This window comes from Vibrio halioticoli NBRC 102217 (assembly GCF_000496695.1).
GTDB lineage: Bacteria > Pseudomonadota > Gammaproteobacteria > Enterobacterales > Vibrionaceae > Vibrio > Vibrio halioticoli.
Genome location: NZ_BAUJ01000039.1, coordinates 1 through 50743, shown reverse-complemented (window position 1 = coordinate 50743; position 50743 = coordinate 1). Strand labels below are relative to the sequence as shown.

At 40.3% G+C, this 50743-nt stretch carries 39 protein-coding genes and 1 pseudogene; 17 read left to right on the top strand and 23 right to left on the bottom strand.

Going from position 1 to position 50743, the window contains the following annotated elements:
- Positions 1 to 35: 35 nt before the first annotated feature.
- Positions 36 to 434, bottom strand: a complete 399-nt coding sequence (locus tag VHA01S_RS12125) for an OsmC family protein (protein ID WP_023404665.1) — start codon at positions 432 to 434, stop codon at positions 36 to 38.
- Between the two features lie 351 nt (positions 435 to 785).
- On the opposite strand from VHA01S_RS12125, the gene VHA01S_RS12120 reads away from it, so the two are divergent.
- Together VHA01S_RS12120 and VHA01S_RS12115 are read left to right on the top strand one after the other, a co-directional pair.
- A complete protein-coding gene (locus VHA01S_RS12120; RefSeq protein WP_017029576.1) occupies positions 786 to 995 on the top strand; it encodes a cold-shock protein in 210 nt (69 codons plus the stop codon).
- Between the two features lie 94 nt (positions 996 to 1089).
- Complete coding sequence (locus VHA01S_RS12115; RefSeq protein WP_023404664.1) at positions 1090 to 1629, top strand: YaeQ family protein; 540 nt, start codon at positions 1090 to 1092, stop codon at positions 1627 to 1629.
- Between the two features lie 67 nt (positions 1630 to 1696).
- Here the strand turns inward: VHA01S_RS12115 and VHA01S_RS12110 are convergent, their stop codons facing one another.
- The 4 genes from VHA01S_RS12110 to VHA01S_RS12095 form a co-directional block, all read right to left on the bottom strand.
- Positions 1697 to 2368, bottom strand: a complete 672-nt coding sequence (locus VHA01S_RS12110) for a potassium channel family protein (RefSeq protein ID WP_023404663.1) — start codon at positions 2366 to 2368, stop codon at positions 1697 to 1699.
- A complete protein-coding gene (locus VHA01S_RS12105; RefSeq protein ID WP_023404662.1) occupies positions 2368 to 3465 on the bottom strand; it encodes an AI-2E family transporter in 1098 nt (365 codons plus the stop codon). The genes VHA01S_RS12110 and VHA01S_RS12105 overlap by 1 nt, the downstream gene beginning before the upstream one ends.
- Positions 3466 to 3647: 182 nt before the next feature.
- Entirely contained in the window at positions 3648 to 4154 is a 507-nt protein-coding gene (locus VHA01S_RS12100; protein WP_023404661.1) for a DUF3087 domain-containing protein, read from the bottom strand.
- Positions 4155 to 4379: 225 nt separating this feature from the next.
- Positions 4380 to 4841, bottom strand: a complete 462-nt coding sequence (locus VHA01S_RS12095; RefSeq protein ID WP_023404660.1) for a TetR family transcriptional regulator — start codon at positions 4839 to 4841, stop codon at positions 4380 to 4382.
- Positions 4842 to 5058: 217 nt separating this feature from the next.
- Between VHA01S_RS12095 and VHA01S_RS12090 the strand changes: the two genes are divergently transcribed.
- A complete protein-coding gene (locus VHA01S_RS12090) occupies positions 5059 to 5361 on the top strand; it encodes a DUF406 family protein (protein WP_023404659.1) in 303 nt (100 codons plus the stop codon).
- An 86-nt stretch (positions 5362 to 5447) separates the two neighbouring features.
- Here the strand turns inward: VHA01S_RS12090 and VHA01S_RS12085 are convergent, their stop codons facing one another.
- Positions 5448 to 6581, bottom strand: coding sequence for a 1-acyl-sn-glycerol-3-phosphate acyltransferase (locus VHA01S_RS12085; protein WP_023404658.1), 1134 nt, complete (start codon positions 6579 to 6581; stop codon positions 5448 to 5450).
- Between the two features lie 199 nt (positions 6582 to 6780).
- On the opposite strand from VHA01S_RS12085, the gene VHA01S_RS12080 reads away from it, so the two are divergent.
- Positions 6781 to 7380, top strand: coding sequence for a hypothetical protein (locus VHA01S_RS12080; protein ID WP_023404657.1), 600 nt, complete (start codon positions 6781 to 6783; stop codon positions 7378 to 7380).
- A 99-nt stretch (positions 7381 to 7479) separates the two neighbouring features.
- Here VHA01S_RS12080 and VHA01S_RS12075 read toward each other — a convergent pair whose 3' ends face one another.
- Both VHA01S_RS12075 and VHA01S_RS12070 read right to left on the bottom strand, forming a co-directional pair.
- Entirely contained in the window at positions 7480 to 7959 is a 480-nt protein-coding gene (locus tag VHA01S_RS12075) for a hypothetical protein (protein WP_023404656.1), read from the bottom strand.
- 46 nt (positions 7960 to 8005) lie between these two features.
- Positions 8006 to 8530, bottom strand: coding sequence for a nicotinate-nicotinamide nucleotide adenylyltransferase (locus VHA01S_RS12070; RefSeq protein WP_023404655.1), 525 nt, complete (start codon positions 8528 to 8530; stop codon positions 8006 to 8008).
- 94 nt (positions 8531 to 8624) lie between these two features.
- On the opposite strand from VHA01S_RS12070, the gene nadE reads away from it, so the two are divergent.
- Both nadE and VHA01S_RS12060 read left to right on the top strand, forming a co-directional pair.
- Positions 8625 to 9452, top strand: a complete 828-nt coding sequence (nadE, locus tag VHA01S_RS12065) for an NAD(+) synthase (protein ID WP_023404654.1) — start codon at positions 8625 to 8627, stop codon at positions 9450 to 9452.
- 276 nt (positions 9453 to 9728) lie between these two features.
- A complete protein-coding gene (locus tag VHA01S_RS12060) occupies positions 9729 to 10691 on the top strand; it encodes a transposase (RefSeq protein WP_039970817.1) in 963 nt (320 codons plus the stop codon).
- A 287-nt stretch (positions 10692 to 10978) separates the two neighbouring features.
- Here VHA01S_RS12060 and VHA01S_RS12055 read toward each other — a convergent pair whose 3' ends face one another.
- From VHA01S_RS12055 to VHA01S_RS12045, 3 genes are all read right to left on the bottom strand, one after another.
- Positions 10979 to 11734 (bottom strand): SDR family NAD(P)-dependent oxidoreductase, encoded by a 756-nt coding sequence (locus VHA01S_RS12055; protein WP_023404652.1) that lies wholly within the window; start codon positions 11732 to 11734, stop codon positions 10979 to 10981.
- A 310-nt stretch (positions 11735 to 12044) separates the two neighbouring features.
- Entirely contained in the window at positions 12045 to 12704 is a 660-nt protein-coding gene (locus VHA01S_RS12050; protein WP_023404651.1) for an NAD(P)H-dependent oxidoreductase, read from the bottom strand.
- Positions 12705 to 12880: 176 nt separating this feature from the next.
- Positions 12881 to 14668: a cation:proton antiporter gene (locus VHA01S_RS12045; protein WP_023404650.1), complete on the bottom strand. Its 1788-nt coding sequence runs from the start codon at positions 14666 to 14668 to the stop codon at positions 12881 to 12883.
- 306 nt (positions 14669 to 14974) lie between these two features.
- Between VHA01S_RS12045 and VHA01S_RS12040 the strand changes: the two genes are divergently transcribed.
- Entirely contained in the window at positions 14975 to 15781 is an 807-nt protein-coding gene (locus tag VHA01S_RS12040) for a hypothetical protein (RefSeq protein ID WP_023404649.1), read from the top strand.
- Between the two features lie 255 nt (positions 15782 to 16036).
- Positions 16037 to 17164, top strand: coding sequence for an acetyltransferase domain-containing protein (locus tag VHA01S_RS12035; RefSeq protein WP_039970823.1), 1128 nt, complete (start codon positions 16037 to 16039; stop codon positions 17162 to 17164).
- Positions 17165 to 17234: 70 nt separating this feature from the next.
- Here VHA01S_RS12035 and VHA01S_RS12030 read toward each other — a convergent pair whose 3' ends face one another.
- The 7 genes and pseudogenes from VHA01S_RS12030 to VHA01S_RS12000 form a co-directional block, all read right to left on the bottom strand.
- Complete coding sequence (locus VHA01S_RS12030; protein ID WP_023404647.1) at positions 17235 to 18803, bottom strand: polysaccharide lyase 6 family protein; 1569 nt, start codon at positions 18801 to 18803, stop codon at positions 17235 to 17237.
- A gap of 82 nt (positions 18804 to 18885) precedes the next feature.
- Positions 18886 to 20661, bottom strand: a pseudogene (locus VHA01S_RS12025) (sodium:solute symporter family protein).
- A gap of 766 nt (positions 20662 to 21427) precedes the next feature.
- On the bottom strand, positions 21428 to 23206 hold the full coding sequence (locus tag VHA01S_RS12020) for a sodium:solute symporter family transporter (protein ID WP_023404645.1): 1779 nt from the start codon (positions 23204 to 23206) through the stop codon (positions 21428 to 21430).
- A gap of 1201 nt (positions 23207 to 24407) precedes the next feature.
- Positions 24408 to 26228, bottom strand: coding sequence for a hypothetical protein (locus VHA01S_RS12015; RefSeq protein WP_023404644.1), 1821 nt, complete (start codon positions 26226 to 26228; stop codon positions 24408 to 24410).
- Between the two features lie 96 nt (positions 26229 to 26324).
- The gene (locus VHA01S_RS12010; RefSeq protein ID WP_023404643.1) at positions 26325 to 27086 is read right to left on the bottom strand and encodes an oligogalacturonate-specific porin KdgM family protein; all 762 of its coding nucleotides are present in this window, start codon (positions 27084 to 27086) and stop codon (positions 26325 to 26327) included.
- 1370 nt (positions 27087 to 28456) lie between these two features.
- Entirely contained in the window at positions 28457 to 29899 is a 1443-nt protein-coding gene (locus tag VHA01S_RS12005; RefSeq protein WP_023404642.1) for a hypothetical protein, read from the bottom strand.
- Positions 29900 to 29978: 79 nt separating this feature from the next.
- Positions 29979 to 30737 carry an oligogalacturonate-specific porin KdgM family protein gene (locus VHA01S_RS12000; protein ID WP_023404641.1) on the bottom strand — a complete coding sequence of 253 codons (759 nt, stop codon included), beginning with the start codon at positions 30735 to 30737 and terminating at the stop codon, positions 29979 to 29981.
- Positions 30738 to 31856: 1119 nt separating this feature from the next.
- Between VHA01S_RS12000 and VHA01S_RS11995 the strand changes: the two genes are divergently transcribed.
- The 3 genes from VHA01S_RS11995 (at position 31857) to VHA01S_RS11985 (ending at position 35035) form a co-directional block, all read left to right on the top strand.
- Complete coding sequence (locus VHA01S_RS11995) at positions 31857 to 32873, top strand: polysaccharide lyase family 7 protein (protein ID WP_023404640.1); 1017 nt, start codon at positions 31857 to 31859, stop codon at positions 32871 to 32873.
- A 292-nt stretch (positions 32874 to 33165) separates the two neighbouring features.
- The gene (locus VHA01S_RS11990) at positions 33166 to 33873 is read left to right on the top strand and encodes an oligogalacturonate-specific porin KdgM family protein (protein WP_039970814.1); all 708 of its coding nucleotides are present in this window, start codon (positions 33166 to 33168) and stop codon (positions 33871 to 33873) included.
- A gap of 457 nt (positions 33874 to 34330) precedes the next feature.
- Positions 34331 to 35035: an oligogalacturonate-specific porin KdgM family protein gene (locus tag VHA01S_RS11985; RefSeq protein ID WP_023404638.1), complete on the top strand. Its 705-nt coding sequence runs from the start codon at positions 34331 to 34333 to the stop codon at positions 35033 to 35035.
- A gap of 100 nt (positions 35036 to 35135) precedes the next feature.
- Here VHA01S_RS11985 and VHA01S_RS11980 read toward each other — a convergent pair whose 3' ends face one another.
- The 3 genes from VHA01S_RS11980 to VHA01S_RS11970 form a co-directional block, all read right to left on the bottom strand.
- A complete protein-coding gene (locus VHA01S_RS11980) occupies positions 35136 to 35843 on the bottom strand; it encodes a 3'-5' exonuclease (protein ID WP_023404637.1) in 708 nt (235 codons plus the stop codon).
- Between the two features lie 3 nt (positions 35844 to 35846).
- Entirely contained in the window at positions 35847 to 37712 is a 1866-nt protein-coding gene (locus tag VHA01S_RS11975) for a DUF294 nucleotidyltransferase-like domain-containing protein (protein WP_023404636.1), read from the bottom strand.
- Between the two features lie 182 nt (positions 37713 to 37894).
- Positions 37895 to 38614, bottom strand: coding sequence for a FadR/GntR family transcriptional regulator (locus tag VHA01S_RS11970; protein ID WP_023404635.1), 720 nt, complete (start codon positions 38612 to 38614; stop codon positions 37895 to 37897).
- Between the two features lie 603 nt (positions 38615 to 39217).
- On the opposite strand from VHA01S_RS11970, the gene VHA01S_RS11965 reads away from it, so the two are divergent.
- Positions 39218 to 39928 carry a FadR/GntR family transcriptional regulator gene (locus VHA01S_RS11965; protein ID WP_023404634.1) on the top strand — a complete coding sequence of 237 codons (711 nt, stop codon included), beginning with the start codon at positions 39218 to 39220 and terminating at the stop codon, positions 39926 to 39928.
- A 210-nt stretch (positions 39929 to 40138) separates the two neighbouring features.
- Positions 40139 to 41428: an MATE family efflux transporter gene (locus VHA01S_RS11960; protein ID WP_039970819.1), complete on the top strand. Its 1290-nt coding sequence runs from the start codon at positions 40139 to 40141 to the stop codon at positions 41426 to 41428.
- A 220-nt stretch (positions 41429 to 41648) separates the two neighbouring features.
- On the opposite strand, the gene VHA01S_RS11955 is transcribed toward VHA01S_RS11960, so the two are convergent.
- On the bottom strand, positions 41649 to 43787 hold the full coding sequence (locus VHA01S_RS11955; RefSeq protein WP_023404632.1) for a heparinase II/III domain-containing protein: 2139 nt from the start codon (positions 43785 to 43787) through the stop codon (positions 41649 to 41651).
- The gene (locus VHA01S_RS11950; RefSeq protein ID WP_023404631.1) at positions 43787 to 45958 is read right to left on the bottom strand and encodes a heparinase II/III domain-containing protein; all 2172 of its coding nucleotides are present in this window, start codon (positions 45956 to 45958) and stop codon (positions 43787 to 43789) included. The genes VHA01S_RS11955 and VHA01S_RS11950 overlap by 1 nt, the downstream gene beginning before the upstream one ends.
- 315 nt (positions 45959 to 46273) lie before the next feature.
- On the opposite strand from VHA01S_RS11950, the gene VHA01S_RS11945 reads away from it, so the two are divergent.
- The 4 genes from VHA01S_RS11945 to VHA01S_RS11930 all read left to right on the top strand — a co-directional run bounded on the left by VHA01S_RS11945 (position 46274) and on the right by VHA01S_RS11930 (position 50582).
- The gene (locus VHA01S_RS11945; RefSeq protein WP_023404630.1) at positions 46274 to 46609 is read left to right on the top strand and encodes a cupin domain-containing protein; all 336 of its coding nucleotides are present in this window, start codon (positions 46274 to 46276) and stop codon (positions 46607 to 46609) included.
- A gap of 32 nt (positions 46610 to 46641) precedes the next feature.
- On the top strand, positions 46642 to 47565 hold the full coding sequence (gene kdgK / locus VHA01S_RS11940) for a 2-dehydro-3-deoxygluconokinase (RefSeq protein WP_023404629.1): 924 nt from the start codon (positions 46642 to 46644) through the stop codon (positions 47563 to 47565).
- A gap of 46 nt (positions 47566 to 47611) precedes the next feature.
- Positions 47612 to 48235: a bifunctional 4-hydroxy-2-oxoglutarate aldolase/2-dehydro-3-deoxy-phosphogluconate aldolase gene (locus tag VHA01S_RS11935; protein WP_023404628.1), complete on the top strand. Its 624-nt coding sequence runs from the start codon at positions 47612 to 47614 to the stop codon at positions 48233 to 48235.
- Positions 48236 to 48830: 595 nt separating this feature from the next.
- On the top strand, positions 48831 to 50582 hold the full coding sequence (locus VHA01S_RS11930) for a sodium:solute symporter family transporter (protein WP_023404627.1): 1752 nt from the start codon (positions 48831 to 48833) through the stop codon (positions 50580 to 50582).
- Positions 50583 to 50743: the final 161 nt, after the last annotated feature.

The following is a 50743-nucleotide window of genomic DNA, read 5'->3' as shown; positions in this document are numbered from 1 at the left end:
AGTGTGATTGGTATTAATTATTATAATTAATAGCGTTATACGATATCCCAAGAGTGAGTCATTTGTACGCCCTTATCCAGCATCAGACACACTGAACAATACTTCTCTAGCGAGTCTTGCGCCACTTTCGCCACAATGGCAGGATCGAGCGCTTCACCAGAAACTTCAAAATGAATATTAATTTGGGTAAAGTATTTTGGCGCTACGTCACGGCGGGTACTAGACAGTTTCGCCACACAGCCAGTCACCTTCTGCCCTGCACTTTTTAATCCATCCACAACATCGACAGAGCTACAACCACCAGCGGCAATTAACACCATTTCCATCGGGCTTGGCGCCGTTTTACCGCCACTGCCATCCAACACTACAGAGTGACCCGACTGAGATTCACCAATAAATTTGAAATCTTCAACCCAAGATACGGTTGCTTGCATAATCAATTCCTCTACTCGTTTTGCCTCATTGTACAGAGGAGCAGAGTAACTCAACAAGCAAAAGATGACGACTACGTTGCAAAACCGGCAAGTTTAAGTTTCATGTATAAAAAGTTGAATACGCCTAACAATTTTACAAATTGGCCCCCAGTAACTACCTTTGATTTCATTGACTTATCTACTCTGCTCTATACACTGAATCAGGCAGGAAAAGTTTTGTTTTTGATGTTGTACAGTACTGTTGGAGACTTGTCACCGTCGTATTCATCAGCGGTCAATACAATCTATTTTCAAGCTCTTAGAATGGTCGCAACAGGCCAAATTTAGTTAAAATGTAAAGGAAAACTGACAATGTCAAACACAGTTACTGGTACCGTAAAATGGTTTAACGAAACTAAAGGTTTTGGTTTTATTCAACAAGAAAACGGTCCAGACGTATTCGCTCACTTCTCAGCTATCCAAGGCGACGGTTTCCGTACTCTTGCTGAAGGCCAAAAAGTAGAATTTGTTGTTACTACCGGTCAAAAAGGCCCACAAGCAGAGCAAATTCGCGCTGTATAATCTGCGCTAAGTAAGCCAGTACCTTGCTGGCTTACTTTTAGTTGCCGTTACCTATATAATCACCGCCTATCTCCTACTCTCTGGAATTCCCACTTTGGCGCTCAAACCCACTATTTTTAAGTTTCGTGTAAACATTGCGGACACCAATCGCAATCGATTTGAAGATATCAACCTCACTATCGCTAAGCATCCTTCGGAAAATGAAGTTCGCATGCTAGTTCGTATTTTGGCCTTTTGTCTCAACGCTACCCCTAACCTGACTTTCACTAAAGGTCTGTCCGATCAAGAAGAGCCAGATATTTGGGAGTTATCTGATATTGGTGACATTTTGACGTGGATTGAAGTGGGTGAACCATCAACCGATCGCGTAAAAAAAGCGGCACGTAAGTCAAAGCAAACGCACATTTATACCTTCAACGAAAATAAATCCAATGTTTGGTTTGCAAAAAATCAATCCGCATTGCGCGACATTAAAACCAGTGTCACGCAATTTGATTTTGCTCCTATCACAGAATTAGTGGCAGGATTACAACGTACTAATGATTTGAGTTTGATGATCTCTGGAGATTCTATGTTTGCCACACTAGGCGACATAAATTCGGAAATTAAAGTGACTGAACTGCAAGTGCAGTAAAAAATATTAAGTAGGGTCCTTGATAGCCAATGACCCTACTTAGCCTTTGCTTGTTATTTAATAAATATCATTCATCACTTGCGCTACTTTTCTGGGACAGTCCCCCACTGACTAAACTAGAAACCAGTATTGCCAAATAAAAGACTCCCGCAATAGCTTGAAAATACGCAACAAACCGTGTCAATGGCTCGCTAGGAGAAATCGCACCATAACCGACAGACGTCATAGTAATAAAGCTGAAATAAAACATTTTCGACAGGTTATCTAGCCATGGCCCATATTCGATGCCATTAAAGCCTCCCCCCAATAGCTCTAACAGCAACAATTGCACGAACGCAAACCACAGCCCCATCATTAAATAAATGCAGATAGAGCCGACGATTTGATTCCTATCGATACTTGGCGCTTTTAATACTAATAACGTGGCATGTTTTAAGTATTGGCCAATAAACATAATCAGTGCGGCAAGCGAGACAATAGAAAGATTGGCTGCGTCAAAAATCGAAGCTAATGAGGACAACATCACCAATACAATCAAAAAGCCAAGCCAGCCACGCGTCTTTATTTTTTGGCTTTCAATACCAAAAATAGAAGCTGACATACAAAACAACAGCCCCAGTAAGATCACGCTCTGGCCAGTGCCAAAAAACTGCTCCATGATGGCGCACCCGCCAAGTAAAACTATTAACGCAACCAACAAATATAGAAAATTATCGCGCTCTGTCATTTTGGCCATCATTATGTCTCTTTTTGTGGTTGCGCCTTATCGCCTTGCTCATTCTCAACCTCAGATTGAGCTAACCAAGCGACGAACAAGCGATGCGTCACAGCAAGAACCACCGCCCCAACAAACAAGCCTACAATGCCCGACATTGCCATACCACCAATGGCGCCTAACAATATGACCAGCATGGGGATATCAGTCCCTCGTCCCATCAGCATAGGTTTTAGTATCGCATCACTGGCACTGACCAACACGCACCATACGGTAAAGATTCCTGCCACTAGCGTCGTGTCAGTTGTCCAGGCAAAAAACAGCGCCGGAATTAAGGCTAAAATAGGTGGCAATTGAATGATGGCAACAATTAGCACCGCTAACATCCATAACCCTGCAAAAGGAATATCAGCAAAATAGAGCCCGACTCCGGCCATCAAAGATTGAGTAATGGCAACGCCAATCACGCCTTGTACTACGCTGCGCACGGTCGCCACCGATATTTGTGTGAACTGAGCACCATAATCGCCGGCAAGGCGCACTGATATTTGTTGAAATGATTTTTCGCACGCCTGTGCATTTGCCATGAATACGCCCGCAATCAACAAAGAAATCGTAAACTGTAAAACGCTACCGCCAACACTGCCAACGGTCGCAATCACCGTACCAAGCAGGTCTTTTACATGCTCTGAGTGTTGAATTAATGCATTGCTAAGATTGGCAGAAAAGCCCAGTAACGTGGCATACAAGTGCTCACCTATGATAGGCCAATCTTGAATACTCTCTGACGGCGGTTTTAATTGCAGTGTGCCACTTTGTACTTGCTCATACACATCCCCAGCACTGCTAAATAGACTGTCCCCAATTAAATACGACGGTAAAATGAGCAGTGCGACGCCAACAAGTGACAATAACCAACTCGATTTGCCTTGTGATAGCCCCACTTTGGTTTCGATCCCCTTCACCAGAGGAAAGAGTGCCGTAGCGATAATTGCGCCCCAAACCACCAACAAGATAAAGGGTTTGAGTATCTGAAAGCACAAATAGAGCAATATGCCGACGATGACGATTTTAATAAAAGCATCGATTGCGTGCTTAGAGAAATCCTGAGAAGTGTTCATAAAAAGTCCTTGTAATACAATCTTCTAACTGTAGTTTAGATGCTTTTCTAAATAAGTTATCAACAAGTATTGAACTTTTTATATTTCGGTTAAAAAAAGAGGGGAATTTAATGTAAAGTAAGAAGAAAGGCGTCGTGATTAGTCTACTGAACGGCTCACTGACGCCAATGAAGGTTGAATGGTTAAAATGCTTTTAATATTTTGGAATGATATTGGCGAATGTCGAGTTCAACACCATATTCACGCGCCCAAATATCAAGTTGAGTTTGAGACTTATGTAAGCTATCCATAGTGATGGTGTTATCGTCTAATTTCCATAATTGGCGAGAACCATCGTAGCTAAACTGCAACGCTAACATTGCCTGTGCGTTTCCTTGTTTGGCATGTTCAAGTAATTGGCGATTCTTACGATAAATAAGATTTAGAGCATGCTTTAACTCCCATACATACACTACTTCTTTCATCTTTGGGTGAGTTTTTAAATTAAGTAGAGTGATACCTAACAGAGCTGCGCTCACCACTACGCCGAGTGCATTCCAATGAAAATGGCTACCTGATTCAGACGGCAGTAAATGAATTAAAGTTTGAGAAATCGCTAAGCTTGATGCCGTTAAACCCGCGATACAAGCAACGATGACCACATTTAAGCGGGCGCGGTATTGTGCCTTGTTGATGTCTAATAACTGCATGAATTGTCCGTTTTTTAAGCAAGGTAGAGTGCGTGAATATAAGTGCTAGTTAGCCTTTTGCAACGCCGATTATACACAACTCAACGAGTTGGATAAGTAACTCATATTGAAAGTTTTACTCAGGTCGTTGCATACCGTGACATTTGGTGTGGTATTGCACGTAAATGCACTTTTCAGTGTTTCACTGAAGAAGGTTTCATCGACTAATTGTGCTCTTGTATTCGTTCAGTTCACTAAACGAATCACAGCAAGCCCTAACAACCACTCAAGTTCTTTTTTGCTTTCCTCACCATATTGTTCTTGTAGCAAAGCAAATAGACGATCGATTCCTTGCAACGAAAACGCTTTCGCCCCGTCAAAAACGGTAATGTGGTGAATCATCAAGCGCAAGATTGCTAGAAATTGTGAAGACTGTAATGACGCTTGCCAACTTTTACTAAAACCTGTTAAACCTGAATCAAAGTCAAGGTGAGTGAGTAGTAAATCGAAGACACGATTTTGCGACTTTAAAGCAAAGTCCGCTTTTTTAGGGAAATGATGACTAATACCTGTGCGTGATACACCCGTGGCTCGACTTAATGTTGTATAAGACATTTGGTCATAGCCGATCGTCAACATTTGCTCGAGCACCGAATCCATAATCATGTTCACGGTTATTTCTGTATCTTCTTTACTGCGCTTTGGCATTACACCGACCTATAATTGGAGAGTAAATCTTGTTTTAGATCATACTCATATAGTCGCGATATAGATTCAATGCATGCCCCTTTATTCTGACAATCAAATGACAAAATGACATTCCCAATACACGTTATTAAATAAATGTTTAGATCTTACAAATATTTTTGTAGCTGATCACATCATTGCTATGTAAACTGAAACAAATCGTTATAGGAGATTGACTATGTCTAAAGTAACAAAAGAACCAGAAGTTTGTGAAGCATGCGGTGTGGCAGGCGAGATGGGCTTTGTTATCAACGTGGGTGATGAGACTTCTGAAGTATCACTATTTTCTTCAAGCAAAGAAGCGGTAGAAGTTGAGTTTCAAAACTATTTAGCCCTTGCTAAAGAAGTGAATGCTGCGGTTGAATCGCAAGTTGAAATCGTAGAAAACGATGATCAGTTTGAGCTTCACGCTAAACTGAAATTTGAAGTAAGTGCTGAAAAACTTATCTTCGATCTTAAGAGTCGTACTCTTTCTCGTTAATATTCACTTATCTGAATTAAAAAGGTTGAACTTATCACTAAGTTCAACCTTTTCTTTATCTGGCTTCTTAATTTAGCGAAGAAGGTTTAAGCAACCAACTCAGATTTATCTTTTGATAGATTTCGCACAGGGTTTGCGTAACCATCAATTAAGAAGGCTTTTGCCCCTTCTTCCAATTGCGCTAATTTCTCTTCAAATTTGTTCTTAGTGGCTTGATCGATAACAGTGTCATCTTCTACGCCAGCGGCCAACAGGTTAATTGGGAACAGTTTATAGTTATCATGGATTTGACGATCAATCTCATCGGCCAGAGCTTCTGGAGTGTCTAAGTCGTTATCAATCACATCACCAAAACTCACGTTCACTCTTCCTTTATAGCCCGTGATGCCTTTTACGATACTTTCGATATCTTCAAACTCTGACTTTTGATACTCACCTTTGGTCGCTTTTTGATGAAGCTCATTGGCTTTAGCAATATCGCAAGGGTCAATTTCGTAAGAGATTGCCACAGGAACAATCTTCAATGATTTCACGTAATCAGAGAAAGACATTTTGCGTTTGCGCCCTTCTAGCTGAATCATCTTAATGATAGCCGGATCGGTAAAGTCATTGCCGTCTTTTGCGCGCCCTTCTTTTTGTGCAATCCAGATAGAATTGCCCGTTTCTAAAGAGTGCTTAATATAAGACGACAGTAAACCCAATGTTTTCAACATCTCACGCGGACCTTTTGCCGAGCGTTTAACAATAAAGCTCTTGTTGACTTTCATCAATTCGGTTGCACAAGGTTTACTTAACAAGTTATCGCCAATCGCAATACGAACGGTCTTATGCTGAGTGTTATGCAGGCCATAGTTGACTAGTGCAGGATCCATCGCAATATCACGGTGGTTTGAAATGAACAAGTAAGGCGTATCTCGATCCAGTTTATCAAGACCATCAAAATTCACATTGTCTGTGGTGGCATCAAGAGCTTTCTTTAGGTATTTTTCCACCTCGATCTGCACTGAGTCGATAGAGTCCAGTTTCCCCCAACGGTTTTTCAAATACAATTTCACAAGTGGTGACATGAGAGCCTGAAACCATTTTGCGTGATTGTTAAACTTGTGATTAAGAATGGCGGAGATAAATTCTTCGTCATTAATTAATCGACCAATCGCTGGAGCAATTTCTTCGTTGTTATAGGGTCTAATCTCTTGGTAAATATCGTTATCAGTAGACATATTCATCATCATTTGCAAAAAATCATGCCGATTTTACGCGCTTATTAAACAATTTACAGCAAGTTAGCACATGAAATTGTAAGGTCAGACCATATAAGGTCGCATTATTCCCCATTTATTTACATTGTTGCTATTGGCAGAGCACATCATATCGCGCTAACCTAATTAAAATAACGCTCAACATACACTGAACTTGCCCATGCATTACGCGATACAATTTGAAGATAAACAGTTTGACTACCTCTCATTAACCTCACGAAAGCCGACGCTTAAGCATCAACTTATCTATGTGGTTGAAGGTTTAGTCAGTGTGCGTTTAGGTAAGCTTGAATATGCCATTGATAAAGGTCATTTCTTTTGGTTACCTGCCAATTGTTTATCTGCTTTGAGTTACTTCCCTAATACTCGCTGTAAAGTGGTAGAAGCCTCACAACGCCTAACCAAACCTTTTCCTAATAAAGCCGGTTATGTTAAAGCCAGTGAACTCATCGTGGCGCTATTTGACCGATTAGCCAACGTGCCTGATCCGTCAGAGCATCAGCAAGTGTTGCTTGGTGCAATGCAATATGAACTGCTGGATATCATGCCTAATTTGCAAGCCACCTCTTTAAGTCACAAGTTGAATCAATGGGATAGCTCAAGCAAAGATCTCTCAATTGAATATCAAATGGTGATGCGAGTAAAAGAAGCTGAAAAGCTGCGTTTATCTGGAACAAAAGAAGCTGAAATTGCGCAGAGACTGTTTGCAGGCAGTGAGCAAAGTTATCAAGCGGCTCGATTGGCTGTTTTAGGGGAATAGTTAGACTTGATTGTTAGAGCGTTTAAATAGTTGATATTAGGGATTTTCGTACACGGAAAAACTCGTGAGGGTACGAGAATGGACCTGACGAGTGAATCTTTAAAACGGCACTTCTAATTGAACATGGACTACATCTTCAAAGTGTTCATGCCATTGATAGTCTAATCGTACACGGGGTTTATCTTTTTCACCAATGCCCACACTTAGTTGAACCCCGTATGTTTTTATTATCTCTTCATACGAAAGTTCAGCATCATTAGTGGCCATTTCTGCAGGACGATACACCCCAAGGCCAAAAAAGCTTTCTTCGACACGCTGGGTGACAAGAGGATCGTCGACATTTTTCAACATCCAGTCCGACCAGTAATCTAATGTAGTGGGTTCGTCTTTTAAATGAGTAGTCACTAGCAGATCGTCAACGATTTCATCGACGGTGTCGATAATCTCATCACAGAGCTCTAAAGTAGAATTAACCAAAACGATGGTTCTGGTTGGATCGCGATCAAAAACACAAGCCTCAGGAGCTCCTGCCATAAAAGTGCCACATACCAGTGCTACTGTCGCATTTAATCGTGTCACTTAATCCAAGTGTCCTTTTGGTTTTTAGAGTTCTGTCAGAATAATGTTAAATTGTGCGGTAGAAGTGTTGATTTTGCAATATTTTAACGACGCTTTTGGTCGTCAAATGGTTAATATCTTGATGCTGTGCAAGTTTTTCACGTATTTCAGTACTGCGTATAGCGGTGGTTTCTGGGCATGCTAATACGTTCCAGTGTTTCATTATCTGTTCAGCTTTAGCAAATTTTGCAAAATTAAATAAATTATCCGGCCCCATCACAAAGGTTAACTCTGCGTCTGTATGTTCGGCTTGCAGAGCGCTTAGTACTTGAAAAGTGGTAATACTGCCCTCTGATTGCCCATTTAGTCTTTGCTCAATACGTGACAGGGTTACATTGCGGCAGGGAATATCACTAATAAAACCTTCAATCATAGTGCAGCGTTCTGCATAGTCTAACATCTGCTTTCCCCAAGCATGCGCGATACTGGGCACTAATAATACTTGTTCAAAATGGGACAAACGCTCAATTACACTCAAATGACCATAACTTGGGGGGTTGAAGGCACTGCCAAATACCGCTATTTTTTTCATTATTATTGCCCTCTATGCTTTGGAAAATTGAGCCGAATGAGAATTTGCAATATGATATCAAAAGTTGCCTTTGAATATTTAGGACATTTAACTAATGGAACAGAAAATTCGCCAAGAAATGCGCGTACTCCCAAGCATCGACGTCGATTTTGAAATTGAACGACGTGTAAATTTTATCAAGCAGAAAATGCTGGAAGCTGGCTGTAAGTCAGTGGTACTTGGTATTAGTGGCGGTGTTGATTCAACAACTTGTGGTCGCTTAGCGCAAGTTGCGGTTGATCAGCTCAATCAAGAGTCTGATGACAACTACCAATTTATTGCTGTGCGTCTACCTTACGCAGAACAAAAAGACGAAGATGAAGCGCAACTTGCGCTCTCTTTTATCAAGCCAAGCCATTCGGTTGCCGTAAATATCGCAGCAGGTGTTGACGGAATGCACGCCGCCACTTCTGTCGCTCTAGAAGGTACAGGTCTAATGCCTGAATCTGCTGAAAAAATTGACTTCGTAAAAGGTAATTTAAAAGCACGTGCACGCATGCAGGCTCAATACCAAATTGCAGGATACGTTGGCGGCTTAGTGCTTGGTACGGATCATTCTGCTGAAAATATTACCGGTTTCTACACCAAGTTTGGTGACGGAGCTTGCGATCTTGCGCCTTTGTTTGGCCTAAGCAAACGCCAAGTTCGTCAATTAGCAAAAACACTAGGTGCACCAGAGCAATTAGTCACTAAAGTCCCTACCGCCGATCTTGAGGAACTTGACCCACAAAAAGCCGATGAAGACGCACTAAGCGTTACTTACGATGATATCGACAACTTCCTAGAAGGAAAACCTCTAGCTGAAGATGCAAAACAAACTATCATCGACATCTACAAACGCACCCAACACAAGCGCCAACCCATCCCAACAATTTACGATTAAGTTATTGTTTAAAATAGCCACTCAAGATTGAGTGGCTCTTCCCTTTTTTAGGGACACACACCGAATCCTTTTCAGGACACACACCAAATCGACTTATCATAATTCGACTTGAGAAATAAAGAATCGCTTTTTACATTCGAGGACAGTCCCGTATAAAAGTCCATACATTAGCCCTTTAAAGTACCAAATACAGTATGATTTTCTAACTAATACCGTGATTTCTCATCCATTAACAGCTAAATAAACTCTATCTGATTTTTTTAAGAGTTAATGAACATGACTACTGCACGCAAACAACTAGTATCGATTGACGCTACACCCTACTACCACTGTGTATCTCGATGTGTCCGACAAAGTTATTTATGCGGTCACGACTACAAAAACCGCACTTGTTACAACCATAGAAAGCAATGGGTCGAGCAAAAGCTTATTGCTTTGACATACTGTTATTGTATCGATGTTTGTGCCTACGCCATCATGAGCAACCATTACCATCTAGTCTTATATATCAATAAAAACAAAGCGTTAGATTTATCACAGCTTGAGATTGTAGAAAGGTGGAGCCTTGATCACAAACTTCCTTTATTGATAAAACGCTGGTTAAAGAAAGAACTAACTAACCCTGCTGAAGAAGAAAAATGCAATAAAATCATTGAACTCTGGCGAACTAGATTATGGGATTTAAGTTGGTTTATGAAAGACTTAAATTTTGAAATTGCATGTAGAGCTAACAGAGAAGATAACTGCAAAGGGCATTTTTGGGAGAGTCGTTTTAAAAGCCAAGCATTACTTGATGACCAAGCACTTTTAGCTGCAATGGCTTATGTCGATCTGAATCCAGTCAGATCAAGTACTGCTAAAACACCTGAAGAATCTGAATATACATCAATCAAGGCTAGGTTAGATGCGCTCGGAAGTGGCAGCATTACACCAAATTACCTATGTCCGTTTATTGGTAATTCAAGCGACGAAACTCAACGAGGTATTCCATTTAAGCTGATGGATTATATTGAATTAGTGGACTGGACTGCACAAGAATTCAGAGAAGGAAAAGCATCTATGGAGCATACTCTGCCCCCTATCTTACAAAGACTTAGCTTTAATCAACGAAACTGGGTTAACGTTTGCGCTCATCTAGAACATCGCCGAACAACAGCAATCAGTACAAGGCTATATGAAATTGAACATGCGAAGTTACTGCTAGGTAAATCGAAGATACACATGTATTGGCTAAATTAAGCATATTTTCACTATTTAAATGCAAAGATAAAGAGCTTACCGAATAAAACGTACCGTTCTTAAAATGGTCTACTATACCAATTCACACATACGCAAAGCTGCGAAGTAAAAGCTCAACAAGCTTCTAATAAGAATACATTGCATAAGATATTCAGATATAACTCTAAATTTTTATTTGGTGTGTGTCCCTTAAAATTATCTAAGGCATATAAAAAACAGTAGACCTTTTATCAAGACCTACTGTTTCTATTCAAGCATTTAAACTAAAGATGAGTTTAAAACGGTAATTAAATACCTAGAGCTTGACCACCACCGATTTGTAGCGTTTCAGCAGTGATGAACGAAGCATCTTTGCTTACTAGGAAAGAAATTGCAGATGCTACTTCTTCTGGTTGACCTAGACGACCTAGCATAATGCTGTTAGCCCAAGAAGCGAATACTTCTGGCTTAGTCGCTTTGATTTGTGCGTGGAATGGAGTATCGATAGTACCAGGAGATACAGCATTAACACGGATGTTTGCAGGAGCAAGTTCTTTAGCTAGTGCGCGTGTTAGAGTGTGTACTGCAGCTTTAGAAGTACCGTAGATACCAGCACCAGGGCCACCAGCGTTCCAAGCCGCGTTTGAAGTAAAGTTGATGATTGACGCATTGTCAGACTTCTTCAAGAATGGGATTGCAGCACGAGATACAAAGAATGCGCTATCAAGGTTAAGAGCCATTACTTTACGGAAGAAATCAGTTTCCATACCTTCGATTGGGCTACGACCACCTAGACCACCAGCGTTGTTCACTACAACGTCGATTTGACCGTATTTTTCGCCAATAGCGTTGATGTTAGCTGTTACAGCATGCTCATCAGTTACGTCAAAACCGTAGTACTCAGCTTCGATACCAGCTTCTTTAAGCTCAACTAGACGCTCTGCGCCTTTGTCATCTTCGATGCCGTTAAGAACGACTGTGTATCCATCTTGACCAAGACGTTTTGCAACTTGAAAGCCGATGCCTCCAGTTGCGCCTGAGATAAATGCTACTTTATTAGACATATTGATGTTCTCTTTGTTTAATTTTAGGCTTCACTAAAAGTGCTAGTAATTCAATAAATAAGCCTTAAACAGATAGGCAAACTCAACACACTTTTAGCAACTGGCATAATTGTAATACAATATGCTTTTTATTTAAATAGGTATATAAGATCTCTGTGCCATATCTCACAAATTTTGAATCAAGATTTAAGGACAGGCACCGAATTTACTTACCAAATTTAATCAAAAGCAATCAAAGCATTTACCCTATAACAAACACAAAAAGGCCAGGTTTACACCTAGCCTTTGTTGAATCTTTTTTGGTTTACGACTAAATAACAGTAATCACATCTTCAGCAGCTAAGCGTGCTTTAGGTTTACCGTAGTTATAATCCTCACCGTCAAGGTGATAACCAATTGCCAAAGCAAAATCACATTGATAATCACCCAATTCTTCGGCAAATATTTCACCAATAAGTTTTGGATCCACACCTTCCATCGGCGTAGAGGCAATCCCCATACGAGCTAAAGTATGTAATGTATTACCCACTGCAATGTAAGTCTGTGCCTTGGTCCAACTGCCGTTAAAGCCAGTTTCGTCAGTATTTAAATCCACAAAACCAAATGCACCATTTAGCATATTGTCATACATGTCGGCTGGAAGGTGGCCTGAGCTAACTTCAACATCAACGACCTTACGGTAGTCATCTTTGGTATATTTTGGGTTATGTGCAAATAGAATAATGTGTGACGCTTCTTTTGCATGTGGTTGATTAAACTGGTGCATATTGGCAAAAGTGTCATGAAAACGCTGCTTAGCTGCTTCACTTTCAATCACAACAAATTTCCAAGGTTGTGAGTTAATTGAAGATGCAGATAAACGAATAGCTTCTTTTAGCACTTCCATATCTTCAGCAGAAATACGTTTGCTTGCGTCGTATTTTTTAGCTGTATAACGGCTGTTTAGATCTTTAATGATTGGATGCGACATGTAGAAATTCCTCATAAGCGTTGTCGATGGCGTGCATATTACGAGGTTCAAGAGACATCGAAAAGATTCATTTAATCCAATCATTATTGGTTATATATTCCATAATGATTTTACTCATAGTAATGCTACTTCCTGATTGCTATCTGTAGTTAGGATTATGTATGAGCAAAAAACATCTACTCCGCTGCTTTTATAAGTGAAACTACCGTTTCCCCTGGTTGCGGTGAAAATGAAGTGTGGTCACTGACCATATGAATCCTTTTAAGGACAGTCACCACAAAAAGTGGTTGCAATAATGCATCTTGGTATTGATTTAAATAGTCTTTATACGTAAAAGCCCCACTTAACGTAGTATGTTTAACCTCCGCACCTTGGTTGATTAGGCTTGCGAGCTTTTTAAAGCTGTGTTTTCCATCAAACAGTATTTGTCCAAAAGATCCTTTGCTAACCGAATGTTTATCTGCATCATCACTTTTTAGATCTTTAAGGCAAAAAACTCTATTCTCTCCGAAATCAGATAAATACTGCATACATGCCATAATATTAAAATGTTTATCAGGACTTAGGGCAACCACATGCCCCACCCCAATCAAATCTAAATACTCATCCGCATGGCTGGACGTAGGATTACCATAATAAAACTCCAACCCTGACATCTTAGCTTGACTAATGTAATCCCAGTTTGAGTCCGTAACCACCACACGCAAATCATATTTTGCAAGTGCTAAAGCAATAGTACGAGCAACGTCATTAGCCCCAATAATCAGAAAACCTCTAGGTGAACGCTCCGCCACACCCAGAAAGTTTGCCAATGGTCTTGCCGTAGCACTTTGTAAAACGACAGTACCAATGATAACCATAAATACTAAAGGAACTAATAGCTTAGCTTCATCAATTCCAAATGCATAAAGCTTAATAGCAAACAAGGCTGAAATAGAAGCTGCGACAATACCTCGCGGCGCCACCCACGCTAGAAATAATTTCTCTTTGAAATGCAAGCTACTACGAGCTGTAGAAATAAAAATAGATAATGGTCTGGAGAGTAATTGAATGACCATAAATAACACCACAGCACTCCATCCTAAAGCATGGAAATCTTCAAGATCTATGCGCGCAGCAAGCAAAATAAACAAGCCCGTAATGAACATAACTGTGAGATGCTCTTTAAAGTGTAAAATACTCTGGATATTGACATCTCGAGCATTTGCTAACCATATTCCCATCACAGTCACTGTCAGTAGCCCCGATTCAGACTCAAGATAGTTTGAACCTGCAAATACCGCTAACACCACCGTTAGCACACCAAACGGTTGTAAGTATTCTGGCAACCAACGTCGTCTAAGAAGTTCAGCTATCGTAGCCCCCGCAGCAATTCCCACTCCAAAGCCAATAACTAAAATAATGCCAAATACTTCAACACTTTGAGACGAACTGCTAGAAATAATAAACTCGTAAACCATTACCACGAATAATGCACCTAAAGGATCAATTAAGATCCCTTCCCAACGCAGAATATTGGATAAACGAGAAGTGGGACGAACTGTTCGTAGTAACGGAACAATAACAGTGGGGCCAGTAACCACAGTTAAACTGCCAAATAACAATGCTAAAGGCCATTCAAATCCTAACAAATAGTGAGTCGCGATGCTGGTTAATGCCCATGAGATTAACGCACCAATGGACACAATTGCCCACACTGTATTACTCACGCCCTTTATTTCAGCAAAGCGTAAAGTTAAACTACCTTCAAACAAAATGACCGCGACCGCCAGTGATACCAATGCAAAAAAATGCTCACCAATCACTTGTTGAGGTTGAAACCAACCGGTAACCGGGCCTGCAATAATCCCAGCTAACAGCAAAAACAAAATGGCAGGAAGTTTTAATCGCCAAGCCAACCATTGACAACCCAAACCAACAATTCCCACTGTTGCAATACCTAGTGCAGCCCAATCTTCGTGCATAGTCGCTCTTCACTTTCAAAACACCTGTAAAAACCTTAGTCGATTCAAGATCTAATGCCACTTTATCCTTTCAACCACTTAAGCAAATGATTTAAGGACACACACCGAATTAAACTCACCGAATTAAACTAAGGTACGCTCCAATAATTTCTGCACCGAATCTGGGCTCTCTGCCCCATTTAAGCTCATAATTTAAGGACAGGCACTAATTGTAAATATAAAATATCCCATAAAAACAATGTGTTAAATGTTGGCATCATACTTGCTCTAATAATATTGAAGATATTTAGATATAAGGATCTGGTTGTGGATATATCAAGCCGAATGTTTTTAGCAAAACAATCTAAGTTAACTCAAACTTTCACTTCACCGTTTAAATCTTCCTTATTGCAAGGAAAACAAAGCATAGATTTTGTTTTGTATGCAATCGAGACCGTGAGACAGCACCGCTCTTATCTTTATGAGAAAGTAGTGGGTGACAAGATCGATGCTAAAAGAATCAGTAACGTAAAAGAACGACTGAATAAGATTAGCAACGATATTCTTGATTATTCCTATTTGGGCAGTCGTACTGAAAGACGGATTTTATCTCGCCGACTAGATGAACTTAGCCAAAATAGTGAGCAGTTGTCTTTTGCTAAACAACTTGTTGCTCACGGGCAAGTCATCCGTCTATTGATGTTTTGTTGTGATAGTGCAGTACTACGAAGTATCAATACTGAAGATGAGAACCTAAAAGAATACAACTCTCAATGGCAAAGCCTATTAGATACAGTCGATGCCCTTACCCAATACCGCATCTGTATTAGCTCAGTAATAGAGCATGGCTTACGAAATCCAAAATTGTTGTTAGGGCGAGCGAATAATTTGTTGAGAAAAATCCAGCGTTACCAAGATCTTACTTCAAATACAGAACATAATTTAGCTAAGGTCGCAGCTCAACTAGAAAACTCTATCAATACTGCGACAAATAAAACATCAGTTTCTACTTCACTGATGTATCAAGATACCAAAGATATCTCTCATGAGCTCATCACCCTCTATAAACAGATCGTTTATGGCCAACTAAATAAAAATTACTTAGCAAAAAAATCGTCATCATTACGCGCTTAATCATCGACCTCAGACAACAATGAATACATATCAAAAGGAGTAAACGATTTAAGGACAGGCACCGAATCACACCATCAAACTCCCTGACGTAATACAGGTGGAGCAATCAATAAAGTTACCTTTAGATAACACATAAATCGTGGAATATAGATAGAAGCGATTTTCTAGATATACTTTGCACCTAAAATAAAACTAGGTGCACATGTGACTGCTATACTTCAAAATATTCCCGCGTCTAACATCGCGAACAAAACAATGACACGACTTGCATCAATAGATGTAATGCGTGGAGTCGTCATTCTTATCATGTTGTTGGATCACGTTCGTGAACGTTTCTATTATCACCGCCCTGTGGCTGATCCAATGTCTTTAACTGAAACCGAACCCGAACTGTTTTTCACTCGATTGCTCGCACACCTTTGCGCCCCTTTATTTGTATTTCTGACTGGTTTATCGGCTTGGTTATACGCAAATCCTAGCAATGGCATAAAAAGAAACCCAAGCTCATTTCTTTTAAAACGTGGGTTATTTCTTATCTTTATCGAAGTGACACTCGTTAATCTGTCTTGGTTTGGAAAGTATGAAACACTTTATCTGCAAGTGATCTGGGCTATTGGCCTAAGTATGATTACTCTCGCATTACTGTGTAAACTGCCGCGCGTCTGGATCGCCGGTCTTGGACTACTCATTGTTTTTGCACACAACCTTCTTACACCAATCAACTTTGCGCCTGGCGAGTTTGGGTACATATTCTGGACTATCTTGCACGATGCTGGATTTTTGATCAGTGGAGGCGCATTAAAGATAAAGCTTTCTTATCCTGTCTTGCCTTGGATAGGAGTGATATTGCTCGGTTATGCAATAGGCCCAATTTTTGGCAAAACGTATGATGCTAAAACTCGACGCTCAATATTGATTAAACTAGGCGCCTCAAGCTTAGGCTTATTGATGATACTGCGTGGATTCAACATTTACGGGGAAACGTTAGACTGGCAGACTCAATCGACTTTCATACTAACAGTTATGGACTTCTTTAATTTCAGCAAATACCCACCGTCATTGCATTATATATTGATGACTTTAGGGCTCGGTGTGATTCTTTTGGCTTGCTTTGAAACAATAGAGAATGGTGTAACCCGTATATTGCAAACCTTTGGTTCAGTACCTATGTTTTTCTACATATTGCATCTGTACGTATTGCTGTTTGGCTACCGCATGATACTCAATACCTTTGGTGCAAATTACGATAATTTATTCGGTTTACCAAGCGTTGGTTATATTTGGCTGACGACTATTTTCTTAGCGGTCGCTCTCTACTTTCCAGTAAAAGCTTTTGCAGATTATAAACATAGCTCAAAAAAAGCATGGCTTAAGTATTTGTAGTAACAGTAAAAACCAAAAAAGGCGAGCAATGCTCGCCTTTGTTTTACCTAACCATCTACGTTGTTATATTTTATTTAATTACGTAGTTTGGACCTGCAACATCAGCCGTAATGATCTCAAGTTTAGAAGCGTCAGCGCCCGCATTTTCAGCGGTTTCAAAACCATTCACATTAGTGATCTTCGGTAACTTATCAGAGTAGTCAGAAATAAGCTCAGCTTCAGTCACTGCACCGACATACACTTCATCAGCGTAAGTTGCGCCTACTAGTGGGAAATCTTTAGTCGCTCTAACCGCAACAAACTCTGGGTTCTTAGAGTTATCAATCAAGTTGTGCTTAAAATGAACGTCCACGCCGCCAAAGATATTAGAGACTTCTTTGTTATTAAATAGGCTTACACGATGTGTTTGGTTGCCGTACACAATGCCCCACTCCGTATCAACCAAAGTATTGTTTTCTATTGTGATGTTTTTTGGCGTCCACTGTTTGTTCAGCTCTTTGCCCTTAACCGATTGGTCAAGTTTTTCGCCGTTTTGAACATCGATAATACCCGTATTAATCACGATACCACCACGTAGATCGGCATTACCTTCAATCAAACCATCACGTCCGCGAGTATTGGCAATATAGTTATTTCGGATCACATGATCTTCATCATAAATACGCATACCGCCAGTCAGCAGCTTTTTATTGCCCAAAATCACGTTGTCTTCAACAACGTTAGCTTTACCGTGGCGAAGAGAGATCAAAGAACTACTTTCAAAAATGGTATTGCCACCGATAACATTGCCACCTGACTTAATAGAGATAAGCTCACGCTCACCGTCCATACTGATCAATAGGTTATCCACAAACTGGCTGTTTGAAGGCCACTGTGACGATTTTGAATCACCGATACGAATGGCTTCCCAGCTATTGCCGTTGTAACGAATCGCTTCTTTAATATCAAACTCATTAAATTGGTTTGGTTTTTGGTCAAGGAAGATGTTGTGCTTAATAATATGATTGTCTGGCGTGTCATCTTTTTGCACACCGATTAAAGTGCCACGTTTCTGCTTGCCTTCAAAACGGTTGTTAATGACTTGACCATCTTTACCCCACAAAGAAACCCATAGATACTTCGGGTATTCAGAGCGACGAGCATCAGGCTCATAAGTGTAATCGTCATTAAAGTAGTAGAATGTAGAGTTTTTCAGTACGTTACGATCGCCCATCATGCGAACGCCACCAAAACGCTCGTTTGGACCACCTTCAGTAAATACCAAGCCGTCTAAGGTAATATCATTGCCCTTTAGCTCAAACTGAACAAGGCCTGTTACCCAAGCCGTACCTGCTTTTCTTGCTTTAATGGTGACATTGTTGGCTTCGATAGTTAGTTGACCCAGGTTACGATATTTACCTGCTTCAATCTCAATGGTATCGCCGTCTTTAGCATTGAGAAGTTTATTGCGAAGTTCATCGACTTCACCTTTATAAGCATCTTCTACAGATGCACGCTCTACCACGTTCAAGCGTGGGCTATCTAAAAGCATTGAACGATCAACCTGCGCCAACGTGTTAGATTCAGTTTTAGTATCACTAAATAGACTACAACCCGATAATGTCAGTGCTGCAGCCAGTGCGAGTGCTGTTTTTTTCATTTTAGTCCCTTCGGTAACTTAAGAATGACAAAGCAAAAAAATGCGGGCAAAAAGCCCGCATAGATTAAAAAGTCGTTATTGATTATTTCGCAGTTTGCTCACGCAGTTCTTCAACTGTGTCATCAACAGCTTTAACCAGTAACAAACCAACACCTAGAACAATCGCGCCACACAATACGAAGATAAAGCGGCCTCAAAGTGGGTTAGGTAGCAAGAACATTAGCATTACACCAACACCAGCTACTGCGATAAGAGTACCAAGCATACGACGTTGCTTGTTATCCAGTACTTTCTGCTCATTAGATTCAGCAACTAGTGGTGTGTCCAAGTTTTCGAAGAACTTATCAACATCAGCTTGACGCTCAACAGATAGTGGTTTGTAGAACAACGTCGTTAGACAGAAGAAACCAGCAGTAAATACCAAGTGACCAATTAGACCAATTGCAACTTTAAGATCAGACCACTCACGACCTGTTAGCGGCTCAAGGTTGAACCAGTTTGCGACCATTTCTGCATTGATTACGAAACCAACGTAGTAAGAAACAACTGCACCAACTACTAGAGTTCCCCAACCTGCCCAGTCTGGAGTCTTCTTAATGAAGAAACCACAGAATGCTGGAATAGTCATCGGGAAGCCAATTAGGGCACCTACGTACATCATCGTATCGAATAAGCTTAGACCTTTTAGCGAGTTAATGAATAGTGCTACAAGGATAATTGCGATACCAAAGAAAGTAGATGTCAGTTTAGAAACTACTACTAGTTCTTTTTCAGTCGCGTTTGGACGACAAATTGGTTCGTAGAAGTTCTTAACAAAGATACCAGAGTTACGGTTTAGACCTGAATCCATTGAAGACATAGTTGCAGCAAACATTGCAGCAATTAGTAGACCTACCATACCTGCTGGCATGAAGGTTTCAACGAAGTATAGGTAAGCAAAGTCACCGGCTTTAGAACCTGCTTCTGGGTAGATAGCCGCTAGATCGATACCTTGTCCTGCAATAAACCAAGAAGGCATGAACCAGATAGCCGGACCCATAGTCATTAGAACACACGCAAGCAATGCGGCTTTTTTCGCATTCTTAGAATCTTTTGCAGCTAGGTAACGGTATGAGTTAAGCATGTTGTTCGTAATAGAGAACTGCTTAACGAAAATGAAGAACGCCCAAATGCCGAAGATGCTTAAGTAGTTGAGATTGTTACCAGAAACGAATGATGCACCGTTATCTGTTGGGAAGTTAGCAATGATTTCGCCAACGCCACCGCCTTGAATGATAGCAACAACAGCACAAGTTACTGTCACAGCCATGATGATAACCATCTGCATAAAGTCAGATGCAATTACCGCCCAAGAGCCACCAGTCACAGACATAACCAGTACTACAAGACCAGTCAAAATAATGGTCGTAGTCATGTCAAAACCGAAGATACCAGATGCAATAATTGCTAGACCATTTAGCCAAATACCCGCAGAAATAACGCTGTTTGGCATGCCCGACCAAGTAAATACCTGCTCATTGAAGCTACCAAAACGCATGCGAATCGCTTGAATTACCGTTACAACACGTAGCTGACGGAATTTCGGAGCGAAATACAAGTAGTTCATTAAGTAACCAAATGCATTGGCAAGGAAGATGACTGCTACTGCAAAACCATCTGCGTACGCTTTACCTGCCGCACCTGTAAATGTCCAAGCACTAAACTGAGTCATAAACGCTGTTGCGCCTACCATCCACCAAAGCATGCTACCGCCGCCTCGGAAGTAATCACTTGTTGTGCTTGTAAATGTTCTGAACATCCAACCTATTGCAATTAAGAATAGGAAATAGACGCCAACAATAGTTGTATTGAGATCCATCGTTAAACCTTTTGGGATTGCTGTTTAATAAAATTTAGAAAAGTTTAACGAGAACCAAGATTCACTTGTACTACAATACGCTTTAATTGTGACAAGCACCTCGTGTTTTAATTATCTATAAATCATACAAGTGATCTAGATCTAACATTCAATATCAAGCCGAATCCTTTTAAAATTAGCCCTGAAACATATTGTTACATATAAAAACAGGTGGTTACCGCCATATTAATTTTCAATTAATCATACCTATAGTGATTGACAACAATATAAAAAATATATGCCCTCCTTTGTTTGTATTATTAATATGCTCAAATTAAATAACAAATACGCATTTTTTATTAAGGACAGGCACCAATACGATTAAGGACACACACTAATAACGTGGTGCTGATTTAGTCATTAACAACGACATTTCTAAGGACAGGCACCAATAAATATATTCAAAGTTTTAAGGACAGGCACTAATCCTGATGATAACTAGGGACCAAAAAGTGATAGTAATGTACGCATTGACATTAGTGCTCCCTACCCTGATTACATCGATATCGATGGACACCCGTTCTAGTTTGCGGCCTTTGAAAAGACAATTAATGAGGCTTATGGTTTTCATGTTGACACAACAACTTGGATATAAATCGAGGTGCGATAAAACGGTATAGGAAAGGACAAATGAAAAATAACTTTGGCGTTATAACAGTAAATTTAGACAAAAAAATGCGGACATTTCTGTCCGCATTCGTCTATTAGTTTAGCTTAAGTAAGTTGATTACTTAGCAACACTCTCTTCTAAAGAGTCTACTGAACTATCAACAGCTTTAACAAGAAGCATACCAACACCACTAACAATTGCACCACATAAGATGAAGACTAGACGTCCCCACATAGGGTTAGTTAACACTGCCATAAACATGATGAACACACCAGCAACTGCAATTAGTTTACCTAGCATTTCACGCTGTTTGTTATCAAGTTTTTGTTGAGCAACTGATTCTGCAACCAATGGTGTAGCAAGGTTTCCGAAGAATTTATCAACATCTACCTGACGCTCTTCAGAAAGAGGTTTGTAGAACAGAGTTGATAGGATGAAGAAGCCACCTGTGAAGGCAATATGACCTACTAGACCAATCGCAACTTTCACGTCAGACCATTCACGTTTAGTTAGCTCTTCTAGACCAAATGCGTGAGATACCATGTCAGCGTTGATAACAAAACCAACAATATAAGAAACGATACCACCAACAATCAGAGTACCCCAACCAGCCCAGTCTGGAGTTTTCTTAATGAAGAAACCTAGGAATGCTGGAATAGTCATTGGGAAGCCGATTAGAGCGCCAACGTACATCATTGTATCGAACAAGCTCAACCCTTTCAGAGAGTTAATGAACTGTGCGATAAGGATGATTAGAATACCAAACACTGTTGAAGTGATTTTTGATACTGTAACCAGCTCTTTCTCAGATGCTTGACCTTTACGAACTACTGTTTCATAGAAGTTCTTAACGAAGATACCAGAGTTACGGTTTAGACCTGAGTCCATTGAAGACATTGTCGCTGCAAACATCGCTGCAACTAGAAGGCCTACCATACCTGCTGGCATGTATTCTTGTACGAAGTATAGGTACGCGAAGTCACCTGCTTTAGAACCTGCATCTGGGTAAGCTGCAGCTAGGTCTACACCTTGACCTGCAATGTACCAAGAAGGCATGAACCAGATGAATACACCACCAAGCATTAGCACACACGCTAGAAGCGCTGCTTTCTTAGCGTTCTTAGAATCTTTTGCCGCTAGGTAACGGTATGAGTTAAGCATGTTGTTCGTAATAGAGAACTGCTTAACGAAGATGAAGAATGCCCAGATGCTGAAGATGCTTAGGTAGTTAAGGTTGTTACCCGCAATAAATGAACCAGAGTCACCTACAGGGAAGTTATTAATTACTTCTGTAACACCGCCACCTTGAACAACAGCAACAACAGCACAAGTAATTGTTACCGCCATGATGATAACCATCTGCATAAAGTCAGATGCGATTACCGCCCATGAACCACCAGTTACTGACATTGCTAGTACAACTAAACCTGTAATCCAGATTGTCATTGTCATATCAAAGCCGAAGATACCTGATGCAATAATTGCTAGTGCGTTTAACCAAACACCTGCAGATACAACACTGTTAGGCATTGAAGACCAAGTAAATACTTGTTCGTTCGTAGCACCAAAACGCATGCGAATTGCTTCAATTACCGTCACAACACGTAGCTGACGGAATTTAGGAGCAAAGTACGCAAAGTTCATGAAGTAACCGAATGCGTTTGCTAAAAAGATAACTGCTACTGCAAAACCATCATTATATGCTTTACCTGCTGCCCCTGTGAATGTCCATGCTGAAAACTGAGTCATAAACGCAGTCGCACCAACCATCCACCAAAGCATGTTACCGCCCCCACGAAAATAATCGCTTGTGGTACTTGTAAATGTTCTAAACATCCAACCTATTGCAATTAAGAATAGGAAGTAAATGCCAACAATCGTAGTATTGAGATCCATTGCATTACCTTTAACTGTAAATAATTATTTCAAATCCAGTACAGTTTAATCCTTTAATTAAATCTTTTGTATTACAATACTTCATAAATGTGACGTATGACGCAAGACTTTTTATGGGTTAAATCATACAAATATCTTGCATCCTATTAATGCCCTCCCAGGCTAGAAGATAATTAATATTTCTAATCCTCAACAATACGTCAAATACCGCTCTAAACAGCGGTTAAAGCCTCTTATAAGCTAATAATTTACACATTTTCCTAATGAGAACTTAAGCTCGATAAAATGTAAGCGTTGCAATAATCACTAACAATTGTAGGACTAAATAATACTGTAAAGTTACTTATAATTAATACGATTATAGATCTATCTCGTTTATTGGATTTTAATATAAGGACTAGAATTCATGGTGATGGACACACCTCTATATGGCGGTTTGATTAAGATTGGGCAGCACTATGGCGGAATTCAAACAAAAAAAAGCCCATAGGCAAGTGCAAAGCCTATGGGTCAAATCGGTGGTGTACCGAGCCTAAACACTAGAAGGGTATGTTTAGGCACTATTCATAATAATTATGGAGCTTTACTAGCAAGAGCCGGCGTAGATCTACGCCCACCCTCTTTAGTATTCGTTTTTAAAGTCTTCGTTTCAACAAACTTGACCGTGTAAAAACAGACAGTTAACAGGCTATATAGCCTGTCCTGCGCGATAAATTATATTGTATTACAAATAGAAAAAGCAAGTTATATTAACAATAAATATCCAAAAAATAGACAATTATACGACTTTTTCACTTAAATCGTTGTAAAGAAAGCTACACATATAATAAGACGTGTGTTAAGTCGCAAGAACAAACATCAGACAAGAACTGTTATTAGCACCATAAATGCGAATACATCTTAATTGCAATAATGATATATACCTCTGTATTGAAAATCCTCATTAACCTTATACTAAGGCCACCTTTTTCCAGTGCGCTATAGCGTATAGAATATCCACCCTCAGTATTTCGCTATATCAATCACCGTCATTAAGCATTCAGAGATAGTATAGGAACCCGCAGCAATTGAGGTGTTATCTTCATATAGTCACGAATATAACCAATCGAAACTAAAATTTATTTTACCTTTTTCGCTAAAATACAGTTAAAAAAAAGCCGACAATTCATGTCGGCCTTATTATCTATGTAGTCAGATAGATTTAGAACAAATCTGATGCTACGTTGTCAAAGTAAGTATAAGTACCAACACTGCTACTATCACCTACATACATAACAAATGTGGTTGGAGCTAGTCCACCATCAAACTCTGCTTTCAAGTCACCAGGAATCACTTCACCATTAATAGTTAGTGTGATGTCATCACCAGACCATGCAATTTTTACATCAACCCATGTATCTCTTTCATACTCGGCAACATCTTGCTGAGAACCAGTTTCATCTCTAAATTTCACGTCACTAGAGCCAAACACGACTTCTGTGAAGCGTTTTGATGAAGAAGCACCTTTATCTGTACCTAAGAATAGATAAGAGGATTTTACATAGCCATCAGCCGGAATATAAACAGATGCTGAAACAAAACCACTTTCAGCCGCACCATTTTTAAATTCTTTTGATACTAAAGGCTTCAGGCTTCCACTATCAGCTACATCTGATCCGCTGTTATCTTCAAGATATAAAGATTTACCATTTGAATCAGCTGGGTCAACTCTAACTTCAGCAAATGTAAATGTACCATCAACATTTGTTGCTGTGTAACCATTCAAACCGTCAATTTGAGCACCAATGTCGTATGATTCAAAATCATCTGCAATAACAACTTCTTCAGAACCACCGTCGTCTTCAGAGCCGCCATCATCTTCAGAACCACCATCGTCCTCTGAACCGCCATCATCTGCAGCGCCAGATTGGTTTTGAACTGTTGCTTCATTCGAGTTGCTGTTATAAGGGTCAGCTGACAAGTTGTGACCATCTGTATAGCTATCAAAGTTATCTTCAAATACTAGCTCTTCTGCACCATCTTCAATGTTGTAAACCTTGAAATTGTCAGCAAGCAGTTCGAAGTGAGTCGTATTGCTGTTGTCACCCATCTTGATTGCAATAACTTGTACTGCTGCATTTTCCATCGCGTAGGCAAATGGACCGTACGAAGTACCGTTAATGTTGAATGAGTACTGATCGTTTTCACCCCACTCAATCTCAACTTCAAGCGTCTCACCTAGCGTGTAAGTGCCAATTGCATCAGAAAGCTGTGGCTTACCATCAACAACAGTGTTTGAACGATAGAATACTTCACCACTGTTCAGAACTAACTCACCATATAGGTTAGAGTTACTTGTGCCACTAGCATATAAGCTGATGTAAGCGTTATTGCCATTGTCATCTTCAGCTTCAGTTGTGCCTTCATGCTTTTGGTAAGTCAAATCAATGGTGATTTTACCTTGAGCAATTGAATCAACCAATGCACCTGTTGAGCCATCAGATAATTTCAGACGAAGTTCACCTGTATCATCTGTCATTGTATCGATGATCTGAACGACATTATTAAAGCCAGCATCAGCGTTTGCTTTTTCTACTGCTGCTTTAATGTCCGCATTATCAATTTGGTTTGTACCTGATAGGTCACCAAAAGCGGCAGTGCTTACAACTAGCGCACCGTCAGTCAGAGTATAAGAGCCATCAACCTCAGTTGAGCTACCATCATGGTAATAAGTAAATGTAATATCACCATCAGATTCAGTGTACGGAGTTACAGTGATTTTGTACTCACCTGGAGTTGCATCATCATCGTAATAAGTTTGATTAGTGCCATCAAACACATAAATATTAGGTAGGTCTACAGATTGTGTTGAAGAAGATGCACCTGCTAATTCCCAATAAGCTCCAGACAAAGCTGAGCTAGGTGTCGAACCACCAGTATCACCACCACCAGAAGAACCATTCTCAGAACCAACATCGAAATCACAACCGAACAAAAGTCCGGTAGACAGTGCTACTGCAATCGCTGACTTAGAAACTTTCATATTATCTCTCTTTATATTTCACTGTTTGTTATGTAGGTGAGCGTCATCTATTTTTTATGAGCACTCACCTCATTTTGGATGTTATTTTATTTATTTTTAGAAGTCGTATTTCAGGCCTAGACGAGTTCTTGCCTGACGGTCACCAGAAGTTGAACCGTAGTCCACTGTCCAGAATTCTGCGTAAGGAGTAAAGTTACCCATTTTGTAACCAACGATTAGACCGAAATCCCATTCCCAATCTTCGTTGTTTGCTAGGCGCTCGTTGTCATGACTCTTAACGTAGTTACCTTCATAGCTCAAACGTAGGTTTTTCAAGCTTTCTACTGGGATCTTGTAAGAACCAGTAAGTGTGATTTTACTTTTCTGAGTTGTTTTACCAGAAACGTCAGCTGAACCGCCGCCTGCAAGAGAAATAGTTTGACCTTCATTCGTGTACTCACGGAACTCGTGACGGTAACGAATAGCAGTTGTTAGACCAAAGTCCGCTTTGTAACCCACGCGGAACTGAGGTTTATACGTTGTTCTGCCGTCACCAAATGTGATTGGCATGCCTGGTTGTAACCACCACTGTTTGTTCAAAGCGTAACGAACACCCCAATCAAATTCTGAATCGCCACGCTCTACGTGACTCCAAAATGCTTGATGACCATTCTCATCTGCTTCACTTTGGAACTTTTGCTCAACACTAAAGTATAGTTTCGTCTTATCCGCTACATTTACAGATTCGCCAATTTTGATTCGATGTGCGAAGTCTTCATCTTTGTGTTTGTATTCGCCACGATAGTTCAGTGATCCTGCACTTACCGCACCAGTGAATAGCGTAGCGACTACAGCTAAAGCAATTTGATTTTTATTCATGATGAGATTTACCTTTTTTTATCCATCGACATTTGAATTAATGTATGACAATTAGTTTAGTGTAAGCCTCTACAGCAAACTGTGATGTGGGTACAAAAAGTTAACTAGGCGCGATGCGCATATTAGAAGCGGGAGTCAGATCGCACATTTACAATCGAATTTAGATGCTTATCTTGCTTGTTTTATATTTTTTTGCTTAAATTTTCGGTTTTTATTTTTCTAAGGGCGGAATTTGCAGTTAGATAGTTGTCTTATTAAAGACGGGACTGGTACAACGTCTTACTAAATCGTACAAATATAAAGCAGTGACTGCAGCTGTGTTTTTCCGAAAGGAAGAATATTGATGTATAAATCGTTGTAAAACATCGCAGAGCTATTGACGCCTACTGCCTTAATAATGACTCAAGCTAATCAATTAATGCTCCCCTACTTCCTTTATAGATACATCATTTTCAATTACTCAATGTACTTTCATTAAGGTAACCACCGAGTGTCAGTGGTACAACTCTCAACATTCCATTGCAGCAGTAGCACAAAGTATATAGAGAGATAGAGAGATAGAGAGTCATCTTTTACGGACACACACCGATTAAAACAAATACCAGTTAACGTTTGTGACACAAACTCATCTAAGACCGATACGTCTTGCATGGACGTTCAGTGACCAAATTTATTTATAGGTAGCTTTCTTAAACTCACACTCCCTCTAATAAGAGTGGCTCCTGTAATGAGCTTTTAGCTATTCAAAGAAAAATAATTTGTGATTGGTTCACAATCTGATGCTTGTAGGAAAATCTGTATGCATACTACTTATTTTCTAAATGAACCTTTTAAGGACACACACCGATTTGGAGAACGGATATCGATTGACATGTAACCATTGGTGTTACTATTTACTGACAGGAAAACAATAACTTCTGTCGTTTTACAACACCAACTAGTTTTTACTTAGCCATTTTTTCAAACCATTTTTCGGCTATAGACGGTAGAAAATAGTTTTGTTACCGGAGCTGCTGCTTACTTAAGCATTTCACAGTTGGGACTCATAGCTAACCGTTAACCCGAAGCGTGGTGTTTAGAAAATGATTGGCAAATTAAAAGGGATGCAAGCAGTTACTTCTTGGGGGGAGAATTATCGAAATGTATGATTTGTGAGATCGATTTTTTAGGACACACACTGCATAGCGGCGCTGTTGCTGAAATAATCTCTATTTCAAATTGACAACCAAAACCTGATCATCTGATGATATTTTGTATACACAATAATTAGAATCTCTGTTCAATTATTGCCACAAACACCAATAGAATAGAGAAAAAAAGACCAACAAAAAATGTTGGTCTTTTTAGAGAGTCAATAAGGGCTCTATATACTAGAATAAATCACTATTTACGTTGTCGAAGTAGGTTACAGTACCGGTTGAACTGTTGTCACCACCGTACATAGCAAATGCAGTTGGTGCTCCAGTAACATTCTGAGCTACTTTGCCTTTGTATTCTGTTCCATCAACAGTCACTGTCACATCAGTACCTTTCCAAGAGATGGTAACGTTAACCCATGTATCTCTAGTGTAATCCTGTAGAACTGTTTGTGTTGAACCATCAGCTTCTCTAAATTTCACTGAATCACCACCAATAACTACTTCAGTAAATCGTTGTTTTGAAGAAGCTCCAGCGTCAGTACCTAAATAAAGATAAGATGATTTTCCAATATAACCAGTATCAGACACATAGAATGAAGCTGAAACTGAACCACTGTCTGCTGCACCATTGGCAAACTCTCTACCCACAACAGGTTTAGCCGCTGTACTGCTATCTTTAATCTGTAGAGCTTTACCATTTGCATTTGCAGGGTCAACAGTGATAAGCGCTGTTGCAGTAGCATCGCCTTTGATTGTATACACAGCTGCATCAACTGCGTCACCAACAGCATAATTTTCAAAATTTTCAGTTACAGTACCCGTGGCTGCACCACCAGTATTACCGCTACCAGCACTGCCAGCACTGCCACTGTCAGTAGTTCCACCTTCACCAATAACAACAGCTTCGTTACTATTAGTATTATATGGAGCACCGGAAAGAACATGCCCTAGAGAATAAGATTCAAAGGTATCTGTAAATATTTCTTCATCACCGGCATCAGTAACATTATAAACTTTAAAGTTATCAGCAGTTAGTTTAAACGGCGTTGTGTGGCTATTATCACCCATCTTAATAGCAATCACTTGTACTGGCACAGTAGCTTTCTCTTTCGAGTAAGGGAACGGTCCATATGAATCATCACCGACCTTAAATGAATACTCGCCATTATCCCAAGTGACCTCTACTGGTATCTGTTTACCTGGTTCGAAATGACCAACAGAATTAGAAAGATCTGGTTTACCCTGATTTGTACGGTATAAAACGTCACCGTTATTATTAAGAACAACCTCACCGATTAAGTTATCGTTTTTAGCATCATCCCCATACAAGGTAATATATGCATAGTTACCAGAACCATCATCAACTTGGTTTGGATCATCATTAACATAAGTTAAATCAACAGTTATTTTACCTTTAGCAATACTAGGAAGAACTGCTGCAGTTGATTTATCCGCTAGTTTTACACGTAATTCACCAGTGTCAGTTGTTGATGTATCGGTAATTTGCACTAATTTATTAGCAACAGGTTGACCTGGGTTTGGAACCGTCACCCCTGCGTTACCACTTTCATTACTATTAGCTGGAGCATTATTTTCGCTACCAACATCGAAATCACAACCAAATAACAATACACTTGATACCGCGACAGCGATAACTGATTTAGAAATTTTCATATTATCTCTCTTGTATTCTGTTAGCTACGTGTTGAAGGAGCGGAGCCCACTCCTTCAATTGATATAATTCATATTTAAGTTAGAACTTGTATTTCACACCAACACGAGTTCTTAGCTGACGAGTATCGGTTTTAGTACCGCTTTTACCCTTCACATTCCAAAGTTCGATGAATGGTTGGAAATTATTGACTTGGTAACCAATGATTACACCAGCATCCCAACCCCAGTTTTTGTTGTTTTCAATACGGACATTTTCATAGTTGTGGTTGTAGTTAGCTTCGTAGCTCAACTTCAAGTTTTTCAAGCTTTTTTGAGGTAACTTATATGAACCGGTTAAAGTAATTTTACCTTGTTGGAAAGTTTTACCAGCACGTAGCAAGCTTTCACCGTCGACAGTAGTAGAACTACCTTCTGCATCACTTGTATAAGTTTGGAATTCATGACGGTAACGAATCGCAGTGGTCAAACCAAAGTCAGCTTTGTAACCAACACGGAATTGAGGTTTATAGGTCGTTTTCTCATTAGAGAAAGTAATCGGCATACCTGGTTGAATGTACCAATTTTTAGTTAAATCGTAACGAACACCCCAATCAAACTCAGAGTCGCCACGCTCTACTTCTTTCCAGTAGTCTGATTTGTCATTACTATTAAATTTTTGTTCAACACTAAAGTACACCTTAGCTTGATCTGTAGCTTTTACTGAAGACCCGATCTTTACACGATGTTGGTATTCATCTGAATTGTGTTTATATTCTGCGCGATAATCAATTTGGCCTGCACATGCAGCGCCAGCAAAAATAGTAGCTACAACAGCTAGAGCAATTTTAGATTTAGTCATGAAGAATTTACCTTTATATCCGCTTGGGTATTGAACTTAATGTATGACAAATAGATTACGGTAACATTTGCTTACAAACTGTGACGAGTGTGGGATTTTTTACTTTGATTATTATGTGAAGGGAACTTGTTACACAAAGCATGCTTCATTTTATATTAAACTGATAAATATGAATTCACAGACAATAAAACCATCAAAGTACAATATAAAGTGTATTATGTTAAGCGGGCCCCATATATTGACATATAATAAATTTATGCAATAAATCGCACACGGTGTATCCATGTCATGTTTTTTAAATTAGCCACATAAAAAGATCATTTAACCCCTGCTTTTTCTGTAATAAATCATTACAGACATACGCATATCAATAAGCAATTACGCGCATAAGTAATACTAATATTAAGAAAAAATAAGAGCACTTAGCGATTTAAGTATTACTTAATTACAAGCTTAATTGCCTTATCTGAGGTTAATTTGTTAGACATTTACTCGCAGTGTTTATACCGCCAAGAGTGATTAGATGGGTAATCAAGAGACAGAAATTAACGATATAAGTACTCCTCTGTTTTAAAACTACCCCACCTATTGGGTCCGTCGTTATGTTTTATAGGTCAATAGATAAAGAGAGCATCTCTTAACATCGTTGTTTGCTATAGATTGATGCAAAGCACGAGATTTCAAATTGTTTAGAATTCTACAAGATCAAAAGAGTGTTCTATGCTGTTGACTGTTAACAATGAAGAACGAAAGTACTGATTCACAATCTCTCAAGTATTGGCCCTCTATATATCCATTTATGCAAATAGACTCAATATTGCGCCGTAACCTCATAGAAACGCTGAATAGTTGTATTATTAATTAATGCGAACATTTTAGTTTTTTTGCAAATGCCCTCACGGAATAGACATACAATAAAAGTGTTAAATAAATCACTCTTAGTATAACGAGCAACATTAAACCTTTAAAAACAAAAGGTTATATTCACACCGTTCAATATCAGATCCAAAATCACTTACTTAAACTTGAGTCGAGTCACAAAGCTGAACACCTTAACTTACATATGTATGACAATATGATTAGAATATTTAGAAGTATTTAGAATTAAGGTATATCAATATGAAGAAGCTGGCCTACGCAGTTGCACCACTTTTTTTGGCAATGGCATTAGCAGGATGTGGAGGTTCTGACTCAAACTCTAGTAGTTCTGATAATAGCACTCCTGACATTGGCAATGGCGGTTCAGATATTGACAATGGTAACGGTGGTTCTGATAACGGTGACAACGGCCAAGCTGAAACAAATGCAGGTTGGGATATTAATCAGTGGAAAATTACCCTACCTGTTAGTTATACCTACTATAAAGAACACTATGGTGAAGGTAATCTTAAAGATGATGATAGCGCTGCAGAACTAATCCCAGCAGATTGTAGTGGCAAAAACGAACTCACAACTGACACCAGATTGCCTTACTTCTATATTGATGCAAACAACAGAACTCACTTTATTGTTGATCTTGGCGATGATGGCATCACTACAACAACAAATAGTAACTATGCTCGCTCAGAATTGCGTGAACTCTACAACTTTAATAGTTCAGATCGCTGTTCATCTAGCAATCAAAACTGGGCTATTAATGACAGTGCTAATCATAAACTTAACGCCACTCTAAATGTTGAAAGGTACCCTAGCGGCATCAATAAAGATCCTAAGGTTGTTATTGGTCAAGTTCATGGTTATGAAATCAAACAAGCACTGATCAAATTACTGTGGGAAGGGCCTAATAAGCCAGTTCGCGCAATTATGAATGATAGTTTCTTGCCAAACAATCAAGTATGTAATAGCTGTAATTCGTTTAGTGTTGACTTAGGCACCGCAAAATCAGGCACTGATTTTTCTTACCAAATTGACGTAAATAGCCAAGGTGTGGTTTTAGAAGCTGCAGGTGTTAGAAAAAGCTTTAATTGGGGTATAAACATTGAAAATACGGGTCACGCCCTTACTCCAAACTGGGCAAACAGTAGCAACAAATTTTATTTCAAAGCGGGCGTTTACCCTCAAATCAGCCCTAGTTCTAGCTATGCAGGCCAAGTGTTTGACGTGAGCTTTAGTAAAATTGCTATCGAGCATAAATAAGCAAGCATCTCTTATATCTCCATCAAAGCGACCTCTCCGGTCGCTTTTTTATGCCTGTCGGATACACGCTAAGAAGCATTCGCAAGTATTGATTTTATTAATATGCACGCACACAAACTCATTTAAATAAAATGATGTATTTTCACCCTACTCATCTCCACTCTCAATTACATTACTAAATAAATATGCAAAATCGCGGATAAAAATAATGACAAGCTGTTTGCTATCAGCGTATTATCGCGACTTTATTTTATTCGTCATACCGTAAGACAAAATTACAGATTTATGAAAAATGATTAAAAAGCACCAGATAACGTTATTCATTGTAGCTACCGTGGTCGCTGTATCTGCAAACGCTGCCTCAGTAGACTACCGTCAAGAATATAAACACAATGATAAATCCTATGCTAGCCGTGTCAAAGTTGGCAGCAGCGTTGGCCATCACTTCTTTAGCCTTGAAGCTAAACAAACCGGTAAACCGATTTCAGATTGGCAAGCGGCAGATAATGAATTTGTCTATGGCTATAACTTCAAAGTGAATAAAAAATGGCGCATCACCCCATCAATGCCAATCACATTCGGCAATGATCGCGTCACTTACAAACCGCAAGTTCGTGTGCAATACAAATTTGATTCGGGTTTAACCAGTAAACTTCGTTACCGACATGAATTTCGCAACTACACTGGCGACAAATCAGATAAAGACTCTATTGATCGCAGTAAAATCACTGGCAACTTAGACTATAAAGTTGGTGCATTGCAATTGGGATTTGAAGCTAACTATGCAGAAGATTTCTTTCATGACAATGAATGGTTTGGTGGTAAATCAGCGAAACGTCACAATGAATGGGATTACAACGTTAAAATTGGCTACAAAGAAACCGATTGGGATTGGAGACCTTACATAGAGCTAGGCAATGTTCAATACAGCAACGGACCTAGTGTCACTAACAGTAACCGCCAATTACGCACCCGTGTAGGTCTAACTTATAGCTTTTAAACACACAATATTTACAGCTAACCATATTTGATAGGTCTTACTAGTAACCAGTACGGCCTATCACTACTGCCCATTATTGGCCCCTTATTTGATAATAGTTGATAGGTGATTTTCAAAACCAACACAGTGCGAATACACCCTCCCTCCCCTGGAAAAACAAAGCTGTGAGATGCATCACTAAATCCTCCGCATACTCATCAAGCTTTATATTAAAACACCTAAATTCAGTTCGATTACCCGCACATAACTGAAGGTTTAGCTATTTTTATGCAACTTAATGCATTAAATATAAACATCTATAAAAACAATAGCTTACTCAACAAGTCGGTGTCGTTAGAAAATATAAACGCCTAAAATCGATATTTTCAGTGAGCTAGCTCACATGCATATCACTCAGCGAATCCTTACACTATTTGTCATACATTAACACCAACATATGACTCCTAAGGGTTATCAAATGAAAGCTTTAAACAAAGTTACTCTTGCTCTAATTACCACTGTGGCAGCCGCTTCAGTAAGCGCTGCTTCTGTCGATTTCCGTCAAGAATATAAGCATGAAGACGAATCATACGCTAGCCGTATCAAAATTGGCTCTAGCGTCGGAAATCACTATTTTGGTTTAGAAGCTAAACAAACGGGTAAACCATTTTCTGAATGGGGCTCGGCAGACAATGAATTTGAATATGGCTATAACTTCAAATTAGACGATCACTGGCGCATTACCACTTCTATGCCTATCACTTTCGGCGATGATCGCATCACTTATAAACCACAGGTTCGCGTACAATATAAGTTTGATTCAGGACTCACCACAAAGCTTCGTTACCGCCATGAATTCAGAGACTACGCGGATTCTACTGATAAAGATTCTGTAAACCGCAGTAAAATCACCGGTAACATCGACTACAATATTGGTGCATTGCAACTTGGCTTTGAAGCTAACTATGCCGAAGATATGTTTAATGATGACAAGTGGTTTGGTGGTGATACCGCTAAAAGAACCAACGAGTGGGATTACAACTTTAAAGTGGGTTACAAGGAGAAAGACTGGAGCTGGAGACCTTACTTTGAGTTAGGCAACGTTCAATACAGCAATGGCCCAAGTAGCACAAATAGCGATCGTCAGCTTCGTACCCGTGTTGGTGTTACTTACAGCTTCTAATCGCTTAGTATACCTTGCGTCTAATGCGCAAAACACAAAAATAATAAAGCCAGTAACGAGGTTACTGGCTTTCAAGTTTAACTAAATTACACTTTAAAAATTAACAGCTTAGCTTATATAGATAACCAAATTTTATATCATGCTCTGGTTCTAAACGCTTCATCTGCGCCATTAACAGTTCGGCAGTAGCCAAAGCATCACTCAATGCATTATGTCCGTTATATTCTGGTAGCTTATAACGTGCTCTTGTTCCCGATAAGGTCAAATCTACATCTTCTGTATCGTTACGCGCTTTCGCCATTTTCTTTTCAATACATAGTGTATCGAGCCAAATTAACGGTAGATCCCACATGCGATAATGGGTTTTCAGATACTGATTAATGAAATTGGCTTCCACAATACAGCCGTGAGCAACAATGATCTTGCCTAACGCCGCATCATAAAAAGCCTTCATCGCATCATGAATCGACACCCCTTCGGTGAGCATTTCAGGTGTAATATGATTGATGATCGCCGTTTCAGGTTTAACTTGTGACTCTTGATTAATATAAAAATGACACGCACCAGATAGGTCGATCTTTCGTTTCGAAATCACAACCCAACCAATGGACAAAATCAGATCATTGACACTATCAAGGCCAGTGGTTTCAAGATCTAAAACAATATAATCAAGCTCACTAGACAAGGTACCCACTTCAGGACTGGGACTTTCAAGTAGTCGCCTAAATAGCAAAGGCGTGCCCATATTCTCTACAAGTGCTTTGCGCGCACGCTTAGTACGCTCTAATACATGGAAATATTCAAACATAGCTTATCGTGTCCCAAAACGAACTTTAACGGCCTCTTGCAGATCAGCGATGATCCTAAAGGCGTCTTTTAAGTGACCTCGTTCAAAACTACCAAAGCTATTTGGATCTATGTTGTTGTTTGGCTCTTCACCATTTTTCAATGCCGTCAGCTGATGGTTAAATCTGAACGATAAAATAAACTCATACGCCCCTAAAATATTCTTGTATGAATCTTCAGACAAAAATCCTTTCTCATAAGCAGCTTGAAAACGTTTGTCTGTCGCTGAATGATCGCTTTCTACAGCTAAACCATAAATACGCGCCAAGTCGATGATCAAGGTGATGGCGTATTTCTTCACATTCAAGGTTTTCTTGTTTTCCCCTGACTTTTCCAGTACCAAGCTATTAAAGATACCTAATGGAGGGCTAGTATTGGTTGCATCATTGGTTAGCATCAGCAAGAATTCGCGACTTTGACGAATGTTGGCATACATCTCATCACGCAGCACTTTTTCAAAGTGGTTATTGCCATAAATAGAACGGATTTCTAAGAACACACTGATATTGAGCAAGCGCTCGTATTCAGGGTTGGCAACCCATTTTTTATAGTAATGTTTCCAAACGCTGACTGGCTGACACCATTTCGGATTCATCGCCATATAGTCACCCGAACAAAGCGGGTAATCACAACTTGCCAGACCATTACACACTAGGCTGGCCAAATGCTTAAAGTAGATTTTATCATTTTCAGTCACATCATCGGCCAATACAATGGCGCTATCTTGATCTGACAGCATGTGAACTTCATTTCGCGCATGTGAACCGGCCACTATCCAAGCAAACTCACAAGGTGGCGGTCCCAATTTATCAATGGAAATTTGAATAATGCGACGGGTATAGGCATCCATGATCATGGTCATTACCTGCCCTATCACTTCAGGGCCAACCTTGCCTTCAACCAAAGCTTCAAATATGGCTTGTCTTTCTGGAGTAAAGCTCGCCAATGTTGACACGCTCGTGGCGTATTTGATTTTTTCAATCAAGAAGATAGCTTGTACGCGGTGGTTCTGAACCAAATGCGAAGTGGTCAATAGACCGATGACTTTATTGTTTTCTACAATTGGTAAGTTGCGGATATTAAACTGCATCATTACCGATGCGGCGTGCAACACCAAATCATCTGGCTTAATCGTCAAAGGTGAATACGTCATTACCGTAGAAATAGGCTGATCAATCGAAGCGCCTAGCGCAATAACGCGCTTAGTCATATCACGGTCAGTAATCAGACCGACAATTTCGTCGTTATCATAAATAACTGCACAAGAGGTTCGCTTAACGATACGCATCTCATGCGCCACTTCCTGAATGGTTTGATTGGCTTGTACCACCGCAACACGACCGCTGGCGACTTCTTTAACACGTTTAATAAAGAGGCCTTTCTCTTTATCGGACCACACCACATCTAATGCCGACTTAAGACGAACTTGCGCTTTGGATGCAAAGTGCTCCGCACTCTCAGGAGACGCTTTAAATAATTGCTGCAGTGCGGAATGAGGAATCAAGTAAAGCAAGGTGTGCTCAATCGCCACCGCTTTATAGCCCTTATCGCTGTCGATTGTGCTGTCTAAAAAGGTAAAGCCGAATAAATCTTCCGCGCCTAATCGAGCTCTTAACACCCCATCAGACTTACGTTGCTCCATTGACCCTGTGCGCACGATATAAAGGTACTTTTCGTCCCCTTCAGTACACAGATCGACATTTTCACCTTTACTTAAATAAGTAATCTGTACTTGTGAGGCAAGTTCACGCAACGCAGGTTTCGGGATCTTGTCAAAAGGGTCAATCTGACTCAGAAATTGAATAATATTGGGTAGTAGAGATTCTGGCATATTAAGTCTCATTCACTATGCTGAAGGGGGAAAATCCGCCGTATAGTATTATTATATAGCTAAAGATTTAATTAGTAAGCAAAATGTAATTAATGTGAAGTGTAATACCGAAAAAAAAATTAAAAAAAAATTAAAAAAAAACACGCAAAAGCGTGCTTTTTTAACTCAAGACTAGGTTTTGCCTAGCTCACAGCTGGTAAACGGTGTTTACCTTCTTGAAGATGGTTAGCTGAAGCTTGTCTCGCTTTATCGCTATTGCCTGCCATAATTGCATCGTAAATTTCGCGGTGCTCATTAATACAGGTATTACCTTCTTCTGATGAGTGCACAATGAAATTGACGAACATAGTAGTGAGAATGTTGCCAAATGGAAGGTAGAAATCGTTGCCCGTTGAATTAAATATTAAACTATGAAAACGCATGTCAACATCAGTCCAACGCTCAATGTTTAATTCATCTTCAGATGCCACTTCCACCATCTCTTGGAACGTCTCCGAAAGCTCGATACGTTGCTCAGCTGTCGCATATTGAGCGGCAAGCGCACATGCTTCAGGCTCAATAGCACGGCGAAGGCCTAAGAATTGGAAACAGAATAGATCGACATCCGCTAAACCATCCATCCATTCAATTAATTGAGGGTCTAAAAAGTTCCAGTAAGCGCGGTTTACCACTTTTGTACCCACTTTTGGGCGAGACTCAAGCAGCCCTTTAGAGGTAAGCAGTTTTACTGCTTCGCGAAGTGCGGTACGACTAATACCGAACTGTTCACAAAGCGTCATCTCGCCAGGTAAAATAGACCCTTGAGCAAGATTCCCAGAAAGAATACCCCGAGCAATCTCCCGAGCAACTTGTACATGCAGGCTTCGTTTAGAGCCTGCTATTGAATTAAATGAACCAGCCATAATTTTAACTTACTTATATAAATGTATTATCTAAGGTTGAATATAGCACCTTGAAACGTATGCGTCACAAACAGAACTTGCAAACGTGATACACCCCAGTAATTGTAGGCTTATTGGTGAACAAAAATCGATAACGAGCCACACAATACCGCTACATCAAGCCAACAATAAGTTAACATTACATTTATTTACACCCTGTAAGAATTTCTATTTTCGTGACTAATGTCTTAATTTAGACTTGCAATTTGCCAAATTAGTCATAATTAGTTGAAGTTGTAAAATCTTATTGTATTATTTTAATAACATAATGAAGTCAGGTAGGATCTTGAATATGAACGGTTTAAGTCAATTTATTATCATACATATTCCCTTTATCCAACAATGTGCATTTACTCAAATAAGGCACATCAAATAAAAACATCGAATGCGGTATATTTCTTTGTATTTATTAAAGTAAACGATTATTAATCAACGTTACTTTTAAAGGCATATTTACCTACCTGAAAACAAAAAAGATCGTATAAAGATCTTACTGTCATTAATTAACTAATGACCTTTTAAGCGAGTTAAAGCTTGCTTTTTATATATGACTCAGGTGGTAACATGTCGTTTTTCGCGTTGGTAGAGAATTCAGACCGTCGAATTCACGTTCAAGTAGCAAGACAAATTGCTCGTAAGATTTTGTCTGGTGAACTCAAAGAAAATCAAAAGATCCCTTGTGAAACAGAGCTATGTGAAGCATTCGGGGTAAGTCGTACTGCATTGCGAGAATCAACGAAACTTCTTTCAGCAAAAGGGTTAATTCAATCTAAGCCTAAGGTAGGCACTCGTATTTGCCCTCGTGGCGAATGGCATTTTCTTGACCCTCAATTTATCGAATGGATCCAAGATTTAGAAGACATTAAACCATTTCTGGCACAGTTTTTAGGGCTTCGTAAAGCCATCGAACCTGAAGCTTGTGCACTGGCGGCCAAAAATGCCACAGTGGAACAACGCAAAGACCTCTCTAAGTACTTTCAGTGCATGACTATCGCTGCCACTGAGTTTGACTACGAACGTTGGGGTATTAACGACCTTTTGTTCCATCAAACTATCTTCTTAGCGACAGGGAATCAATTTTACGTACCTTTTAGCAATATTCTGTCGGCAATCTTTAAACAGTTTATCGATTACTCCGCAATGGGCGGACGTTTCTGTATGGCTGAGCACCAAGCCATATACGACTCCATCATGTCAGGCAATTCAGAGCAAGCGCGCATTGCATCTAGAGTGCTACTTGATGATGGCAACCAAACGTTAGCTAAAGTTTCTTAAACTAAAATATAAACTAACGTTTCATTTATTGATTAGATGCTCATTCAGTGGCATGATCTAAGTCTTAAAACTTACCTATTTGCGTTGTAACTAACGCATTCGGTCATGCTTTAAGACTTTTTTTATTAATAAAGGTACCCAGTGGCAGCTCAATCTTACATCAAGAAAAATATTTCTATTGCTTGGCCACTGGCTCTCAATGCCCTTCTGATGCAATCCATGCTGATGATCGATACCTTCCAGGTTTCTCCTCTTGGTGAAGTCTCACTGGCGGCTATGGGCATTGCCAGTACTATTGTGGCCTTTATCATCGGCATCCAAATGGCGCTTGCCAATGGCACTCAATTGGTTCTTAGTCGTGCGGTTGGCTCAGGTATTAAGTCCTCTTTAGCAAAAGGGTTTTGGGCGGGAATGAGCATCAACTTTTCGGTTGCTGTTATATTCTTGGCATTACTGCAAATATTCAATCATCAATTAATAGAAGCACTTACTAGCGATCCGTCGTTGTATCATGAAGTAAATCAATATTTATCTGTTTCACAGTATTTAGTTTTATTTAACGCAATTACCCAAGTTATTATTTCATTATTTAATAGCCTAGGAAGAACCAAAATACCTTTTAAAGGTTACCTGATTGAAATGCCACTAAATGCGATTATTTCGTATTTACTTATATATGGATTTGCTGGCTTTGAAGGAATGGGATTAAAAGGAGCGGCTACCGGCACCTTAATTGCGATCATGGTGCGAATGGCTTACCTATTGTTATGCATTCGTTACGCAGAAGATATTGAACTCCCGTTCAAAAAACACTTAAATGGCTTGGCAATGAGCATCAAAAACCACTTTATTGAAGTGTTTCCCATTGCCGCTAACATGACCATTTTATCCATTGGTGCAACGGTTTATCAGCTGCTCTATTCACAGCTCAACATCAACGCTTATGTAGCCATCACCCTAATTATGCCGTGGCTACGTTCTGGTACCCAGTTTATTACCGCGTGGGCATTGTCTTCCGCTATTTCCATCAGTCAGGCCATTGGCTCTAATAAAATGGACGATTTGGTGAAAAACGTAGACACTAGCATCAACATCGCAGTGGTGATCTCTATCATTTGTGCCCTGTTCTTTGGCGTAATAAGCCTAGTTATCAATAAAATCTACCCACACCTTGATCCTGAGACTTATGTCGCACTTGCGACCATTGCACCACTGTACATCTTCTTGCCTATTGTACGTGGATACAACACGGTTCACGGGCATGTATTGCGTGCTCTTGGCAAAACTTCTGCAGTATTTAAAATTAACTTCACCGGCCAGTGGGTTATCTCGATTCCATTGTGCGCCCTAATCATTATGAGCTTTGGAGGCTCTATCTTCTGGGCATTTGCCATTCAGCCTTTAGAAGAAATTGTTAAAGCCCTACCCTTTAGACATTTAGCGCGCAAATCATTGAAAGAATTCGACGCGGAAAAAGCGAAGAAATTAATGTACGACTAAAGATCTTGGATTTTAAGGTTTAAGGTTATGGTTTTGCTTTAAAGACAGTTGCTCGTTGTGTCGATCATATATTGCATACCATAGATCACGCCTTTCATTACTGTTGTACTCGCAGCCGCAGGACATAAAATTGAAGCATAAAAAAACGGATGTAAGCTAAGCCTACATCCGTTTTGTTTTTTGTATTTTAGTTTACTAATCCAAATGGATTAACTAGCTCTTAAAGTTGAGCAAAAGAACCCGTCCAAGTGAACGCACCAACGGTGTGCTCGCCTTGCTGAGCGCTTTCTTCTAGGTTAGAGATACCGAAGTGGTATGTGTTACCTGAAGTTGTCTTAATGCACACTACTGTACCTACTTCATTGTTTTCAGCCACTGTTACTGATTCAACCAGGCCGCGAGCATTAACAGATTGCTCGAACTCTTCGTTAAAGTAACCGTGAGTTTCAAGAACAGAAGCAAATACATGATCTTTACCAGATTGGCGGTGGATCATTGCAGGTTCGCTACGTAGGTTGAAGTCAGGATCGTTGGCGCCTAGACGCGCAAAGATCACTTCGCTGTCTGCAGTAGCGCTAGTCACTAGCGAGTAGTAGCTGTTGTTTACCAGCCAGCTCACAAGAGAACTGCCTGCTACTTTACCTGAACCTAGGTTCCAAAGGTGTTGGTAACCATCAGAATCGCCTACTGGTTTCAGTGTAGATTCAGTTTGGTATTCAAAATCAGTACGGATGATTTGACCTGTGTAGTGTACAGGTAAGTCGTATTGATGCTCTTGCTCAGATTGAATGCGGTACACATCAATAACCAATGGTTTTTCAAATTCAGGTAGATCAGCAAGTAGAATGCTACGTTGCATGTCCGTACCTTCATAGTAACCAGAAATACGACCAGACATACCTTGTAGCTTGTCGTTTTCAACGTTAAAGAAGTGTTTTGCACCAAACTTAGACTCAGCCAACGCTGTGTTGAAGTTATTTTGTGTTTTCTGATCAACGGTCACTGTGTTGTGCGCAACAGTTTGCTTACAGTAAGACTTGTTTTCAGGGATGTAACGACCGCCAAACTTAGGCTCAACGTTAACCCAACGGCCGTAACCGTAATCGTGAAGCACTTCAAGGCCACGGTTGAATACACTTAGGTGTAGACCGTCGTAGTGACCGTGATCCAGCGCTGAGTGATATTGGTGATCTGAGCCGTGCTGACCAAACCAAATAAGCGCCATTGTATCGTCATCTTGCTCATCACGATGACGCAAAATGCCTAGGCCGCCTTTGTCGCCTTTAGGGCCGTCAGTAATGTACAGGCTACCCCAGTTAAATGGCTTGATTTCGTCCGCCGCATCAACTGCATTCGACAGAGTCAAACCTGAAGTGTGTACCCAAACATTTTGTTGGTGGTTAGCCATTGCAAGTAGTGTTTCAGCTTGCTCATAACGATGGAAACAAACGCTGGTTGCCATAACCACACCTTCATCGTTGATAGAAATCGTTTTCGATGAATCGTTGCAGGCTGGCAATGAACCGTCAGGGAATGCTGTTTTAAATACCGCGTAAGAAGTGGTCTTAATAACAGAATCGTTAAACTCGTAGATACCGATTTCTGGTTGACGACGCTCAATCGCTTCCGCAAACAAGTAAATTGGACGTAGTGAGAAACGGTGGTAGTAAGGACCTTCCATGTAGTAGCCGTCTGGCGAGAACAATTGGTCAAGTTGCGCTAGGAAACCGCCGCTTACTTTGTCCATTTTCAGGCCGTACAACGCTTTATCTACTGACGCTTGGTCGTTGATTGCGTAACCACAAATACCCACTGCTGCTACCGCCCACAAACCGTGGTTGTGTACGATGTCGAAATCGTGACCGTAAGTCACCACGAACAAGTCAATCATTTGCTTGAACAAGTCGTTTTCGATAAGCGTTTTTTGCTCGTCAGATAGAGTATGGAAAACGCAAGAATACGCACAAGATGCGTACAGCATCCACATGTTTTCGTTCAGTGTTTGGTGGAAGATTTTACCCGGAGGGTTAGTATCTTTACTTACGTTGCTTTCCAGTGTTGGGTACACTTTTGCGTATGCGGTTAGCATCTCAACAATGTAATCACGGTACTTTTCTTCTTCAGTGATCAAGAACAAACGACCCGCAAGATCCATATGGATGTAGTTTTGCTTGTGACGGTTGTGCTCGTAGCCACCACCTTCACCGTGTCCAGGTACTTCAATACCCACTTGTGCCATGTAAGCATCAGTTTGCTTGATATCACGAGCCAACGCTTGACCTAGTAGGCTATCCTTACCAAGTTCTTTACGGAGTTCAACTGCTTCTTCAAAATTAAGCAGTAATGGTTGATAGCTCATTAATTAATCTCCTGAGATTGTGTTTTGACTTCCACTGAATAATATCCTGTCCAGTTGAAAGTGTGTTCATTAAATGTCATTTGGTTAACAGTAGCAGCGTCTGCGTCAGATTGATTCGAAACAAGCACAGTCACTACCGAGTTTTTGGTGGTGATTTCAATGGCTGAGCCAATTTCGTTGTGACCAATCACTTTAATATTCGACACTTGACCACGGGCATTCACCGATTGCTCAAACTCTTCATTAAAGTAACCGTGTGTCTCTACCACAGAGGCAAACAAAGTGGACTCGCCGCGACTGCGCAACATAAAGGCCGGCTCACTGCGCAAGTTGAAGCTAGGATCGTTAGCACCAGAGCGGGTAAAGATCACCTCTCCCGTACTGTTTGAACCATCGCTGTTTGAGCTAGTGCCAAGCCAAGTATGGTAGCTATTATCTTGCAACCAACTCACCAATGCGGTTTCGTTTGCTTCGCCCGCTGCTACTTTCCACAGGTGCTGATAACCATTATCTTCACCTAAGGTATTTAATTCTTTAAATGCTTCATACTCAAAGTTAGTACGGATAATTTGACCCGCATACTGATGAGAATAATCGTATTGATGTTCGCCCTCACCGACTAAACGGTAAAGATCTATTAATAACGGCGCTTCAAGCTCGTCTAGATTCAATAAAAAGACGCTACGTTGCATAGCAAAACCATCGTAATGGTTATTGGCAAATGCGCTCATCCCTTTGATATTTTTATCATTTACTTCAAAGAAATGCGGTAAGCCATGTACAGAATCAGCACGTTCAACATCAAAATAATTCTGACAGGTTTCATCAATCGTTACACTATTGTGTGCAACCGTTTGACGAGCATAAGATGGATTCTCTGGTAAATAACGGCCGCCAAACTTAGGCTCAACGTTCACCCAACGGGCAAAACCGTATTCACGCAACACTTCATGGCCGCGGTTAAACAAGGTAATGCCTAACGTATCAAAGTGACCGTGGCCCATACCGTGCATGCCGTAGTTCATCACCAATTGTGATACGTCACCGCTTTTATCTTGCATACGCACAAAACCTTGCGCGCCTTGCTCGCCTTCTGGACCTTCGTTAAGTTCCATACTTGGCCAGTACGGCAAACCAATCTCACGCTCAGCAGAGGCTTTTTCATAGGCGCGAGACACTTCAAGACCGCATGGATGCATCCATACGCTACCTTGGATCTTCGCCATTCCTAAAATATTGTCATCCAAAGCGTAGTGCGCACCATAAATGCTCACCGCAACTTTAACGCCAGCATCAGCAATGCTCATGCTTTGCGAAGCATCATTCATTGCTGGGAAAACGCCGTTCGGATATGCCGTCGCTAGCAATGCTTGTACCGTATTGCCCACCACGCCATTTTTATAATTGTAAATATCCACTTCTGGCATATGGCGATGAATAATCTCAGCCAATAATACTAGAGGACGAATGGTAAATCGTGAGTAATAAGGGCCTTCTAGGTAGTAGCCAGAGGGTGCAAATAGGTTTGACACTTGATCTAAAAACCCACTTTGCTGTTCACGATCTTTACCGTACACCGCCATTTCTAGATATTCTGGTCGGCCAATTGCCACCGCACAGGCACCCACTGCTGCCACAGCCCACACGCCGTGGTTATGAATGTGATCAAAACGGTGTGCGTATTTTTCAGTGCTCATCTCAATCATAGGGATAAAGATGCGTTCAATGATGCGCTGGCGTTGCGCTTCGGTCATCTCTGACGCAACACAAGAATAAGCGATACTGGTAAAGAGTAACCAGCCATGCTCATTTAAGATCTGGTGGAATAGACGACCGGTTGGGTTGGTGTTCTTCTGCACCTGAAAGCCCAACTCCAAGTATTTGTCTGCGTAATCTTCTAGCAGAGCAATTACAAAATCAGCGTAACGCTGCTCTTGAGTGACGAGGAAAAGACGACCCGCTAGGTTCATATAGGTGTAGTTGTCTTTATGGCGGTTATGTTCGTAACTCCCGCCATCACCATGCCCTGGTACATCTAGCGGCAAACTCATAAAAGTTTCAAGCGCGGTTACGTTTTCTGCAATCGCTTTACCCATTAAGGTAGGACGGCCTACTTCTTTACGAAGTTGCTCAATTTCTTTTGCGGTCAATAATATCGGTTGTGTCGTCATTGTGCTGTGATTCCTCAGCTAGCGAGAATTATTAAAAACACGATAAAGTAATACAATATTAACTATAATCCTATGTGACGGTCAAAAAAGAATGAATGAGGTCACACAAACAATTGCTTCCTGAATTATTTTCTGCCTATTATTAAACAGACTTGTAGTCAAGCTAAAGTTTAACGTAACAAAAAGACCTACACTTGACCTAGGTCACACAACTATAAACTTATTGTATGACAATTGAAAATAATCCATTATTATATCCTTAGTTAAAGTTAATTTTTTAGTTTGTAAAAACTCAAACCTATAAAGGAACATATCATGAATCCATTTTTCATTTCTAAAGACCAACCTTGGGAAGACTTAGGCGAGGGTCTAAGCCGTCAAATCGTTGGTTACACTGACGAGCTAATGGGCGTTCGTGTACGTTTTGAAAAAGGCGCAATCGGCCATCCTCACGCGCATGAAATTCATGACCAAATTGGTTACGTGATTTCTGGTAGCTTTGAAGCTGAAATTGAAGGCCAAAAGAAAATCCTAGTTGCGGGTGATGCTTACATCGCTCCTAAGCACTTTGTACACGGTGCAGTTGCACTTGAAGAAGGCAGCGAGCTTTTAGACCTGTTTTCTCCAGCACGTGAAGATTTTCTTAAATAATCAATAAAGCACAATTAAGCTTAGGTAAGCATATGAAATCATTAAATATTGCGATCATTGGCGAGTGCATGATTGAGCTGCAACAGAAAGGTGACCTTCTTAAGCAAGCATTTGGTGGTGATACACTAAATACTGCATTGTACCTTTCTCGTCTGACTCACAAACATGGCATCAAAACTAGCTATGTGACCGCTTTGGGTCAAGACCCATTCAGCACAGACATGCTCGCTAAATGGCAAGCAGAAAACATCGACACAAGCCTAATCGCACGTCTTTCAGACAAGCAACCGGGCCTTTACTACATCGAAACAGACGATACTGGCGAGCGTAGCTTCCACTACTGGCGTAATGATGCAGCTGCAAAATTCATGTTTGACCAAACTGAATCTGCAACACTCATCGAAACACTAAGTGGCTATGACGCAATTTACTTAAGCGGTATCACGCTCGCTATCTTAACTGAGAGTGGTCGTAACGAATTGTTCAAATTCCTTGAAAAATTTGAAGGAAAAGTCTTCTTTGATAACAACTATCGTCCTAAACTATGGGCGAGCCAAGAAGAAGCACAAAAGTGGTACTTAAAAATGTTAAGTTTCACTGACACTGCCCTTCTGACTTTTGATGATGAGCAAGACCTTTACGGTGACGAACACGTTGAGCAATGCATTGAACGTACTACAGGTGCTGGCGTAAAAGAACTCGTAATCAAACGTGGCGGTAAAGAATGTCTTGTTGTTGAAGGCGAAAACGCTAACTACGTTTCTGCAAACCAAATCGACAACATCGTTGACACTACTGCAGCAGGCGATTCTTTCAGTGCAGGTTTCCTAGCTAAACGCCTATGTGGCGGTACTGCTCTTGAATCAGCAGCAAGCGGCCATGCAGTAGCAGGTACAGTAATTCAATACGCTGGCGCTATCATCCCAGCGGAAGCGATGCCTGAACTGTCTTTATAAAAGGTCCTGCTCACGCAGACTCACACATTATTTGATGAGAAATAACATGACAACTTTGAACGAAAAACTAGCAAGCCTTAAAGTGATCCCAGTAATTGCAATCAACAAAGTTGAAGATGCAATTCCACTAGGTCGCGCACTTGTTGAAAATGGCATGCCTTGTGCAGAAGTGACTCTACGTACTGAATGTGCAATCGAAGCGATCCGCGTTATGCGTAAAGAATTCCCAGACATGCTAATCGGTTCTGGTACTGTTCTTACTAACGAACAAGTAGATGCTTCTATCGATGCTGGTGTTGATTTCATCGTAAGCCCAGGCTTCAACCCTCGTACAGTTCAATACTGTATTGATAAAGGTGTTGCTATCGTACCTGGCGTAAACAACCCTAGCCTAGTTGAACAAGCAATGGAAATGGGTCTTCGTACTCTTAAATTCTTCCCTGCTGCACCATCAGGTGGCGTTTCAATGCTTAAAGCTCTAACTGCAGTTTACCCAGTAAACTTCATGCCTACTGGCGGTGTTAGCCTTGCAAACGTTGACGAGTACCTAAACATCCCTGCAGTACTTGCATGTGGTGGTACTTGGATGGTTCCAACTAAACTAATGGACGAAGGCAAGTGGGACGAACTAGGTGCTCTAGTTCGTGACGCAGTAGCTCACGTAAACTAATCCAGTTTTAAAACATATAACCCTTAAAGCGAGCCTTGTGCTCGCTTTTTTTATTTCTACGAACATCCACTGTTACCCCAGATAATACCAATCACACTAAGTAAGTGATCAGAACTAGCGTAGGAAAAAGTCTCGAGAAAAAGGCTGACCGCTTGTAATGAATGGTTTCTCTACAACCCGTTCTTAGACAATCCGTTCATAGACAATCCGTTCATCAACAATCAAAGATGATAATGCGGTTTTGGGTGTATTGACAAGCTAAGGTGAGCAATTAAGTCCAAGGTTGGATTAAGTTCCAACAAGATTAAAAATCTAGTCTAGGCTATTAAGCATTAAACTAATATTACACTAATACTAAAAGAATATATTTTGTAATACTAAATCAAATGCACAAGTGTCGCATAAATAACCACATATAGAATATTTTTCATTTTTTTGCAATGTAAGTGATTGATTTTAAAGGGAAAAACACCACATTTAAATTCGAGCGTTAAAATGTGATGTAGATCACATTAAGTGTATATTGTAGTACAAATAAGTAAGGAAAAACGCTAAGCTTGACCCCAGTTAATCTAAGACCTTAAGGCTGAAATAAATGACTATTGATACTTTTGTTGTGATCGCCTACTTCTTCTTCTTATTAGCCATTGGCTGGATGTTCAGAAAATTTACAACATCCACCAGTGACTACTTCAGGGGTGGCGGTAAGATGTTGTGGTGGATGGTTGGTGCAACTGCTTTTATGACGCAGTTTTCCGCATGGACATTCACAGGTGCTGCTGGACGTGCATTCTCCGACGGTTTCGTCGTAGTAATTCTCTTCCTAGCTAACGCATTTGGCTATTTCATGAACTACATCTATTTTGCACCGAAGTTCCGTCAACTTCGTGTAGTAACAGCTATCGAAGCAATTCGTCAGCGTTTCGGCAAAACTTCAGAGCAGTTCTTCACTTGGGCAGGCATGCCTGACAGCATGATTTCAGCCGGTGTTTGGTTGAACGGTCTTGCTATCTTCGTTGCTGCTGTATTCCATATCCCTATGGAAGCAACCATTATCGTTACTGGTTTAGTTCTAATGCTAATGGCAGTAACAGGTGGTTCTTGGGCGGTTGTTGCTTCTGATTTCATGCAAATGCTAGTAATCATGGCGGTAACAATTACTTGTGCTATCGCTGCATACTTTGCAGGTGGTGGTATTGGTAACATCGTTAGCAACTTCCAAGGCGACTTCATGCTGGGTAACAACCTTAACTACGTGAGCATCTTCATCCTTTGGATCGTGTTCATCTTTGTTAAGCAGTTCGGTGTAATGAACAACAGTATCAATGCGTACCGTTACCTTTGTGCTAAAGACAGTGACAATGCACGTAAAGCGGCAGGCCTAGCTTGTGTCCTTATGATCATTGGTCCACTAATTTGGTTCTTACCTCCTTGGTACATGGCCGCTTTCCAACCTGATTTTGCAGCACAATATGCAGATATGGGTAGCAAAGCTGGTGATGCTGCATACTTAGCATTCGTTGAAAACGTAATGCCTGCTGGTATGGTTGGTCTACTGATGTCTGCAATGTTTGCAGCAACAATGTCTTCTATGGACTCAGGCCTAAACCGTAATGCTGGTATCTTCATCATGAACTTCTACAGCCCTATTCTACGTCCACATGCGTCGCAGAAAGAGCTAGTAGCAGTAAGTAAAGCAACCACTGTTATTCTTGGTTTGATCATCATCGCGATTGGTCTATTCATCAACTCATTGAAACACCTAAGCTTGTTCGACATTGTATTGAACATCGGTGCGTTAATTGGTTTCCCAATGCTTATCCCTATCCTACTAGGTATGTGGATTCGCAAGACTCCAGACTGGGCTGCATGGACGACTCTAATTGTCGGTGGTATTGTTTCTTACATCTTCGGTATCGCGCTTACAGCGCACGATGTAGAACACATCTTTGGCTTGAATCAAGCACTGACTGCGCGTGAGTGGGCTGACCTTAAAGTGGGTCTAAGCTTAGCAGCACACGTAATCTTTACCGGTGGCTTCTTCTTGCTAACAACACTTGCGTACAAAGGTCTTACACCTGAACGTGAAAAAGAAGTTGATCAACTATTCACTAACTGGAACACACCTGTTGTTTCAGAAGGCGAAGCTCAACAAGACCTTGATACTAAACAACGTTCAATGCTTGGTAACCTAATCTGCGTAGCTGGTTTCGGTGTACTAGCAATGGCACTTATTCCGAACGAACCAACAGGACGTCTATTGTTCCTAGTTTGTGGTTCAATCGTACTGTGTGTTGGTATCCTACTTGTTAACGCTTCTAGAAAAGGCGCACGTCAAGTTGCTTAATCGCTAATCCTGATTAAGTCTCAATACTAAAACCCTAGTTAATAGATTAACTAGGGTTTTTTGTTTCTACCCTATCCCTTTTCCTATCCCCTCGATTTTTGATTCTATTTACTACTTATGTATCAAACTTGAACTGAGGTTCGGCTTATACCAATCACACT

What these genes read in the sequence shown, in the direction of transcription:
- VHA01S_RS12125 (WP_023404665.1), bottom strand. Translation starts at nt 434, where the DNA reads ATGCAAGCAACCGTATCTTGGGTTGAAGATTTCAAATTTATTGGTGAA.
- VHA01S_RS12120 (WP_017029576.1), top strand. Translation starts at nt 786, where the DNA reads ATGTCAAACACAGTTACTGGTACCGTAAAATGGTTTAACGAAACTAAA.
- VHA01S_RS12110 (WP_023404663.1), bottom strand. Translation starts at nt 2,368, where the DNA reads ATGATGGCCAAAATGACAGAGCGCGATAATTTTCTATATTTGTTGGTT.
- VHA01S_RS12105 (WP_023404662.1), bottom strand. Translation starts at nt 3,465, where the DNA reads ATGAACACTTCTCAGGATTTCTCTAAGCACGCAATCGATGCTTTTATT.
- VHA01S_RS12100 (WP_023404661.1), bottom strand. Translation starts at nt 4,154, where the DNA reads ATGCAGTTATTAGACATCAACAAGGCACAATACCGCGCCCGCTTAAAT.
- VHA01S_RS12095 (WP_023404660.1), bottom strand. Translation starts at nt 4,841, where the DNA reads ATGCCAAAGCGCAGTAAAGAAGATACAGAAATAACCGTGAACATGATT.
- VHA01S_RS12090 (WP_023404659.1), top strand. Translation starts at nt 5,059, where the DNA reads ATGTCTAAAGTAACAAAAGAACCAGAAGTTTGTGAAGCATGCGGTGTG.
- VHA01S_RS12085 (WP_023404658.1), bottom strand. Translation starts at nt 6,581, where the DNA reads ATGTCTACTGATAACGATATTTACCAAGAGATTAGACCCTATAACAAC.
- VHA01S_RS12080 (WP_023404657.1), top strand. Translation starts at nt 6,781, where the DNA reads ATGCATTACGCGATACAATTTGAAGATAAACAGTTTGACTACCTCTCA.
- VHA01S_RS12070 (WP_023404655.1), bottom strand. Translation starts at nt 8,530, where the DNA reads ATGAAAAAAATAGCGGTATTTGGCAGTGCCTTCAACCCCCCAAGTTAT.
- nadE (WP_023404654.1), top strand. Translation starts at nt 8,625, where the DNA reads ATGGAACAGAAAATTCGCCAAGAAATGCGCGTACTCCCAAGCATCGAC.
- VHA01S_RS12060 (WP_039970817.1), top strand. Translation starts at nt 9,729, where the DNA reads ATGACTACTGCACGCAAACAACTAGTATCGATTGACGCTACACCCTAC.
- VHA01S_RS12055 (WP_023404652.1), bottom strand. Translation starts at nt 11,734, where the DNA reads ATGTCTAATAAAGTAGCATTTATCTCAGGCGCAACTGGAGGCATCGGC.
- VHA01S_RS12050 (WP_023404651.1), bottom strand. Translation starts at nt 12,704, where the DNA reads ATGTCGCATCCAATCATTAAAGATCTAAACAGCCGTTATACAGCTAAA.
- VHA01S_RS12045 (WP_023404650.1), bottom strand. Translation starts at nt 14,668, where the DNA reads ATGCACGAAGATTGGGCTGCACTAGGTATTGCAACAGTGGGAATTGTT.
- VHA01S_RS12035 (WP_039970823.1), top strand. Translation starts at nt 16,037, where the DNA reads ATGACACGACTTGCATCAATAGATGTAATGCGTGGAGTCGTCATTCTT.
- VHA01S_RS12030 (WP_023404647.1), bottom strand. Translation starts at nt 18,803, where the DNA reads ATGAAAAAAACAGCACTCGCACTGGCTGCAGCACTGACATTATCGGGT.
- VHA01S_RS12020 (WP_023404645.1), bottom strand. Translation starts at nt 23,206, where the DNA reads ATGGATCTCAATACTACGATTGTTGGCATTTACTTCCTATTCTTAATT.
- VHA01S_RS12015 (WP_023404644.1), bottom strand. Translation starts at nt 26,228, where the DNA reads ATGAAAGTTTCTAAGTCAGCGATTGCAGTAGCACTGTCTACCGGACTT.
- VHA01S_RS12010 (WP_023404643.1), bottom strand. Translation starts at nt 27,086, where the DNA reads ATGAATAAAAATCAAATTGCTTTAGCTGTAGTCGCTACGCTATTCACT.
- VHA01S_RS12005 (WP_023404642.1), bottom strand. Translation starts at nt 29,899, where the DNA reads ATGAAAATTTCTAAATCAGTTATCGCTGTCGCGGTATCAAGTGTATTG.
- VHA01S_RS12000 (WP_023404641.1), bottom strand. Translation starts at nt 30,737, where the DNA reads ATGACTAAATCTAAAATTGCTCTAGCTGTTGTAGCTACTATTTTTGCT.
- VHA01S_RS11995 (WP_023404640.1), top strand. Translation starts at nt 31,857, where the DNA reads ATGAAGAAGCTGGCCTACGCAGTTGCACCACTTTTTTTGGCAATGGCA.
- VHA01S_RS11990 (WP_039970814.1), top strand. Translation starts at nt 33,166, where the DNA reads ATGATTAAAAAGCACCAGATAACGTTATTCATTGTAGCTACCGTGGTC.
- VHA01S_RS11985 (WP_023404638.1), top strand. Translation starts at nt 34,331, where the DNA reads ATGAAAGCTTTAAACAAAGTTACTCTTGCTCTAATTACCACTGTGGCA.
- VHA01S_RS11980 (WP_023404637.1), bottom strand. Translation starts at nt 35,843, where the DNA reads ATGTTTGAATATTTCCATGTATTAGAGCGTACTAAGCGTGCGCGCAAA.
- VHA01S_RS11975 (WP_023404636.1), bottom strand. Translation starts at nt 37,712, where the DNA reads ATGCCAGAATCTCTACTACCCAATATTATTCAATTTCTGAGTCAGATT.
- VHA01S_RS11970 (WP_023404635.1), bottom strand. Translation starts at nt 38,614, where the DNA reads ATGGCTGGTTCATTTAATTCAATAGCAGGCTCTAAACGAAGCCTGCAT.
- VHA01S_RS11965 (WP_023404634.1), top strand. Translation starts at nt 39,218, where the DNA reads ATGTCGTTTTTCGCGTTGGTAGAGAATTCAGACCGTCGAATTCACGTT.
- VHA01S_RS11960 (WP_039970819.1), top strand. Translation starts at nt 40,139, where the DNA reads ATGCAATCCATGCTGATGATCGATACCTTCCAGGTTTCTCCTCTTGGT.
- VHA01S_RS11955 (WP_023404632.1), bottom strand. Translation starts at nt 43,787, where the DNA reads ATGAGCTATCAACCATTACTGCTTAATTTTGAAGAAGCAGTTGAACTC.
- VHA01S_RS11950 (WP_023404631.1), bottom strand. Translation starts at nt 45,958, where the DNA reads ATGACGACACAACCGATATTATTGACCGCAAAAGAAATTGAGCAACTT.
- VHA01S_RS11945 (WP_023404630.1), top strand. Translation starts at nt 46,274, where the DNA reads ATGAATCCATTTTTCATTTCTAAAGACCAACCTTGGGAAGACTTAGGC.
- kdgK (WP_023404629.1), top strand. Translation starts at nt 46,642, where the DNA reads ATGAAATCATTAAATATTGCGATCATTGGCGAGTGCATGATTGAGCTG.
- VHA01S_RS11935 (WP_023404628.1), top strand. Translation starts at nt 47,612, where the DNA reads ATGACAACTTTGAACGAAAAACTAGCAAGCCTTAAAGTGATCCCAGTA.
- VHA01S_RS11930 (WP_023404627.1), top strand. Translation starts at nt 48,831, where the DNA reads ATGACTATTGATACTTTTGTTGTGATCGCCTACTTCTTCTTCTTATTA.